This window comes from Prosthecobacter sp., assembly GCF_044226605.1.
Taxonomy (GTDB): domain Bacteria; phylum Verrucomicrobiota; class Verrucomicrobiia; order Verrucomicrobiales; family Verrucomicrobiaceae; genus Prosthecobacter.
Genome location: NZ_JBGAGS010000001.1, coordinates 461,374 through 517,868, shown reverse-complemented (window position 1 = coordinate 517,868; position 56,495 = coordinate 461,374). Strand labels below are relative to the sequence as shown.

Below are 56,495 nucleotides of genomic sequence, written 5' to 3'. Positions count from 1 at the left end.
CTGTCGCGGGCGTTTTGATAATGCCAGCCCTGACGGTCATTCACAAAGCTCCACGTGGGAGCTGCCTGACTACGATGCACAGCCGCTCGGGCGCGGATTTCTTGGACGTTTCCCAGCACTAGCTCGTAGCCAAAATCATAGACGATGTTGTGGTCCAGAATCTCCTGGCCTTGACCGGCAAGGTAGCCGGTGCTGTTCCCATGCGTGTCATTAGGTCCCGGCTTTCCTGCAAAGCCGCCAGTGAAGTGTACGCGCCCCGGAGTGACCAGCCCAAGGCCATAATCTTTCTCATCCAGCAGCGCCGCCCAGCCCTCGGTGCCGGTCCAGAAAGACCACGGATGTTTGCCATGAGGCGCCGGTGCCGTGGACACCGCATCTTGGGTGAAAGGCTTCTCATTCATGTAGCTCACCACGCGATGAAACGCAGCATTGGCATAGACGGCGGGAAGCTCCTGCAAACGTGCGGGATACTGCACGGTGTCGCTGCGCTTGTTGGTGAGCCGCGCCCGCGCCTTCACTACGGCGCCGTCGAGTTCCAGCCATGAGTCGAAGGTACATTCTCCTGGCACATTGTTGAGGGGCCACTGCAGCGGCACGCAGGTGAGGTGGATCTGCCTCCTGTCGTTTTCGTGGGTCAAAATGCGGCTGGCGTTTTTGAAATCGTCGCCCGTTTGAATCGGGTTCCAGCCGATGTGCCGCCAGTGCTCCGCAGGCTTCTGCCCGTTCGCTTCAAAGGGAACCGGGCCGGAGTAGAACGAAAGCTGTACCTGCCGCCCCAGGTCGAAGTTGTTGATCACATTCGCGCCGTCCTTCACGCTGGCCAGAAAGGTAATGGCACCGCCGTGGTCAAGATCCACCCCCAGCTTGATGCGGTCATTCTCCAGCCAGCTCATGCGTTCAGCATGGACTGAGGTGGAGAGGAACAGAATGGAGAGCAGCAGGTGGGACAGATGCATGAAAGGTGAAGATGAGGCAGCCGTCAGATTCGGCAAGGGGTGAAGTATGGAGTGAGGATGGCTTTGGGCGGAGGAAAATGGCGAGGTGCCTGCGGTGACTGAATGGCCTGCAGGAAAAATTCCTTGGCTGTGATGTGTCACAGCAGAAAGGCCACGGGCTAAGTCCAGACTGCATTCACGTCACTTATCCACCATGACCCGAAACAAAAAAGGCAATCCGCGACAGTTCGCTCTCATCTTCAGCATCGTCGGTCTGGTGATGTTTTGTGTGGGAGTGAAGGAGGTCTGGGAATCCAACGCGAGCAAAACCTGGCCTGCCACTCAAGGAAAGGTTCTGGCTTCGTTTGTACGCACACCCAGAGCAGGAGCCAAAAGACTCTACTCTCCTGAGGTGCAGTATGAGTTTGCTGTCGATGGAAAAACATACGCGTCGCAGCGGGTGTCGTTTGGCAGTTATCAGTCGAGTCGTTCATCGGATGCAGAGGCTGTGGCGGCACGCTATCCGGTGGGAGCTGAGGTGAGGGTGCACTACAAAGCGAATGATCCTGCTGCCAGCGTACTGGAACCAGGAAGCGAGATGGCAAATATCATCCTGCCACTACTGGGCCTGGTCTTTGCTTCAGCCGGGCTCTGGCTCCTCAAGACTTCACGGAAAGAGGGTGGGGCTGGCGCTTCGGGAAGTGAGAGTGCATGAGGACTGCGACAGGTTTCAACAGCTTCTGCCTTGCCGTGCCGGATAGTCCGCCCTAGTTGCGGCATGATTTCATTGAACGTCATCGCCACCCTGCGCACGTGCTACACCGACAAGTTCGGTGTGCCGCGCCAGCCGGGGCTGGTGCCCAGCGCCTGGGGAGTGGTGGAGTTTGAGCCGGCCTATCGGCGAAAGGAGGCTGTGCGCGGCATCGAGCAGTTCAGCCACCTGTGGCTTATCACGCAGTTTCACCTCGTCACCGAAGAGCCGACATCGCTCACGGTGCGGCCGCCACGGCTCGGCGGCAATGAACGGCGCGGCGTGTTTGCCACGCGCTCGCCCTTTCGGCCAAACCGGCTCACGCTCAGCGTGGTAAAGCTGGACCGCGTGGATCTCGAAGGCGATGCCGCGCCGCGCCTGTTTGTCTCGGGCGTTGACCTCGTGGATGGCACGCCGATTCTCGACATCAAACCCTACGTCCGCTATGCCGACTCGATCCCGGAGGCGAGCAGCGGTTTTGCGCATGAGGCGCCGCAGCGGTTGCCTGTGTGCTGGGACTGCGACAGCCGCGTGCCGGATGATGTGCGCGTGATCATTGATCAGTCACTCGCTCTGCAGCCACAGCCTGCCTACCACGACGATTCAGCGCGGGAGTATGCCACGGAGATTGCCGGCTGGCGCGTGCGCTGGGCTGCGACGCTCTCGGGAGCGTGTGTGAAATCGTGCGAATGGGTAGGCTGAATCTTGACGCTTTCAATTTCATGCCTGACACCGATCTTCCCATTCGCGCCGCCACCGAAACAGCCATCGCCCATGGCATCATTCCGGACCGCTGTGACATCCTTCAAAACGGCAGCACGCTGGTGCTGCGCCTCACGGAAACACTGGTGGCGAGAGTGGTGCAGGACACCAGCGGTCCCAGGCAGGGCACGGAGTGGTTTGCGCGGGAAAACGCCATCGCCCAGCATCTGACGGCGAATGGCGCGCCGGTCATCCCGCTGCATCCTGATCTGCCACCGGGCCCTCATGAGCATCTGGGATATCCAATCAATTTCTGGCAGTTTGTCACACGCATTGAGGCCGAGCCTGAGCCACGAGAGATCGGCCGCACCTTGCGCCAGTGCCATGAAATCATGAGCCGCTTTGCGGAGCCGCTGCCGCATCTGGCCATCATCACAGAGAGCCTCCAGATTCTGCGGGATCGTGAATTGTTTCCGCACACCACTCAGCAGATGCTGAGGCATCGTCTCGAGCATTCGATGGAGGTGCTCAATCAATATCCTCATCAGCCTGTGCACGGAGATGCACATCTGGGAAATCTCATGAACACCACTCTCGGTCTGCTGTGGACCGACTGGGAGGATACCTTTTCCGGCCCGGTGGAGTGGGATGTGGCCTCCGCCATCTGGAATGCGCAGATTTTAGATGAAGATCACGCCACGGTTCAGGCGGTCTGTGATGCCTACTGCGCAGCGGGTGGGCGCCTGGATGCCGAGGCGCTGAAGCACAGCCTCATTGCCCGTGCGGCGGTGATGACGGCTTGGTATCCGATCTTGTATCCCCAGCCAAATGCAGAGCGTCAAATGAGGCTGCAGCGCCGGATCGAATGGCTGCGGGACCAGGCCGGCGATTGACGCGGCGGGGACAAAACGCATATTTTTTGTCACCGCAGGCCCTCCGCCGACCACTGATGGATGACATGAATACTGCAACTCTCATCCCCGGAACTTCAGACGATGCCCAGCTCGTGGAACTCAGCCTGCGCGGCGATACGCAGGCCTTTGGCAATATTGTGGAGCGGCATCAGTCGCTCGTCTGCGGGCTAGCCTACAGCGCCTGCGGCAATGTGCATGTGAGCGAAGACCTGGCTCAGGAGACCTTCATCACCGCCTGGCAGCAGCTGCGCAACCTGCGCGAAAAGACCAATCTCCGCGGCTGGCTCTGCGGCATCGCACGGCACGTGATCAACAACTTCCTGCGCAAGCAGCGGCGCACCCCCACCGCGATGGCGTCAGAGCTGGATGAACTCGCCCATCCCGCTTCGGAGGAACTCTCTCCAGACGAAAGCGCGATCAGCGAGCAGGAGAACGCCATGCTCTGGCGCACACTGCAGACCCTTCCTGCAAACTACCGTGAACCCATGGTGCTGTATTATCGCCAGCATGAATCTGTCGCTGAGGTGGCGGCCTCTCTGGATCTGTCAGAGGATGTGGTGAAGCAGAGGCTGGCACGTGGCCGCGCCATGCTGGCGGAGCAGGTGGAGCGCATGCTGGGAAACACGCTGCGCCAGACCATGCCCACCGCAGCCTTTACCTGCTGCGTGCTTGCGGCTCTGCCCCTGGCCACGAGCTCTGCCACAGCTGCGACCGTGGGCGTCACGACCATCGCCAAAGGGGGCGCGGGCGGCAAGACCGTGCTCGCTTCGACGCTCAACGGCCTGCTGAGCCCGCTTATGGCGCTGCTGTTTGCAGGGGTGGGGTACAAAGTGAGCATGGACAGCGCACGCTCGGAAGAGGAGCGGCGGCTGATCAAAAAATTCTACTGCGTTTTGGCGGTCGTGACTCTGGTGTTCGGGGCGATGCTTCTGGCGCTGACATTCTCGGGCAAGTGGCTCGCACAAACGCATCCGGCTTGGTTCGTTGCGCTGCAGCTCGGGCTGGTGGGAGCCTGTCTCCTCTTTGCACTCGGAGGAGTGGTTTGGGGCTGGAGAAAAAACAAGCAGATGCCGATGCGGGAGGCCGCGTTGGAGGCCACTCTCCCCGTTGGGAAATGGGGGGTGCCGCTGCTGGAATACCGCAGCAGACTCACGCTGCTCGGCCTGCCCATCCTCCACCTGCGCTTTGGCAGAAAGCGTGGCGAATCCGTGCGTCCGGTGACGGCGTGGTTTGCCATCGGTGACTTTGCCATCGGGGTGATCGGTGCCTTCGGTGCCATGGCGGTGGCGCCTTTCAGCCTGGGGGCTTTTTCGGTGGGTCTTTTGTCCGTCGGAGGCATGGCCGTCGGAGTTGCCTGCTGGGGTGGCATCGGCCTTGGCATGTGGGCCATCGGTGGCTGCGCGCTTGGCTGGACTGCCTACGGTGGTTGCGTGGTGGGGTGGGAGGCGGCTCAGGGAGTGCTGGTCACCGCCCGTCATTTTGCACTCGGCACGGTCGCCGTGGCAGAGCATGCGAATGACGCGGCTGCCAGGGCTGCGATGAACCAGAATCCATTTTTTCAGTTCACGCGTCAGGTCATGAAATATGCCTCTCTTCTGAATCTGACGTGGTTTGTCCCCATGCTGCTGCTGTGGTGGAAAGCCCGGCAGATGAAACGCAAGGAGAGCCTTGGCTGAAGACCGGTTTTTCGTCTCCGAAGGGGAGGACGGCGCGGCCGCCCTCCTTTTCGTTTGATTGCTTTCTCTACCGGATGAGGCACCTTCTCAGGCAGGTGAGCCATGAAAAAGAAACAGCCAGGCCCTCGGGTGATGCTGCGCTTTCAGCAGATGCTCGGTGTGTTTGTCATCATGGCGGTGCTCGCATTTATCTCCTGGGAGGTGCAGGATTTTGCCGCCTCCTTCGCAGCGACGGAGATGACGACCGAGACCCGGTTGAGAACCACGCAGGAGCGTGACGATGCTCGGGTGCTTCGGGCATTTGAGGCAGCCAGGCAATCCGTTTGCAGCCAGGCGAAGCTGGAGACAGAGAAGAACCCGCAGCAGCAGACCCGGGATGCCCGACTGACGCTGACGGCAAAAACTGAGAAGGAGGTGCTCGCGGAGCGGGAGCTTATGGTGCAGGCCATGCAAAATGCCTTTGCACGTGAAGGCCCGGGTGAACTCTTTGACATCGGCAGTGCACCCTATGCACAACCTGTGCCGAACGACACCATGGCCCTGATCAAGCGGATATGCCGCGGCCTGTCGCTCACATTACTCTTGGTTGGACTGGTGATGCTTGTCACTCAGTGGAAGCGTTCGCGGCTGCCGGTGGCGGCTTTGCTCGGCATTCTCGCCACCACCTCCACGATTTTCCTGCAAGGGCGGCAGGATTCCGCGATCGTTCTGCTGCTGGTGATCGCCATCGTCCCTGGTCTAATCCTTGCACTCATGATTTACATGACGCGCCGGGTCAAAAAAGCGGAAGCGTGGCTCGAGGGCCGCGCACGGATCACGAAGTCTAAAGTGGATGTGGAACATCATCGCTTTGTCGGCGACACGACCAAAGTCCGTAACCTGCCGTGTGTCGCCTACGACTTCAGTGTCGGCGGAAAAGTGGTTCATGGTGATCGCATCAGCGTCGGCATCGCACCGGCGGACAATGTGGATCAGGTGCTGAAGCGTTATGCGGTCGGTGCGGAGGTGCCGGTGTTTTATGATCCTGAAAATCCGGCGGACTGCGTGCTGGAGCGCAAGCCGCCGGTGAGCCTCGGCTGTCTCTGGACTGGCACCGCCATCGTGCTGCTCGTATATGCGGTGGTGGTCGCCAGCTTTTGGAATGTCACATCCATTAGCGAGTCCTTTGACTCCGCTCTTCCACAGGTGCACCATCCGCTCATCGTGGCAGTGGCGGGATTCCTGGGCTTGTTTTGCCTGGCGGCAGGCATTTGGAACCGCCTGCATCCACGCAAGGCCTTCCCATGGTTGCGCACGCCAGGTGTCATTGTGTCCAGCACCGTCGAGGCCTACAAGGAGTCCGTCTCTTCATCAAACAGTTCGATGAGGACGTTTTACAAGCCGGTGATCGAGTTCAGCTACAAGGTCGAAGGGCAGGAGTATCACAACATCGTGGGAGCCGGCAGTCCGGTGACGGTCTCGATCTCGGGCGGCCAGTCCTTCGCGGAGTCTGAGGCAGCCAAGTATCCCACAGGCATGGCATTGGAGGTGTTCTATGATCCGCAAAATCCCACCCGATCCGCTTTGAACATCGACACTGAGATGATGATTGATGGATCTCGGTCCCTGATCGTTGCTGCCATTCTTCTCGCCGTGGCGGTCTATGCAGCGCTCAATTGAGGAACATCAGTTCTGCAAAAACGGGTTCTCTTCGTGTCCATCCCTTGGTAAAGAGCATAAAGTCGTCCCCTATCCTCCACCATGCTCAGAGACCTTCCTCCCATCCCACGCCGCATTTTTCTCTCTTATGGTCTGGCCATGGGGTGTGCCGCCTCAAAAGTCTTCGCGGAGCCGGCTGCATCGGGCTTGCCGCCAGTGAATGCATTGTCTCTACTCAAAAAGAAGCTCGTGGATGGAGAATCTGCCACCTTGCTCATCATTTCCGACAGCACAGGCTACAAAGAAAGCTCCGGCACGCGGCGGTTCATCCGCTGGCTGGCGGCTCAGTTTCCATCACACCACGTGACGGAACTCTACTGGGCGGAATGGGTGACGAATGCACCTACTGGTCCGAAAAACTATGGGCCTCCCATCGAGATCTCGAAAGGAACGACCAAGGCCACGCTGACCGTCCTCAATGCGGTTCTCCCCGGCGCCTTTGCCCAAGCGATGATGGATGGCTCGCGGTGGACGCCCATGCTCGCGCCGCTCAGCGGGAACGCGCCTGATCTCATCCTGTGGAATCACGGCCACAACCATCAGGCAGCCATCGGGCCGAAAGACTACCCGTATGGACGCGGCACCTTTTTGGCACCGATGGGCCGGATAGGACTCGAATTTCCCCACACGCCCCAGGCGGCGATCCTGCAAAATCCCTGGCGCGACAACGATGGCTACGAGCGAGTCCGCGACTGGTGGCTCTGGGCGGCGAAGGCCATGCCAAATCTGACGCTCATCGACGGCTATACGCCGTTCATGGTTCAAAAGAGAAGTGCCGACCTTTTCAAAGACAATGTCCATCCGAGCGACAACGGCTACGAGCTGATCTTCCGGCAACTCACAGCTGCCTGGGAAACGACCACTCCGCAGGCTGAAGTTCCTGCAGTGAACTGGGTGAATCTTCCCGCCCAACCCCTGGTGGCAAATGGCGATCTTGCTGATTGGACCGGTGACCTGCCGAAGAACTGGCGTCTTATTCATGGTGCCGCCGCACGGAAGGATCACGAGCACACTTTTCGTGGAGCTCCCTGGTCTCTGGCCCTCACAGGCAAGACGCAAAACGACGGCCTTCAGATCAGCATCACGGGCGATGCCCTGGCCCGCGTGCGCGGCAAGACCGTGAGCTTTGCCGTGCTGTGTTACGTCCCGCACGAAGCCGAGCAGGACATCCAGGTGAGATTCACAACGAACTCCAGCGATCAGGTCACTGGCTCCATCCAGTTCGCCCGGGACAATTGGAAATGGATCGTCATGGCGGGCTGTGTGGTGCCTGCCGAAGCCAGCCTCGCTTTCGTGAGCATTTTTCGCTCCTTCGCCAAGCCGCCCGGTGAGACGCCCTTCTACATTCAGAAGTTGGTCATCGTTGAAGGAGACAGCCCTCGGGGCGGAATGTGAAGCGCTATTTGGTTGCTGCCGCCAGACCCGGCACGAGCTTCGGATCATACTTCGCTCCCTTGGACACTTGGATCAGCGTCATGCGCACCTTGGTGGGAAAAAACTTTTCCGGATCGGGACGCTTATGCGCGTGGAGGTTGTGATCGTCTTTGAGGACGAGGTGCATTTCCTTGATGCCTTCGTTCCAGACGATGTCGTTGTTCTGCCAGAAAGTGGTCATGGAAAGATCCTTCTCATGCACGCCAGCAGTGGTGTAGGGGCCGGTGCCGATGCAGCCATAGCCGTGGTTTTGGCCCTTGTAGGGGATGTAGCAGACGCTCCAGGAGGTGGGTTGATCCCCCGCAGGTTTTTCGAGAACTTCCAGCCGCAGATGCACCGTGCCATTGCGGTAATCCACAGGCGAGGTCCAGTCTTTGGGGCGCTCTGGATTCAGCCTGTCGCTTTTCACGTAGTAGTGCGATTGGCTCGGCTTGGAATTGAGCGCGTCTTCCTGCGTGAAAGTGAAGGTCACGTCAAACAGCACAAACTGATCAGCGCGGCTGGACGCGGTGAGGATGAAAATAAAAAGGAGGGAGGCGAGCAGGGTGCGCTGGTTCATGTCGGGAATCATTGATGGAAGACGAAGCCGGGTCAATGGAAGACGCTGCGTGAGAATATTCCGACGCCAATCGCAACAGGGGCTGTCATGGCTTCGTTTCGAAGTCATGCGCCTGCCCTTGCTCCTGTTGTCTATTTCACTCCCGGCTTTTGCTGGTGAACTGATCCACGAAGATTTCTCCGCTTCCAACCTGCCCAAAGGCTGGACGACTGGAGGACGTGCCAATTCGTGGACTGTGCAGGATGGAATGCTGCAAGGCACCTGCGCCAAGGAGGACGACCACGGTCCGGCGGTGTTTGCGCCTCTCGCGGGCCGCGACCTGGATGTGAGCTGCAAAGTGAAGCTGGATGAGAAGGGGAACTGCCTCATGCTTGTGGATGGTGAATCCGCCTTTGGAGGCCAGGCTCATCTGCTGCGAGTGTCCATCTACGGCAATACGCTGGTCATCGCACAGGATCGCGGCTCGCCTCAATCACACATCGAGCACGGAAAGCTGCGCGCCACGCTGGCGAAGGAGGGGAAGAAACTGCCTCCACCAACTGCGGAGGAACTGGCAGATCCGAAATACTATCGCACCGAGCGGCTGGCCTCTGCGCCGCTGCAGGCCAAGCCCGGGGAATGGGTGAAGCTGGACGTGGCGCTGCGGGGCAACCAGGTGACGGTGACAGTCAATGGCGCACAAAAACTTGAAGCAAAAGGAACGGTGTTTGAGGTGGCGAAGTCACGGCTGGTGTTTCTCGTGGGGCAGGGGAAGAAACTGTGGATCGATGATGTGAAGGCCGCGAATCCGTGACCTTCCGGCAAAAAACAAAGCGGCGAAGGATGCATGATCCTTCGCCGCTGCGGAAAAAAGCTGAGCTGTAAAATTACTTCGTGGTTGTGGGCTTGAAGTTCTTCACGAATTCAAGGCACTTGGTCACGTCGGGCTGGCTGGTTTCCCAGTCTTTTTCCCACTCGGCATCCAGAGGACCCATGAAGCCCTGCTCGGCGTAGAGGTTCAGCACGGCGGGAATGTCTGACTGGCCGGTACCCCAGACCATGTCCTTGGCCTCTTTCACGCCGAAGGCGTCGAGGTCCTTGATGTGGCTGTCGAAGATGCGGCCTTTGAGGATCTTGATGGCATCCGTGGGCTTCACGCCAGAGCGCACCCAGTGGCCGATGTCGGCGCATGAGCCCATGCGGGGATCGCGGTCCTTCACCAGGCTGAGCACATATTCGGGGTCCCAGTAGCGGTAACTGCGATCGAGCGGCTTCTTCGGATGATTGTGGATCGCCATCTTGATGTCGTATTCCTTCACCAGTTTTTCGATGAGATCGAAGGCGTCTTCGGCGGGTTCGCTGACCACGATGCCCACGCCCATATCCTTGCAGAAGTCGAAAATCTTGCGGCACTCTTCCTCATTGTTCTGCAGCCGCACGACGCCGTAGCCCACCGGGGTGAGGCCCAGCTCCTTGAGCTTGGCCTTCACCGGAGCGCGCTGCTCGGCGGTGGTGTTGTGGTCAAACTTGGATTTCGGATCGGTCTTGGACATCAGGTGGCCGGGGAAAAACTCCACCGTCTTGCCACCGCAGGCCGCGATCTTTTCGAGCGCTGTCATGAGGTCAAAAGCCTTGAACGTGTAGGCCTGACAGCCTGCATAGAACTGGCCGACTTTGGCGCTTTCAGGAAGGGGCTCAGCTGCAAAGGCGACTGAGGCCGTGCCGAGAAGGAGTGAGAGGAATGTCGTACGAATCATGGGAGCGAATCAACGCTCCAGGGCGTTCCTTCTTGCAACTCCACGTGCTCTCAGTGTCCTCAGGAAATCGGCAACGAGTGGCGAGACAAATGGGGGAATTCGGCTATTTGGTCGAAGGTGCTGGCTTGCTGGCCTCGTCACGTTCGGTGACGACGCGGTAGCTTTTGCCATCGCTGACAACCTGCACGCGCCCATTGAGTCCGGTGATGTAGGTCTTGGCGCCCACAGCTTTAAGCATTGGCGTGCTTTTCAGGCCACGTGCATAGCGCGGAAAAACACTGGCGATTGAAACCTCAGGCCGTGTGGCCTCTGCGAATTCTTTGGTGCAGTGAATGCCATGGCCGGGCGCGATGAGGACGTGGCATTTCAATTTGGCGGGATCGACCGACTTGAGCAGGCTTTGATTGATGTCCTCGCTCTGGATGTCTCCCGGTAGGTAGAAAATGATGTCGCCATGCTGAATCCGAATCCCCAGGGAGTTTGAATTCACGAGGTAGTGCGCGGGAGGATCATTCTTGGGACGCGATTCAGGATTGGGCTCGGTGAAGTAACTTTTGGGCGGAGCGAGGACCTCCACTTTAAAGGCGGGGTCGAGTTCGAGCGAATCTCCGGTGTTGGCTTGAAGATAAGCACCGCGCTTTTTAAAGCCATCGCGGAGCTTGTTGTACTGGCCGAGTTCTCCTGTGTAGTTGTCATCCGCCGTGCCGGGAAAGACGTAGCCTGAGTCGATGAGCCTGGTGATCGGGAAATGGTCCGTCAGCCAGAGAAGACCGCCAAAATGATCAAAGTGAGCATGGCTGATCAAAACGGCATCCACCTGCTTGACGCCTTGCTCTTTCAGGAAGGGCTCAATCAAGTCCCTGCCCGCATTGAAGTTCGCCTCCCAGCCGTCGGACGCGGCCCGGGCGGGATAACCGGAGCCCGTGTCATACAGGTAGGTTTTGCCTGCGGGTGTCTGCATGACAATCGCGAGCCCTGCGCCCCGCTGAATGTCTGGGATGTCGAGCACGGTGAGGGTAAACGGCTCCGCGGCATGGAGAAGTGCGGGGAGATGGAGGAGCAGCAGTGCAGTCAGAAATCGCATGCTGTTTCTACGGGGCAGATCCCGCTCTTCATCATCGATATTTGGGACTACCGCAGCGCCACGAAGTCGCCCTCAAACAGCATGCAGACCTGCTCCGCGTGAATCACCTGGACCTGGAGCTTGAGGTGGGCTTTGCCCGTGGCCTCGAATGCGGCTCTGAAAGCTGTCATCGAAGCCACGTCTGGGCGCGGGCACACGGCGCGGAGGGTGCCTTGCACGGGGCGTTTGTAGCGCAGAGTGCTTTCGCGAATGACGATGTGCGCGTTTCGGTCGCCCAGCTGCAGCCAGAGCATGGCGTACCCGGCGAGGGTGGTCAGGGCGCTGAGACTGCCGCCAAAGGCCGTGCCGAGGTGATTGTGGTTGGGCTCCAGCGGAGCGGTGAGGACGAGCTGGGAGTCATCATAGCTTTCCACGCACACGCCCATGGCGCGCGTGAGGGGGATCTGCTCATGCAGAAAGCGCTCGGTGTCACGCAGAAGGTCTTCGTTCATGGGAGGAGGGAAATGTCGGGATGCTGGGCAAATTCGCAACGATCTTCGCGATAGGCCGGGATTTTCAGACCGTTCTCACCCGCCCAGTCACTATGAAATCTCTTCCGCTCTTTTTTGCCGCCCTCTGCCTGGGCCTGCCCGCAAGTCTGCAGGCCGAACTGTCACTGCCCCATTTTTTCAGCGACCACATGGTGCTGCAGCGCGAGCGGGCGGCGGCGATCTGGGGCAAAGCAGATCCGAAGGCCGAGGTAAAGGTCGAGTTCAAAGGCAAATCGAGCACGGCCACTGCGGACGAGAAAGGCAAATGGCATGCCACCATTGAAACGGGAAAAGCGGATGCCAAAGGCGCGGCGCTCACGGTGAAGGCCGGCAGCGACAGCGTGACGATCAACGACGTGGTGGTGGGAGAGGTGTGGCTGGCCTCCGGACAGTCAAACATGTACTACACCATGAACCGCACCCCTGCGTACGCTGAGGTGATTGCAAAGGCGGATCACCCAGGCCTGCGGATGTTCAACGCACCGCTGGTCACGGCGGTGGAACCACAGGACGACATCGCCGGCGAGTGGACATCCAGCAACCCACAGACCGTGCCAGGCTATTCCGCCGTGGCGTTCTTTTTTGCCCTGAAACTCCATCAGGAATTGGGCGTGCCTGTGGGCGTGATCAAGGCCGCCTGGGGTGGCAAACCCGTGGAAACTTTCACCAGCCGCGAGGCGCTGAACACACTGCCTGGCACCAAGGCGTTGGTGGACAAAGTGATGGCGGAAGCCGCTTCCTATGATCCCACCAAGGCAAAGGCCGCCTACGAAACCAATCTGGAAAAGTGGAAAGCCACGATGGCCGCCGCGAAAGGGAAGTCCGCCGAGGAGCGCAAGCGCCTGCCGAAGAAGCCCGAGGCACCCAAGCCTCCGCTGGAGACCGAAGGCAAACCCGGCGTGCTGTTCAATGCAATGATCAACCCCTTCGCCGGCTACACCATGCGCGGAGCCATCTGGTATCAGGGCGAAGGCAATGCCAGACAGGGCGCCGTGCCGTATGACGAGACTCTCCCATTGATGATCCGGGACTGGCGCAAGCGCTGGGCGGATGAGTTCTCCTTCTATTTTGTGCAGCTTGCAAACTTCCACGCGCCTTCCACGGCACCGGGTACGCCAGACCCTTGGGCGCTGCTGCAGGATCGCATGCGTCACATCCTCACCTCCACGCCGAAGACCGGCATGGCCATCATCAATGAGGTGGGAGAGGCAAACGACATCCACCCCAAAGACAAACAGACTCCTGGAGAACGTCTCGCTCGCTGGGCGTTGGCAAAGGACTATGGCCGCGATCTCATTTACAGCGGCCCTTTGTTCAAAACGAGCAAGGTGCAGGATGGAGCCGTGCGTGTCACCTTTGATCAGGCCGGAGCCGGATTGAAGACGCGCGATGGCGGCGCTTTGAAGCGCTTCGAGATCGCCGGTGCGGACCATGTCTGGCATTGGGCAGACGCCAAGATCGACGGCACCGACAGCGTCATCGTCAGCAGCGCCGAAGTGAAGCAGCCCGTGGCCGTGCGCTACGCTTGGGCGGCAAATCCCGAAGGTGCCAATCTCATCAATAGCGACGGGCTCCCTGCCTCAATCTTCCGCACGGATGACTGGAACGATGTGGACGCTGCGCCTCAGCCCACGGCAGCCGACAAGGCCCTGGAAGAACGCCGCGCCCTCGCCACCGAAATCAAGACACTCAATGCCAAGCTCCAAGGGATGGACCGCAAAAGCGCCGAAGCAATCGAACTGCGCAAAAAAGTGCAGGAATTGCTGACGAAGTTCAAAGCTGGTGCGGCCAAGAAATAAAGCGGCGGATCATTTGGCCCACCAGCTCGAGAGGCAGGCCTTCGGCGTGTCTGGCTTGATCAAAGTGTCCTCGGAGTAGTGCGAGGTGTCGTTGAACAGCATTAGTCGGGCGCGCACCGGGTCTTTGAAATCCACGACATTCAGTGCAGCTGGGTTTTGATCCAGGTTGTCCCTGTATCGTCGCGGATCGAAACCGAGCAGTGAACTGAGCAGGAGCCGGATCGTCGCTTTGTGAGACACCACAATCACCGACTCGCCTTCGTGCTGCCTCACAATGTCGAGCAGGGCCGGCAGCGCGCGCGCGGTCACCGCGAGTCCGCTTTCGCCGCCAGTCGGTGCAAAGGTGAAAGGATCTTCGTCCCACGCAGCGGCTTCAGTGGGAAATTTCTGCTCCACCTCAGCACGCGTCATCTGCTCCCAATGTCCGTGCGAGATCTCACGCAGGCCGTCTCTGGGATGAACCTCCAGTTCATGCGCTGCAGCCAGAATGCGGGCCGTTTCCATGGTGCGGTCGAGTGGTGAGGCATACACCGCCGCCATCGGCAGGCCTTTGAGACGCTGAGCCAGATGTGCGGCCTGGGAGCGTCCTTCCTCTGACAGAGGCACATTGGTTGCTCCGGCAAATCGGTCTTCGGCTGTCAGTACGGTGGCACCATGACGAATCAGGTAAATGCGGGTGAGGGCCATGAGACAGCCTATAGCACAGGCCCCCCGTGTTTTTCGAGCAGTTTTACAGACTCAGCGCTGTTCACCGCCTGCCGTGATTGAAGTCCACCGGCCTGCTGATGGTTGTGGCTCCCTGGTTGTTTTCAATCAATGCATTCTTGCAGGTGGGGTCCACGACAATGGTGGTCGCCTTGTTTTGAAACGTGTTGCCACTGAACTGCAAATCGTGGCCGTTGGGAGCAAAGGTCACCGCTTCGGCGGGAGCGGAGTCGCCCAGGACAAAGATATTGTCCCTCACAATGACCGGCCCGTAGGTCGCGCCGGGTTCATAGATGGTGAAGTAAAGTTCGGGAAACTCGCCCGGCTTTGCCGTCCGATAGGCGATCCGGCCGCGCCGCATGTCCGTCTCGTTCTTCGTCGTGTTGTTGACGAAAATATTGCCCGTCATGATGAAGTTCACCGGTTGGTTGATCCATGCGCCACGCCCGCCGTTGCGAAAGGTGTTTCCCGTCATCGTCACGTCCGTGCAGCTCTTCTCCACGCTGATCACTCGGGAGCCATTGGTGCCGTCCACGAGGTTGCCGGTGATCGTGGCATTCTGGCAGTATTCCGCCAGAAAGAACGCGCCCATGCGGCTGCCGATGATGTGGTTGTTCGCGAAGATCACGTTCTGGCAGCGCTGGATGTGCATCGTGTCGCCGATGGCGCTGAGCTGGCAGCCGGTGACTCGCACCTCTTTCGCTCCCACAATGTCAAACGCTCCCTTGCCCGGCCCGCCGCCTGTTGGTGCATAGGCGCCCAAGTAGGTGCCGCTGAGGTTGAATGCAAGGCTGCCGCTGCCTTCACCTTCGAATCGCAGCGCAGCGCCTTTGGGCTGTTCGGCGATCTTGGCGTGGTCCGGCGTGGACTCGATCACAAAATACTGCCTGCCCCGCACGATGCTTTTCGGCAACTTTGAACCCATAAACGTGATCGCCTCTTTGGGTTCATCCGTTTCGCTGACGACCAGCGGGCGGTTCGTGTTGTCAAACTTCACCAGATCTCCGCTGAAAGTTACCTCCCGCATCAAATCAGTGCGGAAATACTTTTGGGCCCGCTCGACTTCCCAGGGTTCATACGACTCCGGAAAGGTCATGATCTGCCAGAGATAGCCGTAGTCCCACATGAACTTGCCACTGCGCATCAGGGTGCAGCTTTCCACCGCCACGCGTTCCGTGTACGCCATGACTTCACTCTCCTTTTTTCCGATCAGGCCGTGCACACCGATCACCGCCCCGGCCATGCCATTGGATTTCACCTCGCGAAAGAGAATGTCATGCGTGCCACCCACCTTTGTGGTGGTGATCTCGATGCCCTTGGTGTTGGCATTCGGCTCCCAGAGGTTCTCCTTCTGAGCCGGATCAAACACGTGGCCGACAAACTCACCTCCATGCCATGTCAAGTGCGAGATGTCCGCTCCGCTAAACAGCACCACGCGCGCCTTGTCCGGCAGCGTGTCAGGCAGAATGAACCTCGCTCCGTGAGCGAAAACTGTCATGTTTGAGGCAAGAGGCAGAGGCTTGCTGCCATCGAGATGGTAATCACCCGCAGGAATCGTCACCACGCCGCCTTTGGCCAGCAGGGCTTCGAGCGTTGCTGAATCATCCGCCCATGAAGCGGTGGCGAGCAATAGGAGGCAGAGCAGGGGCTTCATAGGAAGAAAAGTTGATCAGATGGGGTGGCTCATGGCTTCTTTGCCTTCTGCACCGGAGTGCTGGGCAGCGAGGAAACATCCAGCGTGAAGGGCTTGGCGGGCTGCTTGCCCAGCAGCTGGAGATCAAACCACTCCACCATCCGCTCCGTATCCTGCGCCATCTCCTGCCAGCCTCCGTGTCCCGCACCTTCGCGGATCACCAGTTCGCACACAGCACCCTCTTCATGGCAGCGTTTGAGAAAACGCTGCGACTGCGTGATGGACACCTGCGGGTCTGCATCGCCATGCACGATGAAAATGGGCGGCTGCCCTTTGTGAACCCAGTAGATGGAAGACAACTCCTTCCCCAGGGCCATGCGTCCCTCTTCAGTTGCGGCCTTCGGACCAAACGCCCCTGCGTACGCTGCCAGCTTGCCGATGCCCACCGCATTGTCTCCGGGTTCAAACCAGTTGAGGTAATCTGTTGGCGGATAAAAGCAGGCTACCGCATTCACGGCGCTGCTTTCGCGGTCGATGGGATCAGCCGCTTTCGCATCGCCAGCGCCGCCACGCGTGGCCAGCATTAGGCTGAGATGCCCGCCCGCGCTGCTGCCGGTGACGCCGAGCTTCTGCGGGCCCACGCCATAATCTGCCGCGTGGGCGCGCACGAAACGCACCGCACGGTTTAGGTCCGCCACGATCTCCTCCACTTGGAAGCGCGGCTGCGTGCCGTGCACGACGACAAACGTTGTGTAGCCAGCCTTCGGCCAGCCGCCGTCGCTGATGCCATTGTGGTTCGATTTCCAGCCGCCGCTGATGATCTTGATGATGCCCGCTCCGTTGGGCTTCGCCGGCTTGAATACATCCATGGTTAGCGCCACGCCGTCATGCTTCGTGTAGATGATGTCGCGGATGCGCTCCGGCTCCTGGGCATGAAGTGTTACGGCAAGCAGGGCGAGGCAGGAGAAAAGGAGAGTCGGCAGGAGTGGTTTCATGGTCGGGTGCAGAGATGTGTCCTACTTTTCAAAGCTCGCAATCGCCTTCACCACCTCGTTCCGAAACACCGGCTTCATCACGCAGGTCAGGTGGCCGGCTCCCTCGATCTTGGTCACCGGCCATTCAGGACGGATCTGGCTGAGTGGCTGCACATAAAGCCTGTCCACTGGATCGTGGTCGCCTACGATGACGGCTGCTGGCACTTTGAGCGCCTTCACCTGAGCCTCGGTCACCGCCAGACGTGCCATGCCTTTCATGCAGGCGCTGCCGCTGCTGCCGCCGATCAGCCGTTCTCGCACGGGAATACGTTCCCAGAAGGCCTGCAGCGTGCTGCCATCCTGCAGCCAGCCCATGCCGCACAGCAGCAGGCCCTGCACCCGCTCGGGGTGCAGCACCGCCGTCTTCAGGGCGATCATCCCACCCATCGAATATCCCGCGATGTGCGCTTTCCGGATGTCGAGGTGATCGAGCAGCGAGACCACATCCTCCGCCATCGCTTCACCGTACTCGGCGTCAGTTTGCGGCTTGTCAGACTTCCCATGGCCGCGGCAGTCCATGACGATGACACGGTGACTTTGTGCCAGCGCTGCCGTGGTGCCCGGAAGCGTCCAGTTCATTGCTCCGCTGGAGTGCAGGCCATGAATCAAAACCACCGGAGAACCGCTGCCCTGCACAGTGTAAAAAATTTTTACCCCATGGGAGGTGAACTCATCGGCTCCGGCATGGACGGCGGCGATAAGGAGGCAGATCAATCCGAGGCAGACCTTCATGGCTGGAGAGCGTGAGATGGTGTTGTTCCTACAAGCTGCGCCTTCCCGCGTTCTCGAAAGATGAAGCGACGACCGCGAGCAAAGTGAGAAATGGCATGAAGTGGCGAATGGTTTCATTTTTTCTCCGGAAGCATCCAGCGGTTTTGAATCTGGTCCGTCTCCTGGCTGTTGATGAGCCAGTTCAGCAGTCGTGTGCGCAGATCGTATTCGATCTCACGCATGTCCGCCTGCCCGGCCAGATTCTTCGTTTCCAGCGGGTCTGCCTTCAAATCATAGAGCTCCGCATAGCCGGCGGGATAGTAGCAGTACTTCCAGCGCTCGGTGCGGACCATCTTAGCATCGGGGTGGCGGATGCCGCCCACGCCCTGGCCTTTTTCAAACGGCATGTCCATCTTCCCGCCGGTGATGACTTCAGGGATGATGTTCTCGCTGAAAACTTCCGCATGCGGCTCGTAGCTCCGGCCCATGTCCGCGATCAGCGGTGCAAAGCTGCGACCCTCGACTTCGCGTGGTTCCGGAATGCCGGTGAACTCCAGCAATGTCGGCAGCAGATCGACGGTTTCGATGAGCTGGTCATACTTGGCGCTCTTGATCCGTCCCGGCAGACTGACCATGAACGGCACGCGCACCGACGGATCGAAGAAACAATTCTTGTCCGTGATGGCGTGCTCGAACAGCTGGTCGCCATGGTCTGAGCTAAACACGATAAGCGTATTGGCCGCCTTACCCGAGGCTTCGAGTGCATCCAGCAGCTGGCCGATTTCATGGTCCACATGGGAGATGGTGCCGTAATAACTGCGGTAGGCCCACTCGAGGCGTTCGCGGTCCAGCTTCGGACCGCCATGGCGCATGGCGAGCTTTTGCACGGGCAGCGGCAAATCCTTCACAGTCTCAAGACTGACGGTGGCAGGAATGGGAATCTCCACACTGTCATACATGCTGTCGTAAGGAGCAGCGACTTCATAGGGCGAGTGCGGCTTCCAAAATGAAACGTAAAAGAAGAACGGCTTCTCCTGCTTCGCCAAATCGGTGAGCACGGCACGGGAGCGTTCGCCGGTCCAGGCGGTGTCGGTGAATTTGAGGTCCAGCACTGAACGAAAAGGATTCTTACCCGGGGCAACGTCCTTAACCATGGCGCGGTAGTAGGGCTTAAAGTCCGGATTGTTCTCCCGCATCCATTTCACGTAATCCGACCACAGATCGGTGATGGACGAGCCGTCATGCAATTCGGCAGTTTCAAAGCCGGTGCGAAACGCCTCCTCACGGTTCGGCGGGTAGTAGTGCAGCTTCCCCACTGCGGCCGTGCGATAGCCGGCCTCTTTAAAACGGGCCTGCATCAACACCTCGTTTCGGTCCAGGGGCGTGTAGTTCACTCGATTCTTATGCGAGTGCGCGTAGCGGCCGGTGAAAAAGCTGATGCGCGAAGGTACGCAAACAGGCGAGGAGACAAAAGCGTTGGTGAAATTGGCGCCACGTGCCGCCAGGCGATCCAGATTGGGAGTTTTGATGATCTTGTTGCCATTCGCCGCGATGCAGTCCCAGCGATGCTGGTCGGTCATGATAAACAGAACGTTGGGTCGGGCCTTGCTGTCGGGGACAGGCTCTGCATGCAGCATGGAAGCCGTGCAAATAACAATGGCCAGATTGAGGCGGTATAAAAACGAGTTCATGAAGTTAAGATGGGGTTTGAACCATGTTTCCTTGGAGCATTGAAAGACCGTCTAGGGCGCAAGGCAGAGGGCCTCCTCCACTTCAGCCAACGTGGGTGCTGACGATCTGCCGCCAGGTTTGCGGACAGACAAAGATCCAGCCATGGAGGCAAGGCGCAGCACCTCCCTCAGCGGCATGCCACGTGCCACGCCAAACGCAAAGGCACCGTGGAAAATGTCTCCCGCTGCCGTGGTGTCCACGATGGCGGTTGAAAATGCAGGCAGTTCATCAAATCCGTCTCCCACATCATAAATCAGGCCTCGCTCTCCCAGGGTAACAATGGTGCGGGTGCCGAACTGGCTGCGCAACCGGCGCAGGCATTCCTGCTGTTCCTGTGCCCCCTTTAAATTCGCCATACCGGTGGCTTGCAACGCGAAGCGCTCAGAGGCCGCGAGGTATTGCACCTTGCTGGCAAGCGTGGCCGTGCCTTCGCGCCATGAGCCCGCATCGAGAATGGAAACAGCGTCTGGAAATTCCCGCATGGCGGTCAAAGAGGCCCCCAGTTCATGTCCGTCGAACAACAACACTCGCGGCGAAAGCGCGCGCACAGCGCCAGCATCCAGAGACAGCGCCGTGGCCCCGGCCTTCCGATTGATGATGGTTCGGCTGCCGTTCTCCCGGTTGACCAGAATCATGGACAAAGGTGTGACATGCCCACTCCGCAGCTCCATCAGGGACACGTTTGTGCCCACGGCTTCCAGTTCATCCCGCGCACGTCTGCCGTAAACATCATCGCCCACGAGTCCCGCAAAGCCCGCGCGAAGGCCCCAGCTCGAAAGCAGCCACGCGGCGTTCGCCGCCGGTCCGCCACAGCCTTCGAGGGACTCATGCGTTTCGCATTTGGAATTCTCCGGCGGATAAGAATCCACAAAGAGACTCACATCACAGGCTGCATGACCAATGCATAAGACATCGAGGTTCATGGTGGAGGGATGGGATGAATGGAAGGCGACATGGACGCCCACGCCTGAGCGTGCGGCTTCAAGGTTTTTTGGTGGGATGCTCTAATGTTTTCAACAAGACCTCATTCGGACCGAGTCCAAATTCGGCGCGCAATTTGCGATCGGTGTTCTCATTGCGCTTCAAATCTTCCGCCACTGTTTTGGGATCCTCCGGCACGGTGCCTTGATCATGAGTTCCGGAGATCCAGGCATCAAGCTGACGCCGCAGGCGGTTTAGGATTTCCTGATGGGCAGGATCTTCGGCAATATTATGAAACTCAAAAGGGTCGTTCTGCAGATCGTAGAGTTCCTCCGTGGGGCGCTGCGAGGCCATGAACTTGGCCTGGTCCGTATTGAGCTTTCCTTCAGCAGAAAGCTGGCGCATGCGGTTGTAGGTGGGGTTTGTCAGCTCAGCATAGGCCATGCGTTGCAAGTAGGGGCGCTGAGGTTCGAAGTTGTGAACGAGCTTGAAGCGGGCGTCTCTCACGGTGCGCACTCGGTCCGGCGTATCGTCAATGCGGTCGCGGGCTCCAAAGATGAATTCGCGTTTCTTCGCGGAGGGACCGAAGAATGGTTCGCCATCGAGGCCCGCAAAATCCACGCCGGCCAGCGAGAGCGATGTCGCATGTACATCCAACAGGGAAACGAGGTAATCGCTGGTGCTGCCGGGTTTCAACAGTGTCGGCCAGCGTACCATGAGCGGGACTTCGAAACCCTGCTCCGAAGGGAAGTATTTTCCGCGGAAGTCCTCGCGGCCATGATCTGAGAAAAAGAATACGACGGTGTTTTCCCGCAGGCCTTCGCTATCTAGGAGAGAAAGCAGTGCGCCGACTTTTTCGTCCAGCACGGCGACCTCATCAAGATACGCAGCCCAGTCCGCGCGAATGATCGGGTCATCTGCAAGATAGGGAGGCAGTTTCACAGTCGCGGGATCGGTCGGATGCTTCGCGGCACGGTAGTAGGGGCGGTGCGTTTCGTGGAGATTGACCTGCGCATAAAAAGGCTGATGTACTTTCAAGTCGCTCCATTTCGCGCTGTCGAATGCCTTGCCGTTATCAAAAAAATTCCAGTCCGTCTTCCCTGCGCCATTAAAGCCCAATGCCGGTGGCAGCGTGCGCACATTGGCGGTGAAGTAGCCCGCCTCACTCAGCCGTTCAGTGATCAGTCTCACCCCTGCGGGTCGTGTAAACTCCTTCGTTCGGTGGCTGCGATGATTGTGAGCGCCGATGCGCGTCTGATAGAGGCCCGTCATGAAAGCCGAGCGCGAAGCAGAGCACACCGGACCGGTGGCGAACGCATGGTGATAAAGACAGGACTCTGAAGCCAGACGGTCAATGTGAGGCGTGCGCGCAGCCTGCATCCCGTAACACCCGAAGTCTTTGCAAGCGTCCTCTGCGATGATCCACAGAATGTTTGGCTTCGAAACGCTTTCAGCGGCGATGAGCGGTGCCACTTGCGCGACAAGAGCACCGAAGAGAATAAGGAGGTGTTTCATGGCTTCACCTTTGCTTTTCCGGGTTTGAAATCAGGGTTCGGAGTGGGCAGCGCGGCATCCACGGCTGTGCGCCAGGCGTGGAGTTGATCGCGCAGGGCCTGTGCCTTCTCGGGCATCGCCTTGGCAAGATCCTTTTTTTCCTCCGCATCATCATGGAGGTTGTAGAGTTCGAGGTGGTCGTCCTCGAAGAACTCCAGCAGCTTCCAGTCACGCGAGCGCACAGCACTGACGGGCGTGGTGGTGTGGTAGTAATGCGGGTAATGAAAAAAGAGTGCGTCGCGCTTCAGCTTTGATTCCGGCTGTTTCAGCAAGGGAGTGAGATCCAGGCCGTCGTTTGCTTGAGTGGGAAGTCCGGCGGCGCCGAGAAGGGTGTTAAAGAGATCCATCGTGACTACGGGTTCATCGCAGACGCCTGCCTTGGTCACCGCAGGCCAGCGAATGATCAGGGGAATGCGAATGCCACCCTCATAGAGCGAGCCTTTCCCAGAGCGCAGGGGGGCATTGCTAGTCACCGGCATGTCGCGACCACTGGCTTTGTCAGAGCCAATGTAACCGCCGTTGTCGCTGGCGAAGATAACGAGCGTGTTCTTGTCGAGACCGCTCTTCTCGAGATGATCCAGCACACGGCCTACGTTGTCGTCGAGGTTCTTGGTCATCGCGGCATAGACGCCGTGCTTGTGATTCATGCCTTCGCGCAGCTTGGCATCAAAGTGCTTCACATCGGCTTCCTTCGCCTCGATGGGCGTGTGTACTGAATGATGGGCGAGGTAGATGAAAAAAGGCTGCTCACTTGCGCGGTCCATCACCTTGATGGCTTCATCAGTGAGTCGGTCAGTCAGATATTCACCGGGCTTGCCGAACTCTAGGTGTGGTACATAGCGGAACTCATCTCCAAAGCGCCCGCTGCCGCTGTAAGGCCACCAAAAGGTCTGCGGTGCGCCCCAGTTCGTGCCGCCGATGTTGATATCGAAGCCATGAGATTCCGGATAGTGCATCCAGTCTCCCAGGTGCCATTTGCCCACGAGTGCGGTGAGATAACTCGTCTCATGCAGATGTTTGGCAATGGTCGTTTCGGTGTGCGGCAGATTCCAAATGGAAGGGGCTTCGCGCAGTTTGCGGTTCTTCGCCCCTCCTCCCTCAGCGCCTTCGGCCCAGATCGTGAAACGCAGCCGCGCAGCATGCTTGCCGGTCATCAAGGTTGAGCGTGTCGGCGAGCAAACGGACATCGCATAGGCGTTGGTAAAGCGCACCGATTCGGCGGCGAACTGATCGATGCGCGGCGTCTCGTGCAGGTCCGCTCCATAGCAGCCGAGATCGCTCCAGCCCATGTCATCCACCAGGATTAAAAGGATGTTCGGCCGCCTGCTCTCCGCCGGTGAGAATTGCGGAAGAAGCAAAACACAGAGGGCTAAGACAAGCAGACGTTTCATGGTGGATTGAAGGACGATCTTGTCAGCGAGATTGCTTCCCAGCTTTCCCGAAGGCCTTCACCGCTGCCTTCATGAAACCGCCGTACATGACCTTCTGCTCCTCGCCCGTCATGTCAAAGCGCTCCACGAGGATGACCATGACCAGTTCGTTTTTCGGATCGATCCACATGGCCGTTCGGCGTGCGCCGCGGTGGCCAAAACTGCCGGCACTAGGGCCTTCCTCGTCCGTGAGTTTGACGGAAAATCCCACGCCGTAAGCCGAATCAGGGCTCACCGGAGTGTCGCCCGTCTGGATGGATGACAATTGTTTGACCGCCTTTTCAGAAAGGTAGCGCTTTCCATCCAGCATGCCGCCATTGAGCAGCATGCGGCAGAAGGTGCCCACATCAGCCGCGGTGGAATAGAAGCCGCCTGCGGGCTCACCAAAATGCTTGGCGTAGTTGAAGGCGACTCCGGCACCCATGTCCGCGGTCACGGCCCGCGGCACGTGCACGCCTTCGCTCCATTTGTCGATGATGCGCTGCTCCACATCCTTGTCCTGCTTGATCTCTTCAAGATCCTTCTTGTCTGCGGTGAAGCGTGCCGTGTGTGCGAGGCGGGATGCCTGCTCTTCATTCGGCCAGAAGGTGGTGTCCTTCATGACCAGCGGATCAAACAGCCGCTTCTGCATGAAGTCCGAATAGCTCATCCCGCTCAGCACTTCGATGATGCGGCCGCCGGTATCGACGCCGCAATTGTTGTATTCGTATTTGGTGCCCGGCTCCTGCCGCAGAGAGTAGGACGCAAACAAAGCCACATTCTCCTTCAGAGACTGCGTTTTCTTCAGCCCCTTTTCATTCGCCAGCACGAGACCGCTGGTGTGGCACATGACCTCACGCACAGTGATGGGATGTTTCGGCGGATGCAGCGAGCCATCCGCGGCCTTCACCTGCTGCCCTTTGAATTCGGGAAGAAACTTCTCCACAGGATCATCCAGGCTCACCTTGCCCTCGTCCACCAGCATCATGAGTGCGGCACCCGTGAGCGACTTGCTCATGGAGGCGATCCAAAACACCGCATTCTTCCGCATGGGCGTTTTGCTGGCGAGGCTTGCATAGCCAGCGGAGTCGAGGTCGAGCACCTTGTCTTTGCTGGCGACCAGCGCGACCACACCGGGAACAAGGTGCTTGTCCACAAACGATTGCAGCACAGGCTGGAGAGGGCCTTCAGCATGGGAAATCGAGGCAAGGGCGAGGGCGCTGAGAAGAGCGAGGGTTTTCATGGTAGATTATTAAGGAGCGGTGACGGCGCTGTCTGCCATGCCGCTTTTGTAGGCTACAGCTTGCACCTGGATGCCGGGCTGAACGCTGATGGCACCGCAGTACACATAGCCGCGTGTGCGCGTCGGCGTGGTGCCGTCGAGTGTGTAGCGAAACCACGCTCCCGGAGTCGAAGATTTAAGCGTGATGATCTTCCCATCGCTGCTAAACTGCGGTTTGCCGCAGGCCTCCTTGCCTTCTTCATACAGGCCGCAGTCCGGATAATTCTTCACCACATCCCAGGCGAGGCGCTCGATAAGTCGCGCCTGCTCGGGCGTGAAGGTGGTTTCTATGGGAAGCGTTTTGCCCTCTGGAGCTTCGCGATAGAAGGCGGAATACCAGGTGAGATCCACAAGATACGCACCATTCGCCGAGTTGTGGATCGGCCCGCTCGCAGGATGCACTTGGTCGTTAAACAGCAGCGGATAGAAAGATCCTGGCTTCACGCCGGGCACCTGATTGTGATCAATCATGTTTTTGATCCAGCCCATGGCCAGCGCGCTGGGAATGATGTGCGCTGGTTTGCCATCCGCGATCTGTGGATTCAGGCGATGCTGCAATTCCTCCACATAGAGCAGCATGGCGCTCATGGATTCCTCCCACGTCAGCGCGGGAAAAGTCTTCTTCATCTGGTAGCTCGGCACGGTGCCCTGGTCGCTGGGGCGGGCTCGCTTCATCTCCACCCACTCACAATAGAGCCACGGCTGAAGCTCTGGTGATTTCTCGCGGAACTTGCGGATGAAACTGATCTCGGCGGCGATCTCTTTGTCGAGGTCATAGTCACGCGGCTGCAGCGTGATGAGATCCACCTTGCCGACCTTCGCCCAGTAATCGTCCCAGCTCGGGGTGCCGCGTTTCAGCGCCTGGGTTTCTTTGGCATTGGCAAGCTTGTCATTTTTGTAGTCACCGGTGGCGACCGCCCAGTTCTCACGCGTGAGCGCACCGGGCCGCAGAAACGACTCCTGACGGTGGGCATAGCCAGCCGTGCGCGCATAGCGCCAGAAGCCACCACAGGTACCGGTGAGGCTGTTGCCCACATGGGCGGTGAAAAGGCCCGGCTTGCTCTGGCCCTTCACCAGATACGTCACGGTCACCGCGAGGCTCGGCGCTACGCGGTCAGGATCGATCGTAACGGCCGTGATCGTGGTATTCTTGTCCACATGGATCGGCTTCGTGTAGGTCTCTCCATGCTCGGCCGTGGGTGTGCTGCCATCGAGTGTGTAGCGGATGACGGCCTCACGCGGTCCGCTCAGCTTTACATCCGTGGGCTGGTCCAGATCGCCTCCTGCCGGGGTAAACGCAGGGCGGCCTGGGGTGGCGGTGGCAAACAGGTCAAATCCGATCGCGCTCTCGTTCACGCCGTCCTTGCCTTCGACAAAAGGGGTGAATAGGGCACCCTTGTTCTCATTTCCTGCAAGCAGCCGCTCACCGGCATAAACCTCCACCTTGCCCATTTTCGACGTTACACCCGCGGGCATGGAGAAGCGCACCCAGCGGTAGAGCTTCGCGTTGTCAAACTTCACATCTGTCCAGGTTTTGGGCGCCGGCGTTTCTTGAAGGGTCGCCAAAGTGACATAACCCTCCGTTCGGGAGGTATTGGACCCTTCCAATTTGGCCCCCACCATCGCCCGCTCGGTTCCGGGCAGCGGTTCAAATCGCAGGCGGTTGCACGCAGGCAGGACCTTGTCCGCTCCGAGTCCGAAGGTGCATAGCCAGAGTGAGACGAGCAGGGAGAGGCCTCCCAGAGAATGGGTTGAGTTTGTTTTCATAAACGAAAGGGGGAATTGACGGGCGGGCTACTGCGGCCAGTAGATCGCGATCTTCTTTTTCAAAAACTCCACGCTGCGCGCGAGCTGTTCCATGCCATCGACACCATCCTCAATGCTAATCCAGCCGTTAAAGTCCTTGCTCTTCAGTTCCGTGAAAATGGCGTCGTAGTCATTGAGACCTTTGCCAATCTCGCCATGGCGCAAACGCTTCGCATATCCTTGTGCGCCACCTTCTTCCTTGCGCAGATCTTCGATGGTGCCTTCGGCAAGGTAACGGTCACTGGCGTGCATGGTCACCACGCGATGCGACACGCGTTTCAGCAGCTCGATCGGGTCCTCACCCGCGAGGTAAGTGTTCGAAGGATCATAGTTCACGCCAAAGTTTGGGTGATTCACCGCATCCACCAGCTTGCAGAAGACATCCATCTTCTGTGCGAACTCGGGATACTCCCAGAAGTCATCCTTGTAGTGGTTCTCAATGATCAGCGTGATGCCACGCTCCTGTGCATAGGGCAGGCAGGCGTAGATGGATTCCGCCGCGAGTTTCACCCCTTCATCCAGCGTCAGCTCTGGGCGACGTTGCCCGCTAAGCACACGGCAGTATGATCCGCCCAGCGTGTGCGTCATGTCGATCCAGCGTTTCTGTTTGGCGATCTCCTTGTCGCGGAAAGCCGCGTCCGGATGCGTGAAGTCCGGCGAGCAGCACATCATCGGGATCACCCGGCCCGTGTCTTCCACTTCCTTGCGAAAGCGCGGCCAGTTTTTCTCATCGGCCATCTCAAGGAAACCGGCATACCATTCCAGCCCCTGAACATCGAGCTTGGAGGCGAGTTGAATCCATTCGGAAACGGTCATGGTTCCTTCTTTGCAGAGGGCCTGCATGAAGGCTTTGGGGAAAGCGGCGAGTTTGGGCATGGGAGAGCATAACGAGGGCTGTCCGCTTTTTTCCACGACAAAGACTGTGTGAAATGCGGCATCGCGCTGACCTCCTCCCGCTCTTTACGCCGCACTTCGGCTATATTTTGGCTTCGGCGGACAAGGCCAGCACACTTGCCTTCCTGCCACCCCTTCTCACTTCGGACGTCTCGAGCTGTCCTTGCCCTGATGGAGGTTGGCGATGGCCGCATTGATCTTCTGCTCCATCTTGCTCTTGTTGCCGGCCTTCAGTTGCTCGATGGCCTCGTTGATCTTCGCGATCACGTCTTTCTTGTCTCCCTCCCTGTTTCCCTTGTTGGCCTTGGTGATGCGGGTTTTGGCGGACTCCAGCAGGGGCATCGGATCTTCGGCTTTCTTCGCAGCCTGGAGTTCGTCGAGAGCTTTGCGTTGCTGCGGAAGATCAGCCAAGGCGGGCGTGGTGGCGGTGCAGAGAAGGAGCATCGTGCAGGCGATGCGGCGGAAGCTTTGTGAGAAGTGTTTCATGGCGGTGGGTGGATGGGTGGTGGGGCGTGATGCCTCATCCTCTTGCTCATGCCCCGCCTGTGCGCGATTCCGGCAAAAAAACCGTTTTTTTGTGTCCTGCTTGAGACTGATGGGCGCGCTGGTGACGTGTGCGTCAGGGTTTCGTGACCTTCACGCGATAGAATTTCCTCGTCCCGGTTGCGCTTGTGTCGGTGATGGTACGCGTGTTGCCGTTGTCGTCGATCGTGAAAGTGGTGAGCGGTGTCCACGCCGCACCTGCTCCGAGCGCTGGGCTGGTGATGACGGTGTAAGTGCGGTCAGCGAAGCGTGGGTTGATGACAAGGCGCATCTGGCCTGGCACCCCAGGTGACGGCTGCGGATTGAAGAAAAACCTGGAGCCACTGTTGTTTGGAATCAGACCGGCGGTGAACTTGAAGAGGTTGGTCAGGCCGGTGCCGTCGGTGATCACTTCGGGCGCGGCGAGCGGGTTGTTCAATCCGAAGTATTGAGCCTGCCACGCATCATCCAGGCCATCTCCGGAGTAGCCGGGGAGGTCGTCCGTGTTCACGTTGAGCACGGTGAGGGCACCAGTGGCGGTGAAAGAGAAATAATTCCCAAGGACGGAGGCGGCGGTGTTTTGGTAGACGACGGCTGCTGTGGCCAGGCCATTGGCATCCACTCCGGTCAGTGGGCCGCTCTGCACGCCCCAGCCCACAGCAGTGGCGGGCAATGCGGTGGTGGTGAGATCGTCGTTGAGCAGGCTGGCGCTGAGCTGGCGCGTCGTGCCTTCGTTCACAGTGGCGGGCGTGGCGGCGAGCTGGAGCGCGGTGACCTCTGTGAACTGGCCGATGTAGCCGTGCTTCATGGTTTCGCCGGGCGTGGCTACGGTGGAGATGCCGGCAATGCCTCCGGAGCTGCCGTCATTGGTGTAGGCTGTACTGGTGGCGCGGCTGCCACCGGTGTAGGTGCCGTCGGTGAGCACTCTGTAACTCGCGCTCGTGCGCGGGCCGCCATGGGCCGTTATTGCCAGCAGCGAGAGGAGAAGCAGGAAAAGAGACTTCATGATGGGTTTCCCTGTGGGGGCTGGATCGCGGTTGCTCTCACTTCCCGGTCTTCACCGGAGTGGCGGCCTTGGCAGGAGCAGGCATCCGGGGAGCTTTCAGCACCTCGTCCGGGTTGTTCACCCAGTCGTTGTAATACTTCACATCGAGTGCCTGGGCCAGGCGGGGGTTCTTGGACAGATCGGTTCCCTTCGCGGCCAGTTGCTTCTTCGCTGCATCCAGCATTTTGGCGAACAGCTCCGGGTGGTCCTTGATGGATTGCTTCAACTTCACCCAATCAGGCTGAGCAGCGGCAGCGGGGCGCGGCGGGACCGCGGGTGCGGTCGTGTCTTGCGATGGCTTCGCCGAGTTGGCGGCCACATTTTCTATTCCAGGGAAAGCGGGATCTTTGGCCTTGAGATAACTGACGATGCCGTCGATCTGCTTCTGCTGTTGAATGAGTTTGGCAGTCAGGTCATTCGTGTTGATGCCGACGGCCACATTGACCAGGCCTTCCCCACTCCCTTCGGTAGTCGCAGACCAGGCCACGCCGGCGATCTTTGGATAATCTTGGAGGGCCATGCGCTCCGGACGAATGCCAATGCCATAGCCATCATTCAAACCGGACGCGACCACATAGTCTCCCACTTTTACGGTGCCCCGGACTTTCACAGGAACCTGTCCTATGAACGCGACCTTCCTGAAACGCGGCTCGCTTTCCTTGGGCTGCTTGTTGCCGACGACGATTGGAGCGGTGGAGGCGATCATGCATCGTTCCGCACCTGTCGTATCCTTGGAAATTTTGCCGCCCGAGACGCCAATGATTTCGGCGGCTTTGATGTCTTCCGCGGGATTTCTCATTTCCAGCCACTCCGCGTAGTCAGCGGAACCCGATTGGAAGACCACACCGATGCTGCTATCCATCGCGATGGTTTGCTGCGCCCACTGCGCCAGGATTTGCGCGAACTCAACTCCGTGAACCGCCGCCTCTCCTAAGTCCACCTGGACTATCTCAGCCGCGATGATCGCCGCACTAAATCCGATCTGCAAAGAACTCATGCTCTGATACCAGATATAGTCGAACGAGTTATGCAGGTCGCCCAAGTCTTGTCCCTGGATGCTCCCCCAAAAGTAGTCCCCCGACTTGAAAGCGAGGTAGTTGTTGGAATGATTTGGCTGCCCATCCTTACCACCTCCGACCACATCAATCACGATGCCATGAGAACTGCCCCAGATGCCAACGGGATAAGCATTCCAATTGTACTGATCGAATCCAGTCGCCTCACCTTTCACCTCCAGCTTGATTGCCGGCGATGCGGTCCCGATGCCGACCTTGCCGTCACCTTTCACGACGAACGGAGTGCTTCCCGAGCCAATATCCTGCGCCCGGAGGAAATAACTCGACTGTGCATTCTCAGTGGTGCCGAACGAGGCAACGTCAATGCTTAGCGCCCTGATGTGCGAATTCGATGCGGGGACTTGGAGATAGGCATTTCCCGTCACATGAAGTTTCTCGGAGGGCGACATGGTGCCAATGCCGATGTCCCCCTCCGTGGTAATCGTTATTCTAGGAGTTCCGCCAAACGCGGATGTTGAAGCAATCTTGAATTTGTTCGCGTCGGCATTGTCCAGGCCGATTACCCATCCGCTCTCGCCAACAACATTGAAGGAAACGACGGGATTGCCGGCAGCGCCGCCCGCAACCCGGGCTGAGATGATGGCGGTGCTGCCAGCGGTGTTGCTGGGATTGAAGACGTCAAGGCCGTTGGTGTCGGGTGCGCTCCCGGCACCCGCAATGATTTGCAGCGGCGCAGAGGGGCTCGTTGTGCCGATACCAACTTTGCCGCTGTTCCTGCTAAGGAACATGACCGAGCTGCCGACAGGGTCTGAAAAGTGCCTTCGGATGTCCAGGCCGGCGTTGTTCACTCCGTCGAGGGATGAGATCGTGAATCCGTAATCATTCGAGAAATGCCTCAGTTTGATGCCCGCCAGGCGGTCAGCAGCCGGGCTCGTCGCATTTGGGCTGCTGCCGGAGACCGTGATGAAATTATCAACGCCAGCGGCAGAGTAATTGCCCACATGCAGCTGAGACCCCGGGGTTGAGGTGCCGATGCCGACGTTGCCGCTGTTCCTGCTAAGGAACATGACCGAGCTGCCGACAGGGTCTGAAAGATGCCTCCGGATGTCCAGGCCGGCGTTGTTCACCCCGTCGAGGGATGAGATCGTGAATCCGAAATCATTCGAGAAATTCCTCAATTTGATGCCCGCCAGGCGGTCAGCGGCCGGGTTCGTCGCATTTGGGCCGCTGCTGGAAATCGTTACGAAATTATCAAGGCCGGCAGCGGCGTAGCTGCCCACATGCAGCAGGGACTCCGGGGTCGAGGTGCTGATGCCAACGTTCCCTCCGTTGCGGAAGACGTTCACGCCACTGGTCCCCCAAAGCCCCACATCCGGGCCTAGCTTTGCCAAGGTCACCGCACCGTCGGCGAGTTTTAGAGTTCCAACTGCGCCATTGCTGAGCTTGATGGTTGTCACGGCACCATCGCTGAGCTTGACGGTGTTGACCGCGCCGTCAGCGATTTTAGGGCCGGTCACAGCACTGGCGGCAATCTGTGCGCTCGTCACGGCATCAGCGGCGATCTGCGCGGTGGTGACGGCGTTGTTGGCGAGCTTCACGGTCGTCACGGAACCGTCATTGAGTTTGATAGTGCTGATCGCACCGTCGGCGATTTTAGGACCGGTCACGGCACCAGACTCAATCTGTCCGCTCGTAATCGCATCGGCCGCAATCTGCGCGGCGGTGACGGCGTTGTTGGCCAGCTTCGTGGTGGTGACCGCGCCGGTGGCGAGAGCGGGGCTGTCCACACTCCCGTCGGCGAAGTAGCCGGCAGGCGCGATGCGCTGGTCAGGGGTGAGCAGCTGGTTGCCGTTGACGCCGTCGTTGAACCAAACACGAAGACGGACTTCTGCATGGTTCCACGCGTTCGTTGGGATGGCGGCCATGTTGTTGATGGAAGTGTCGCCCAGCAGCACCGAGTAAAGCCCCTTCGTAACCGTGAGATTGACGGCGGCGTCTGGGATGCCATTGGCAGGCGACACATCGGGTGAGTTGCTCCAGTAGACGTTGCTACCGTTGGCGCTCACGAGGGCGAAACGGAAATTGCCCGTGCCCTCGAAGTTGACAGTGCCCACGGCAACTCGGCCCTGGTAGCTGACAAGACTCGGCGTCTGGGCGGAGGCCGGTATGACAGCCGGGCAAAGCAAGACAGCTAGCACCGCGAAGACTGTGCTGCTCCGCAGGAGTGAGCGCAGCGAAGCAAAGACCGAAATCAGTATGACGAATGGAAGAGGAAAGCGTTTCATTGGGTTCGCTTTTCACATGCCCCGTTCGGATTTCGTTCCGGCAAAAAACCGAAAAGTTCTTTCAGCGCCTCATTTCACGCTGGAGCCGAGACCTGCGGGCGCGTCTTTAGGATCGCCCCCGATGAAGTTGGGGCCGACCTGGGTGAAATCGCCGTAGATGTCCTTCTCTCCCGGGCTTTTGGCTGCATTTCCAGCCACGATGCAGCGGTCCAGCGTGACCTTGTTTCCACGGATGCGGAGTGCTCCGCCCACAAGCACGTTTGGGGCGACCAAGCGCTCATGCTCCGCGGCGGCGTCTCGCTTGGATGCGGGATCCCAGATGTTGCCGGTCACGGTGCACCGTGTCAGGTGCGCCTGAGCCTTCGATGACTGCAAGCCGATGTTGATGGCGCTGCCGCCGTTGCCATAACAGACATTGTCCGCGAAGAGGCAGTCCTCGATTTCCACCTGCTGGGCACCGGTACATTTGATATTGAGCGCGCCGCCCATCATGTTGCTGAAATTGCCCTGGAACACGCAGCGTCGCAGCGTGAGCCCTCCTTCGCTGACGATGGCCCCGCCAAGGCCCCCGCCGCCGTGTTTCAAGAAGCGGCAGTCCGTGGCGGTCAGTTCGCCGTTGTTCTCGATCGCTCCCACGCTGCCGCGTAGGTGGGCGTCCGCAGCCTCACCACTGAGCGTCAGGCCTTGCAGCGTGACGTGGCTCCCAAATTCGATGAACAGAGCACGGTCGATATCCGGACCATTGTGAATCTCCACATTCGCGCCCTTGATCTCGATGCTGCGCGCGATGCGGATGCCGCCGAGCGCTGGAGACAGCGTGAGCTTGCCCGCCTGGGAGAACACGATGTGTCCACCATCGGGCACATCGCGCACTGCTTCGCGCAGGGAAAGGCCGCTTCCGGTGGTGCCGGGCGGATCCAGCTCATCCTCCATCGTGGTGACCACCAGGCGCTCTGTTCCCGGCCAAAATGTCTTGGTGCCGAACACGAGCGCTACGAATGCGGTGACTGCCGCTGTGGTCATTACCGCTTGCATCAGCGTTCGTTTCGCCACGCTGCTGCGTCGGGCGGAAACGGGCCGCGCCTGTAGCCAGCGCTCCAGGTCATCGGCCAGATCCCCTGCAGTGGCGTAGCGGGCTGCGGGCGACTTTTCCAGGCACTTCATCACGATCGCTGCCAGATCGCGATGCGGCGTGCGCATTGCAGGTGGCGATTTTTCGGCCACCTGTTGCAGCAGCTCGATCAGGTCTTCCGACTGAAAAATCCGCCGGCCTTCCACCAGCTCATAGAGGATCGCGCCGAGGCTGTAGATGTCCGTGGCGGGCGTGAGCTCGCGGCCACCACCACGCGCCTGTTCCGGACTCATGTAATGTGGCGTTCCCATCACCACTCCGGTCATCGTCAAACCCGACTCCAGGCCGATTTTTCGCGCCAGCCCGAAGTCGGTGATGTGAGGCTCGCCGGCGGCATCGATCAAGATGTTGCCCGGCTTCAAGTCGCGGTGCAGGATGCTCTTGGTGTGCGCGTGATGCACGGCGCGCGCGACCTTGACCATGAAAGCCGCAGCTTTTCGTGGATCCGCCTGGAACTCCGCCGTGCGAAATTGCAGCGTGCCGCCCTCGATGAGCTTCATGCTGAAATACGGCTGCCCCTCATAGGCGCCGACCTCGTAAATCGGCACGATGTTCCGATGGTCCAGCGAGGCTGCGGCCGTGGCCTCCGCACGCAGACGCCGGGTGTCCGCCTCTGTGCTTAGCAGCGGACGGTCCCTCAGCATCTTCAGCGCCACCACACGGTCTAGGGATACCTGCCTGGCCCGGAACACCACGCCCGAAGAGCCATGAGCGATCTCATCCAGCAGCACATAGTCGCCGAAGTAACCAATCTTCTCCCCCACACCCGGTATGGCGACGGAATTCACCAAGGTTTCGTCCGGTTCCAGGAAGCCGTCCGCCTTCACCCCCAGCATCACCTCGATGCGCGTCCGCAGTTCGGCGTCGTCACCGCACGCATCTGCAACAAATCGGGAACGTTCACCGGCGTCCACGATCTCACGAGCCGCCAGAAAGATCTCCTTTTGGCGTGAGATGGATGAACTGGTGGAGGACATGAGTCGCAGGATGGGAGCAGATGAAACACATGCCGGCGCGGAAACACAGCTCTAAAAATAGCATGATCAGAGATACATGCCCCGTCGCTCATCCAATCCGGCAAAAAAATTCAGGTCAGTTCGGTCCGCAGCCATGCACGCGCAAAGGTCCACTGCCGGTTCAGCTCCCGCTCAGAGACCCCGGTCATCTCTGCGATCTCCGGCCACTTCAGCCCGGTGAAGTAATACAGTCCCACAATCTCGGCCAGGAACGGATCCTCCTTCGCGAGCCGGTCCAGCGCCTCGTCGAGCGCCAGCAGATCTGCTTCGGGTGCTGGCGCGGCGATTTCCACGTCATCCAGGGCCACATGCTCATGATTGCCGCCGCGCTTAAGCCGGTGCTTGTCACGCGCTCGGTTCAGCAGGATACGCCGCATGGCCTGTGCCGCTGCACCGAAGAAATGCCGCCGGTTTTCCCAACGCGGTTCCTTATCCTTGGACACGCGCATCCAGGCTTCATGCACCAGAGCGGTCGCTGTGAGCGTTTGATGGGCATTCGTCGCCACCATCCTGCGTGCCAGTTGCCGCAAATCCTCGTAGACCTGCGGTAGCAGTTCCGAGGCACTGGCATCAAACTGGGCAGGCGGGAGGTTTTCTTCCACAACGCACGTTGTTCGCGTCGCACCCGCCTGTCAATTCACGGAACACTCCTCTCAGGGCTTCGCCGGAATGGTGGAGGAGTCTTTGGGCGGATTGCGACCGATGAAGGGGTGCTGCTCCAGGTCAAAGACCTGGCCGCTGACCGGGCCGCATTCGTCGGCCAGCAGCCACGCGGCACACGCGGCAATCTCATCCGGCCAAAGGATGCGACCCGCAGGCGCATAGACCTTGGGAAGATCCGCATACCAGTCTTCACGCAGACCGTGCTCGCGCTTGCGCTTGGCCTCGTTTTCCGTGAGCACCCAGCCGGGATTGATCTGGTTCACTCGCACACCGTTTTCACGCATCAGCGTGTCACCCAGATTGCGCGTCAGCGTCATGAGTGCTCCCTTGCTCACGCTGTAGGGCATCAGGTTCGGCTCGCCGCTATACGCATTCACGCTGCCAATGTTGATCACACTCCCGTGCGTCTCGCTCAGATGAGGCAATGCCGCGCGAATGATCAGATACGGCACCACACAGTTGATCTCCAGCATGCGTCGAAACCACGCGCCATCCGTGGTCTGCAGATTTCCCGTGCCCACCTGCGCCGCGTTGTTCACGACCGCATCGATTTTCCCGAAAGCTTTCAAAGCGGCGTCCACCAGGAGCTGCGGTGCGGCTTCATCCGCGAGATCTTTAATGACAAGTGCGGCATTCTCCGCGCCGAGTTCCTCCACAGTCTGCTCTCCCAGATCCTGCTCCAGACCATGGATGAGCACGCGAGCTCCTTCTGCGACGCAGCGTTTGGCGATGGCCTTGCCGATGCCGGTGACACTGCCGGTGACGATGATGACTTTGTTTTGAAGACGCATGACACATCATAACGGGGGCAGTCGTCATTTTGCACGACAAAGTCTGTGTGAAATGCGCCCCTCGCCAATTCAGGTGAGTGGTGTTATTTCGACCCTCCGCCTACGTTTGCACTAGCGATGAAACATCTGCTTCTCTGCCTCCTCCTTTCTGTGGCCTCCGCCCGTGGCGAATCCGTGCTCGTTCCCGTCCTCACCGGTGGCTGGACGCCCGTGGAGCAAAACGCCGCCGTGCAGGAGCTGCTGAAGAAGCAGGACCGCTCATGGCATTTCACTGCTGACAAGGAGCTTGCAGCCGCCGATCCGCTGACCGTCGAGATCGGCCCGCTCTCTCACAGCTACTACAGCGCCAGCAAACCGGTCACCACCACCGTCAAAGGGAAGTCGTCTACCAAACAGGTGGGCGCGGTCTATGCGCGGACCTCGCCGGATGGCAAGACGTGGGGCAAGCCGCAGGTCGTCGCCTGGGGTGGCCAGGCGGGCGAGGATCTGACCAGCGCGGGCCATCCCAGCATCGTGGAACTGCAGCCCGGGCTGTTTTACCTCTTCCGCACCCAGACCGGCAAGGACAAGGCCATAACGAACATCTACCGCAGCAGCAATCCGCTGGATTTCGGCCTCTATGGGAACAATGCCGACGCGTTGCACTACGTCACCTCGCTCCCATTCGTCATTGAGTCGGTGGTGCAGCATGATGGCCAGTGGTTTGCCATCCAGGACGGCAAGATGGCAAAGCTGGCTTGGCGCGATCTGCCAGCGCCTTCCCTTCCCATCACGCGCGCGCCCGGCATCACCATCCGCGTGGCCCTCTACGATGACAGCGGCAGCGCGGGCAAGGGCATTCCCAAGGTCACGGAGCAGCTCGCGAAGTGCAAAGACATTGAGGTGACGAAGCTCAATCGGGACGGCATTCGTGCCGGCTTGAGCGGCTATGATGTGGTGATCTTCACCGGCGGCAGCAGCGCCCGGCAGGCCAATACCATTGGCTTGGTGGGCCGCGAGCAGGTGCGGCGTTTCGTGGAAGCGGGTGGCGGTTACGTGGGCATCTGCGCCGGAGCCTACCTCGCCTGCGATGGTTTTTCCTGGGGCATCAAAGTGCTGGATGCCAAAACCCCTTCACCGAAGTGGGAACGCGGCATCGCCGATCTCAAAATCGAAACCGTGGATGAAGGCCAGAAGCTGTTGGGGCTTCCTCGGGAAACACTGGTGAAATATCACAACGGCCCGCTGCTGGTGCCCAACGGCAACTCTGCCATCCCGGACTTCGAACCGCTCACCTTCTTCCGCACCGAGGTGGCCAATAACGGATCCGACGCCGGCCTGATGGTGAACACGCCTGCCATCGCCCGCGGCCAGTTCGGCGCCGGCCGCGTCATCGCATGCAGTCCACATCCGGAGCAGAGCGACGGCCTGGAAGGCTGGATTGTGCAGACCGTCCGCACAGTGGCTGCGCAGTGATTTGGCGATTTGAGCAAACCGATACCCCGCTCACCTTTTTAGCCTGATGGAGCGTGTTAGGAAACCGCCATGCCAGCTCATGCGGCGTCCGTAAACGGCCCCGCGTTCTGCGTGACCAGCGCCTCACGCACCCGCTGACCATTCAGCGAGGCCACGGCAGTTTTTTCCTTCAAACTCAAGGCTGCCGCACAGCCCGCTGCTTCGCCAAGAGCCATCGCGGTGACGGTCACGCGCGTGGAGGCATGCGCGCCACGCGTGGCGCTGTGGCAGCGTCCGGCCACCAGCAGGTTCTCAATCTGCTGCGGCACCAACGAGCGGTAGGGAATGTCATATGGCCCAGGCTGCACCTTCTCAGGATTAAAGTCATTCGCACTGCCCACCACGGTCTTGTTCGGATGCAGATCCAGATACCAGCATCCCGTGGCGATGGCATCATCAAACCGCCGCCCTCCCATGACTTCCTTCTCATTCAGCACATGCTGGCCGATGAGCCGCCGCGACTCGCGCACACCGATCCATGGATAAGCCTCCAGGAAATAAGAATCCGCAAAGGCAGGAATGTCACGCTTCCATGCCCGGTGCATCGCCAGCGCATCGGCCCGGCCCTGCATCTCCGCACGGCTCAGGTCCGCTGCATCAGTGGGGTTCGCGGGCACCCGCACACCATGCACATAAACCTCGTCTTTGGCATACATAAACATCACCCCGGGGCCATAGAAATGCGGCAGCTCGCCCATCTCCTGTGCTTTCACCAGCGAGGCACGGCATAGCTTGCTGATCCCCGGCACACCCTGCACGCGGCCGATGCGGAAGTGAAGCGTCAGCGGCTGCACCTCGGCGCTCTGCTCCGTGGGCGCACCCGCGCGAGCCGCCACATCGGCATCACCCGTGCAGTCGATCACCACCTTGGGCTTGATCCGAACTAGCCCATCTTTGTTCGCGATCACCACGGATGTAACTCTCCCGTTCGCGGACTCCGCATCACACACAAACGAATTGAACAGCACCGTCAGCTTGTCGCCGCAGGCCTGAAGCTCACGATCCAGCAGCACCTTGAACTCAAACGTGTTCGGGATCGTCGGGTTGTGCGGTTTGATCTCCCGCGCATCCGCCTTGCACACGCCCGTCTTGGCCAGCAGTTCCAGCGCGATGCCCCGCACCACCACACGATGCGTCTTGATGTCCGCAATGCCATCGAAATACGGCAGCCCCACACTCGTGATGATCCCTCCGGCAAACGGTGCCTTTTCCACCAGCAGCGTCTTCGCCCCGTTCCGTGCTGCGCTCAGCGCCGCGGCCGTGCCTGCACAGCCACCACCGCATACCAGCACGTCCGTCTCGATCTCGCGCATCGGCGCTTTCGTGATCGCCTGATCCGCCGCCATCGTGGATGCCACAGGTGTGATTGCCGCGACGGCAGACGCTTTCACAAACGAACGCCGCGTGCGCTGATCACTGCTGGTTGAGCTGGGATTCATGAGTGTGAGCATAACGGAGGCACGCCCCGCACTTCCACGACAAAGTCTGTGTGAAATGCGTCAGCCATTTTGTGCTTGGGGAAACGCCAGCCTTCAGCATATAATCACACCATGAAAATCAACCGTCTCAGCCGTGGGTTTACGTTGATCGAGTTGCTTGTCGTCATCAGCATCATTGCTCTCCTGGCGGCTCTGGTGATCGGCAGCGGAAATCCCGGAACTTCCAAACGACAGGTCACGCAAAGCACCAAGAAAGCGATCGAGGTTTCCTTGGAGCGCTATCAGGCACAATTTGCCGAATACCCCGAACCCGTAGATGCCGAGGAAACGGCCGAGATCATGCCCGGGAAAGTTTATCGCATCGGTGCCGCCCGGTGCCTCTATCAGGCGCTGACAGGAGACGGCAGTGATGCCATCAAGGGAATTGGAAACAATTCATCTGACGGAAAAGTCAGCTCGGAGGAAATCAGAAATGTCATTATGCAGGATTGGCCGGAGGGCATGCGGCGCAAGGTGGGCAGCAGCTACTTTCTCGTAGATGCCTTTGGCCACCCGTTTCAATACATCAAAGCCGACAGCGAAAAGAAAAACACCATCAATTCCAGCTTCGATCTCTGGTCCTATGCGGAGGACGAGAAAAACATCATGGCCAAATCCAAAGACACCGAGGCCAATGCCAGCCTCGGTGCCAGATGGGTCAAAAACTGGTGAGTCCGCTTACTTCGCGACACCCTTGATGCTGAAGTCGTCGTAAATCACGTCAACGCGGTTGGTGGTGAGGCTCACGACCGTCTTGTGATCATGCGCGACACCAGGGGACTGGAAGGTGCTGACGACCTTGCCGTCGATGCTGGTTTCGACCACGTCGCCTTGGGTGCGCACAGTCAGCGTGTGCCATTCTTTGAGCGATACCGTGGTGGGCACGGACTTTGTCCACTTGAGCATGTTGGCCTTGTCCTCGGCGGTCAGCGTGGGTGGCACGGCCTTCTTGCGTGTGTAAATGTCGTTGCTGAAGGTGCCGGTCTTGGCATCAGCTACCACGACCGACTTCGGATTCACCGAGATGCTGCAAATGTGACCTGCGTGCGAGCCTTTGTAGTCCTTGTCATCCAGCCAGATGTTGAAGCCCTTGGCCTGATCGCTGACCAGTTGAAACTTCACAGACACTTCCAGATCTGTCTCCGGGGCGATTTTGATCACGTCCACCGCTGCATGATCCGACTCCGGCGCGGTGATGCCCACCAGCACGCCACCCTTCACGACGCTGGAGCTCTTGTAGTGGCCCCAGGCCTTGCCGAAGCCCTCGGCGGAAAAGTCATCGGAAAAGATCACTCGCGGATAATCGAGCGCAAAAGCGGAGCTGGTAAGCAGGGCAGCGGAAAGAAGAAGTGGGAATCTCATGGGAAAGAGGAAACGCCGCTGAGATGCCATGTTTTCGCCAAAGATCAGCCCGCCTGCTCCAGTCCGGTCAGTGTGCCAGTGCTCGTGCCAAATTGATCCGTCTCAATTCCCAGGCGCTGCAGCATGGAGACATACAGGTTGGACAGCGGTGGCGCTTCGTCTCCGCTGAAGGCCAGGTGCTGCCCGTGCTTGAAACCTCCGCCACTCAGCAGCACCGGCATGTTCTTGGTCGAATGGTTGGAGGCATTGCCGAGATTGCTGCTGAAAAAGACCTGCGTGCCGTCGAGCACGCTTCCGCTCTGTTCCTGCGTGGATTTCAGCCGCGTCAAAAACTCCGCCACCACCTTCATGAGCTCGGTTTCCACCGTGCGCAGCTGTGCGATCTTCGTCGGATCCTGGCCGTGATGCGAAAGATCATGGTGCCCCATCGAGACACCTTGAATCGGCGGCACCGAGCTCGTGCCCAGCAGCATCATGGTGATCAGGCGCGTCGAGTCCGTTTGCAGCGCCAGATGGCTGAGCTCAAACATCAGCCGCGTTTTCCCGATCAGATCCGAGCTGTTCATGTTGTTCTGCAGCGGCTTCGCCTCCACTTTTGGCTTGGGCTTTTTCGACCACTCCTCCGCCGTGGTCATGCGCTGCTCCAGTTCGCGCACGCTGGTGAAGTACTCGTCCATCTTTTCGCGGTCACGCGCCCCTAGTTTGGGCTGCAGCCGCTTCGCCTGTTCGCGCACAGTGTCCAGGATGCTCAGTCCATCGCTCAGTCGGCGCGCCTGTGCCTGCACCTCATCGGGCCGTCCTTCCAGAAACATGCGCGCAAAGACTGAGGCCGGACCACTCTCCGCCGGCACCATCGCCCCGCTGCGTGTCCACGAAAGGCTGAAGCCCTCGCTCGTCAGAGATAGGCTCGGAAACCGAGTCAGACCGCCGATCTTTTCCGCTGCGAACTGGTCCAGCGAAATGCTGTTGCGGAAACCCGCGCGGTTCTCCGGATGCCGCGCCGCCGTGAGAAAGCTGAAGATCGAGTCGTGCGTCGATCCCACACCCGGATGCGAAAGTCCGGAGATCACCGTGAAGTCATCGCGCAGATCCTTCACCGTCTCCAGGTAAGGCGAGAGCGCATAGCCGCGTCCGCTTTGTTCTGGAAAGAAAAACTCCGCGTGCATGCCCAGCGGTGCGCAGATGCTCACCATGCGGCGGATCGGCTTCACCTCACCTGCGAGAGATTCGAGCACAGGCAGCGAAAGCGTGACGCCTGCGGAGCGGAGAAAGTGTCGGCGGTTCATGAGGTTACTTGGTTTGGAAGAGATCGCTTTGCACCAGTTCGTGGATCAGCCTGCGGAAGCCCAAGCCCTTGGCCTGCGTGCGCTCCACGATGCCGTTGATCTCACGCAAGTCGGTGGCTTCAAGCAGTCCGCCCGTTGCATAAATCGCCAGCTTGGTGGCCAGACCGCGGGCAAACTTGTCCTTCTCTTCGAGCAGCAGCGCCTTGTACTCGTCGATGTTTTTGAAACGTTTCCCATCCGGCGTCACATCACCTGCGTCCACGGGTTTGCCTTCCAGGTAGGGCTGGCGCCTTCCGTCCGTCATCACCGGTTTGCCGTTCCCCGTGGTGCGGTAGTACTCTCTCCAGCCGCCGATCACATCAAAATTCTCCAGCGCAAATCCGGGCGGATCAATGCTCACATGACAGCTCGCGCAAGACTCCACACTGCGGTGCTTGGCGAGCTGCTCACGAATCGTCGTCGCTCCGCGAATGTCCGGCTCGATCGTTCCTGCGGAGGGCGGAGGTGGTTTCGGCGGCGTCCCGAGAATGCGATCCAGCACCCACGCACCACGTGTCACAGGCGAGGTGTTGGTGCCGTTTGCCGTCACCTTCAGCACTCCAGCCATGGTCAGCAGTCCTCCGCGGTGGCTGTCAGCCGGGAGCTTCACCCGCTGAAATTCCCAGCCGTCCACATCCGGAACGCCGTAGTGCTTCGCCAGTCGGCCGTTGAGCATCGTAAAGTCCGAAGCAAGAAAATTCACGATGCTGAGATCATTTTTCAACAGCTCATCAAAAAACAGCTGCACTTCCCGCAGCATCGAGGCGCGCAGCATGTCATCAAACTCAGGATACAGCCGCGCACTGGGTTCGGTGAAATCGAGGTCCCGCATGGCGAGCCACTGTCCGGTGAAGTTCTCGGTGAAAGCCACCGCCTTCTTGTCCTTCAGCATGCGTTCCACCTGCGCATGCAGCGTCATTGCATCGCCGAGCTTCTTTTTCTCCGCGAGATCCAGCAGCTCATCATCGGGCATCGAACTCCACAGGAAATACGAAAGCCGGCTGGCCAGCGCAAATGCATCAAGCCTGCCCGGCTCCTCGCGCAGAAACAAAAACTCCGGCGAAGTCATGATGCCCGCGAATCCCGCACGCATCGCCTGCTCAAAGGTTGTGCCTCCGCCGAGTCGCTTCAGCACCAGCGCCACAAACGGCTCCAGTTCCTCCGCATCCACCTTGCGGCGAAACGCCCGCCGCGCGAAGGCCCCGAGCAGTCGACGTGCGTCCGCCTCCGGCTTGTCAGAGATGACCTCCACACGGTCCCTCATGTTGTAGCCAGGAAAGGGGCCTTGCTTCAGATCTCCAAAGAGACGCACATGGCTGGGCGGCGGCCACGACTCATGCAGCGGCCCTTCCATCTCCACCCAGTCCACCTGCAGCCCAGGCCCTGTCCACGCTTCCTGGCCGGTCTTGCTCACAGTCTGCGCGTTCGGCAGCGCATACGGCAGGATAAAGATGGAGGTTCGGGGTTCCAGTCGGTCCTCAAATTCGATGACGCGTGCTTTGTCTGCCGGTGCGTCAAAATAGCCCGCCAGCCGCGACTTCGGGCCGCCCATGCCACCACCGCCGCTCTGCACCTCAAAGGTCACCGGCTTTCCCGCGCTCTGCACGCCACGCACCTGCATGCGGAAACGGTAGCGCCCCCGCTGGTCCATGTAGAACAGCGTCGCGCCCACCCACTTGGACGAAGAAAACATCACCACGCTCCCGTCATCCTGCTTGCGGAAGACACTCTCTTTGGAAGATCGCACCTGGTACGCATCATTCAGCGTCACGCGCTTCGTGGCAGACTTCTGCTCTGGTCGGTTCACGATCGCTTGGTTCAGCGCCTCTTCCGCCGCTTCCAGATACTTGGCCAGCAGGAAAGAGGAGGTGTGCAGGGCATCGCCCACATTGTCAAAACCCGCTGCTGCCGCATCCTGCGGCAGCAGCTCACGCAGCTTCACCTCCACGCCCAGCAGATCGCGCACGGTGTTTTCATACTCATTGCGGTTCAGCCGCCGCAGCACCACCCGGCCCTCGGTTTCCCGCAGCTTCGCACTCACCACCTTCACTTGCTCCGCGATCCAGTCCGCCGCCTTGCGCACTTCCTGGGCAGGAGGGCGCGGCTTTGACTTCGGAGGCATCTCTCCCGTCTCCATTTTCTCCAGCACGTGCTGCCAGACCGTCAGCATTTCACGCTCGTCGAACTGCGGCTTCAGATTGTCGAGCCGCAGGTCACCCTTCGCCTTCTCCTCGTTGTGACACTGGATGCAGTGGTCCTTCAAAAAGCCCTCCACGGGAGCCGCACCTTCTGATGAAGTCGGCGCCAGCAGCCCTCCGATGAAGAGACTGCCGAAAAGCCCAAAGATGGCGCGAGAATGCATGGTGGTGCCATAATACGCTCGCTCCCGCCCCCACTTTGCCAGCGGCCCCAAGGCTGCGCTATTTGGCAAACTTCTTCACAAAATCCAACACCGAGCGCGTGAAGGTCCATTCGCCCGTTTCCGGCAGACACTGCGACGGAGCGCTCACCCAGCTCTCGATTACCATCTGATCCGGCCTGCCATCCACCGCAGCATAGTCATAGCCCTGCTGCATGATGGAGGTGTACCACGTGCTGTCATCGGCCAGCCCGCGCTTTTGCATGCCAGGATAACCCGACGCCCAATAGATCAGCGAAAAAGGCAGCTTCTTCTGACGGCAGAAAAGCTCAAGCTGCCGCACCTCCTTCCAGGAGCCCTTCTGCTGCACGTTAAAGCGCAGCCAGTCCACATCCAGCCGGTAGAAGTCCAGTCCGCGCACCTTCTTCTCGGCAAGCTGCTGCTGCAAACCTTCGATCCACTTCTTGTGTTCCTCAACGGTGGCCGATGGATACGCCTCGATGTCGCCAATCAGCACCTCCGGAAAATGCTGCCGCACCAGCGCGATGTAGTTCGCCGTTTCCTTCATCGCATACTCATCGCTTTCATGAATCTGCTCCCGCGCGCAAACCAGTGGCTCATCCATGGCGATGGCGTACAGATTCGCCCCCAGGCTCTGCAGCCTCTCCCAGTTTTTACGCTCGGCATTGAAGCACGCTGCACCAGTCTTTCCCCACGGCTTCACGGCCCCGACCTCCATCGCCAGCCTCAGCTTCCACTCCTTCATCATCCCGAACCACTTGCGCAGCTCATCATCGCTGAAGTGTCTCTGCAGGTTCAGGTCCGTGATGAAAAGCACATCCGTATGCGCCCTCGTTTCTTTCCACGCCTCCGGCTGCTCAAACAGCTGCCGAAAGGCCAGACACTTGTCCTGCCCCGGCGGGCTGATCCAGACCGAGGGCTTCGTCTGAGCTGCGGCCATGGAGCCACAAACAGACAGCACCAAAGCCGTCAGGAGTCGAATGCTCATGCGATTGAAGGTTGGAGATGATCAGACCGGACGCAGCACGCTCTTCACCACTTCACCCTTGTGCATCTTCTCAAAGGCTTCGTGCCATTCCGTCACGGGCCACACGCCGCCGATGATCGGCTTCACGTCAAACTGGCCGCTGCTGAGCAGGGCGATGACGCGTTCCCAGATCGGCCAGTTGTGGCTGAAGCTGCCTTGCAGTGTGATGTTCTTCTGCACCAGCGGATCGAGATTGAAGCCGAGAGGCTGCGGACCCCAGCCCACCTTGCTGATCCATCCGGCAGGACGCACGATGTCGAGTGCAATCTTGAGTGTGATGCTCGCTCCTGCAGCGTCGATGACGCCATCGCAGCCGAGGCCGTCACGAGCGGTAGCCCAAGGCTTGGCATCGCCGATGATGACTTCGCAGCCATACTGCTTCGCGATTTCAAGGCGGTGCGCATCCTGCGGCAGGCCCACGATGGCAACCTGGGCACCGCAGAGGCGAGCCATCGCAGCGCAGAGAATGCCGATGGTGCCTGGTCCCAGCACTACCACACGGTCACCAGGCTCGATCCGCGCATTTTTCACCACGGCGCTGTAGGCCACGCAGCAGGGTTCGGTAAGGCAGGCCTGCTCAAAGGGAAGCTGATCCGGCACATGGTGCAGGATCCTGCTAGGCACGCGCACGTATTTCGTCATCGCTCCATTCACACCGTAGCCAAAGCCTTTACGGGTCGGGTCCAGGTTGTAGAGCCCGCGCTTCGTCATCGGGTTGTTCGGGCTGATGATGGCGGCGGTCTCGGAGACGACGCGGTCGCCTTCCTTCCAGCCTTCCACTTCCTTGCCCACTTCCACGATGCGTCCGCCAAATTCATGGCCGAGCACGACGGGATAGTTCACCGGCCAGGAGTGGTCGGCGGTCCACTGGTGGAGGTCGGATCCACAAACGCCCACATTGGCCACTTCGAGGAGCACATCCTCGCTGCCAATGGTAGGCGTTTCGATTTCACGGACTTCGACGGAGCCTTTTTCAGGCGCGTAATTGACGACGGCGGCGGATTTCATGGTTTGGAAAGAGGTGGAATTAGAAAGCAGGAACGTCCTGAGCATGCACGGCCTCGCAAATCATGCGCAGCGAAGCTTCAAGATTGCCGTCCGCGGTTTTGAACGCATCCGCATCAATCGTCAGCGGAGCACCCAGCACCACCAGCGGCGCACCATATTTCGGGCACTGAATGGCCTGCTCCAGGCTGAGGCCACCGACGGCCTGCACCGGAATTTTCACGGCATTCACCACTTCGCGGAGCTGATCCAGCGGGCTGGGCATGCGCTTGCCAGCAGCGGCGATACCGCGGCGTTCGTCGTAGCCGATGTGGTGAATCACATAATCACAGCCGAGGTCTTCCAGCCACTTGGCACCATCGACCATGTTCTCGGAAATCATGTTGTCTCCCATGACCTTGCAGCCGAAGTCTTTACCTGCGTTTACGACGCATTTGACGGTTTCGGCATGCGCGCGGGCCATGACGACGACGTGGGTGGCTCCGGCCTTGGCCATCATCTCGGCCTCCAGGTAGCCGCCGTCCATGGTCTTCAGGTCCGCCACGATCGGCGTGTTCGGGAAAGCCTTGCGCAGGGCGCGCACGCCATGCAAACCTTCCGCTAGGATCAGCGGTGTGCCGGCTTCCAGCCAGTCCACTCCGGCGCGCATGGCCAGGGCGGCGGTTTCGAGCGCTTCGTCGATGTTCGTCAGGTCGAGGGAGATTTGAACGATGGGTTTCATGGGCGGTTGTGAGTGCAGAATAATGCAGAACCGTGCACCTGCGTCACGACAAAGATTATTTGAAATGCGACAAGCGGTCTCGGCCTGGGGATCTGCCGAATTTCCGCCGGTAACAGCGGATGAAATAGTTGGCATCACAGAAGCCGCAGGCGTGCGCAATTTCAGAGATGTTCAGGTGCGGATCTTTCAGCAAGGGCTGGGCGCGATCCAGCCGCGCCTGCAGCAGATAATCGAGAAAAGACTGACCGCAGAACTCCCGGAACAACCTGGAAATGTGATTGGGGTGCAGATTGAGGAATCTTGCGACATCCTGCCTCCCAACAGGGTGGTGGAGGTTCTCTTGAAGAAACCTGCAGGCCGCCAGCCAGGTAAAACGCGCCTTGCCAGCTGCGGAGGCAGGCGGCTCGGGTAGCGCGGCCATCTCGGCTGCCATGATGAGCAGGAGCTCCACGAGGCGGCGTGCGGCCAGGTCGTCGGGTGGTTCATTGCGGCGGTTTTGCAGGGCCTGGAGAAAGTGCCGCCCGTCCTCATCCAGCGCGCGTGAAGCATGATGAGCGTGTAGAAACCGGTGGCCGACGGGGCCTTTTTTGGCCAGCAGAAAACGTGTCATTTCCGGCGTGAAGACGAAACCGATGGCAAGATAGCGCGCGGATGCGTGAGGCTCCATCAGCGCCTGCGGCGCAGCCATGATGGCGTCCCCGCGCTGAAGCGTGATGATTTCCTGTTTCTGCTGCCGCAGGACGATGTAGCGCCCCGTGCCGGCGAGGCAGATGGAGAAGCGCGGACTGTCATGCACAGGCAGCCCGCCACGCAGGGCTGGAGTGCCGGACTCCAGGGCCAGATGCACACGCCGGGGCCAGCCGCGCCGGAGCAGGCGGCGGATCCATGTGGGCCATTGGCCGGCGGGGGCATGGGGGGTGGGCATGTTTCGTTTGTGCTATCTTTGTTAACAACCTGGGCTGGGAAGCTGGTGGCGAAAGACTCAGACTGCAACGCGTACTCACTGTCCTGGAACCAACCATCGTCTCTCTTTCATGAAGCCTGCTCCTGCTGATTTTTCCCGCCGTCATTTTCTACGCGCTGCACTCGCAGGTCCGGCCGTGCTGCCTGCTGCCACGTGGGTGTCTGCTGCTGATGGGCCGAGTGATGCCGGGGTATTTGACGAGCCGAATCGCACTGTGCCGCTGGTCAACGACGCTGATGTCATCGTCTGCGGCGCAGGGCCTGCGGGTGTGGCGGCGGCGGTGGCTGCGGCTCGGTCGGGCGCACGGGTGCGTTTGTTTGAGACCAACGGCTGTCTGGGCGGTGTGTGGACGGCGGGGTTGCTAACCTGGATCTTTGATTTCGACAAGCCGGGCTTCACCCGGGAGATCAGGCGGCTGCTCGATGAGCGCGGGGCGCGTCGTGGCACGGATGAGGGGCGCTTTGTCTATGAGCCGGATGAAATGAAGCTGCTGCTGGAGGATCTGTGCAGCGAGGCCGGGGTGAAATTCCGCCTGCACACGCGACTGGTGGCAGCCTATCGCGAGGGGCGGCAGCTCACGACGGTCATCACCGAATCACGCTCAGGCCGGGAGGCCTGGAGGGCTCCAGTCTTCATCGACACCACGGGCGACGGTGTGCTGGGGGCGCTGGCAGGCTGCAGCTGGGATCTGGGCAAAATGGCGCAGGACGACAAATCGGTGGAGTGCGCCTGCCAGCCGCTGACCATGAACGCGCTGGCGGTGGTGAGGGATGTGACGCAGATGGGGAAATACATCTCGTTTTATCAGGGCGACCTCAAATGGCATGTGGAGGCCACAGCCAACTTTAAAGCAGAAATCCAGCGCGCCGGAGTGGATCCCTCCTACGGCATGCCGACCATTTTTCATGTGCGCGACAACATCGTGCTGCTGATGCTGAACCACGAATACGGCGTGAGGCCGGATGATGCGGACGCCATGACCACCGCCACGGTGCGTGCACGCAAGGAGGTCTTCACCATCACCCGGGCGCTGCGGAAGCTGGGCGGAGTGTGGGACGGGCTGCAGGTGGTGGCCACGGCGGAGCAGATCGGCGTGCGGGACGGCAGGCGCATTCATGGCCGCTATGTGGTGACGAAGGAGGACCTCACTCAGGCCGCGCGACACCCTGATGCCGTGGCACGTGTGACCTTTGGCGTGGACATTCATGCGAAGAGCAAGGCGGACAATGACAAGCTGACCATTGAGCGCGGCGGTGTGCAAAAATTCACCCCGTATGACATTCCGCTGCGTGCACTGATCGCCAAGGATGTGGACGGCCTGATGATGGCAGGACGATGCATCAGCGGTGATTTCGTGGCCCATGCGAGCTACCGCGTGACGGGCAATGCCGTGGCGATGGGGGAGGCCGCTGGTGTGACGGCGGCACTGGCCGCGCTGAACAAGCGCCAGCCTCATGAAGTGGCTTGGGAGGACTGCCGGACGATGCTGGAAAAGATCGTACGCTGAGGCCGCAGGCCAGTTGCATGCGGGCTGCGTCACGCCATTCTGTTTTTCGTGACGACCCCCAGGCGATCTGACGCACCCTTGAGACCCCGCGAGCGCGCCAGGCGCTCGGCGGCGGAAATAGCGCGCTGGCGAAAGCAGCGGACGGCATGGATGGCCGCGCTGGAGCCGACGCTGCTGTTTCAACGTCTTTTTGACCACATCCCGGGCGTGTACTTCTTTGCCAAGAACAAGGCCGGGCACCTGATGTTTGCCAGCGAGGGGCTGATGCAGCGCTACCAGATGCCGGATGATTCCGAGATCATCGGGCGCACGGACTTTGACCTGAACCCGGACACCATGGCGCAGGCCTATGTGGATGACGACAAACGCCTCCTGGCCGGCAAGGCGGACGTGATCGAGCGGGTGGAGTTGTGGTGGGACTCCCAGGGCATCCCGGACTGGTTTCTGGTGACGAAGCTGCCGCTTTTTGACCGCAGGCGGAAAATTCAGGGCGTGATGGGAACGCTGAGGCGCCCGGATGAAGCGGAGCGCAGGCTGCCGGTGTTTCAAACCGTGGCGCAGGCGGTGGAAATCATCCGCCATGACTACGCAAAGCCGCTGCTGATTGAAGATGTGGCTAAATCCTGCGGGCAGTCGCTGCGGCAGCTGCAGCGGCGGTTTCAGAGTGCGTTTGGGATCACGCCGCAGGAGTTTCTGATCAAGACGCGGGTGCTGGCGGCGGTGCAACTGCTGGAGCGGACGACCATGACCGCCAGTGAGATCGCGCAGCAGTGCGGGTTTGTGGATGCGAGCAGCTTCACCCAGCACTTTCGCAAGCGCATGGGTGAGTCCCCGGCGGCGTACCGGCGCGCACGAAGATGAAACTCAGTGCAGCTCGTCGCACAAAGCCAGCGCCTTGAGTGCCTGGGCTGTGGCTATGTAGGTGATGTAGTGGTAGTTGCCCCGATACAAAGAATGCATCCACCAGCGGCCGGAGACGCGCTGCTCGCGCTTGAGCCAGGTGATGGCGCGCTGGATGCGCTCATCGCTGGCGGGAATGTTGTTTTGACGCATCAGGACGACGGCAAAGGCGGTCATGTAGGCGTCGCTCTCCGGTTTGGCAGCGTCTGGGAGGCCGCTGACGAGCTTAACGACCGTGTCGCTCATCTTGAAATGCCAGTCGCTGAGGGCGGACATGTCGCGCAGTGACCAGCCGCCATCGGCGTGCTGTTTGGACGAAAGCAGGGCCAGGGCTGCATCTCGCTGCGTCTGCGGGACGAGATCGGGCATGTAATGTGCCAGCTGAAGGCGCAGGATGCGGTCGTAGTCGTTTTTAGGCTCGGCAGTGCGCAGCCAGGACTTCATTTTCTCAACGCGGGCGAGGAGTTCTGCATCCTTCAGGTCGGAGAGCCAGCCGGGTGCTGCGGTCACAGCGCGGGCTGCCTGCAGGGTGAGCTCGAAGTCGGTGGTGATGTGCGGGATTTCGACCTCGCCATAGCTGACGAAGGAGCCGTTGGCGGACTGGCGCATGAGCATCTCGTGAAGGGAGCGCTCAGTGTGCGCGGAGAGTTTGCCGGTCACGTGCTTGTCCCATTCGGCGAGGCCGAGGGAGCGCCAGATGCTGGTCCAGGAGCCACCGTAGTATTTGATGCCATCCTTTTCCGTCTCCTTCTGCGGTTTGACCTCTGCTGGCACGGTTTTGACAAAGTCTGCCAGCACTTCCTCCAGAGGCTGGCCGAGCTGCCGGGAGAGGGCGGGGCGCTCGCTGAGGTAGGGGCCCGTGGTGTGGCAGTTCACACAGGTCTTTTCACGCACCCAGCAGATGGCGCCGTCATCGAGATACTTGGCGGCGGCCTTGATGGTGTCGGGGCCGAAGGCCTTCACACGGGGCTCGTCTACAGTGGGAATGCTGACCTGGATGCCCTCGGTCTTGTATTGGAACTCGGGTTTGGGTTTCGGGTCAGCGGCGAACACCACCGTTGTGGTCAGCAGGAGGAAATAGGCGGACTTCATGCGCCTGACTGTACGCTGCGACTTTCTGCAATTAATCGACCGAGGGGAATTGAGTCGTCTTCATAGAGCCAGCGGCGGAACGCGGTGGCAATCTGCGGCCATTCGTGGTCGAGCATGGCAAACCAGGCGGTGTCGCGGTTTTCGCCCTTGATGATCATGTGCTGGCGGAAGATGCCTTCAAAGGTGAAGCCGAGGCGCAGGGCGGCGGCGCGGCTGGGTTCATTGCGTGAATCGCATTTCCATTCCATACGGCGATAGCCGAGTTTTTCGAAGCAATACTGCAGAAGCAGGTAGCAGGATTCGGTGTTCGTCTTGGTGCGCTGTGCTGCCGGAGAATACCAGATGTTTCCAAGCTCTGCCACGCCGTGCTCGGCGCGGATGCTCATGAGCGAGATGCTGCCCAGGGGCTGGCTGGTGCCGGTGGCGCGCACGGTATAGGCGATGACGTTGGGCGTGGCCTGCCATTCGCGGAGAAAGGCGGCCTGCTCTGCGACATCGGCAAAAGGGCCGCGGGGCATGAAGCGCCACAGTTTGCGGGTTGATTCATCGACATGCGAGATGGCGTGGAGTTCTGCCACATCCGCAGCCACATCGAGCGGTGTGAGGGTGACAAAGCGGCCTTCGAAAATCTGGGGAGAGGGCTGGGGTTTCATCTCAGGTGCGGGGGTGAACAATGACGTCTGTCTTGATAGAATTGGCAATGAAGCACTGCTCATGGGCAAGATGATGCAGATGCTCGACTTCGGCGGCAGAAGGCTGCTTTTCGCCGCTCCAGATGATCCTGGGCTGCAGGGTGATGCGGCTGAGCCAGAGCACGCCGTTCTCATTTTGCGTCATGATGCCTTCTGCTACGTCTTCGTAGCTTTCAGGGAGGAAGCCGGCGTCGCAGGCCACGTGGAGGAACCAGAGCATGTGGCAGCTGGAGACGGAGGCGACGAACAACTCCTCGGGGTCGATGCCTGCGGGGTTGGACCACGGGGCGGGCACAATCTGCGGGGAGGGAGAGCCCGGCATGACAGCGCCGCCGTCGAAATGGAGCGCATGTTCGCGCGAATAACGGCGGCTGAGGAAATCAGGGCCTTGGTTCTTCCAGCGGACAGTGGCGGTGTGGGTGGACATTAGAGTCTCTCCTTCATCATTTTGGCCGTGTCGCGATCGGTCTGATCCATGCTGTCTTCGAGCATGGCGATGACAGATGGTGCATCTTGTGGACGATTTTGGCTGAGCTTGAACTTGCCTTCGAGGCGGGTGATCTCGATTTCGATGCCGACGATGCCTTTTATGAGACCGTCACGGAATTCGGGGGGAAGTTGGCCGTGCCAGCGGTTGGGGCGGCCGGATTCGTGGAACTCGACGAGGTCGTGGAGCATCTGGGCGAAGCGGTCATGCTGCGTTATGATGCGTGGAGTGCCGTAGGCGTGCACGGCGGTGTAGTTCCAGGTGGGGACGGCGGGCTGGGTGGTGTACCAGGCGGGGGAGATGTAGGCGTGGGGGCCGGTGAAGATGACGAGGACTTCTGACTTGGTGAAATGCGACCACTGGGGGTTGGCGCGGGCCATATGGGTGAGCAGACTTCCGTGCGAGTTGTGTGTCGGATTCAGCAAAAAAGGCAGGTGAGTGGCATGCGGAATCTGGCCGTCGTGGGTGACGAGGGTGGCGAAGTTGTGGCGCTGCATGAATGCCTGCAGGGTGCCAAGGTCATCGATTTTGAAATGGGAGGGGGTGTACATTCCGAGCGACTATTTTTTCTTTTCGGGAAGCGCGGGAATTGGGGTGACGTCAATCGGGGTGGTTTCGCCGCGGAGGGTGTTGCCAATGAAGATTTTGGCGCGGGCGATGACTTCGGGGTGGCCGACGGAACTGTGGCCGCCATCGGTGATGGGGACGAGGAGGGAGGGGACGCCGGCTTCTTTCAGGGCGGCGTGGATGGCTTCGGCGTGCAGGTAGGAGACGCGTTTGTCGGCGGTGCCGTGGAAAGTGATGAAGGGAGGATCGTCGCTGGTGACGTAGGTGACGGGGGAGGCGGCAAGAGCTTCCATGTGTTTCTCTTCGTAGGTGCCGCCCAGGAGGCCGATCACGGCATCGTCTTTGGAGATGGGCTTGTCGTCCTTGTCGAACATGAGGGCCTGGGTGAAGTCTTCGGGGCCGCAGAGATTGACGACGCATTGGACGCGGCTGCTGAAAGTGGTGCTGGGGCCGAGGTCGCCTTCGAGTTCTTTGACATCGCCACTGGTGCCAATGAGGGAGGAGAGATGGCCGCCGGCTGAGCTACCCATGACGGCGATTTTGTCGGGGTCGAGGTTGTATTCTTTAGCATGGGCGCGGATCCAGCGGATGGCGGCTTTGCAGTCGTAGATCTGGGAGGGCCAGTGCGCCTCCTTGGTGAGGCGGTAGCCGACAGCGACGGAGGCGTAGTCGCCAGTGCGAGCGAACTGGATGGCGGCGGCGGCGTAGCCGAGGCGATCGCCATTGACCCAGCCGCCGCCGTGGATGAGGGCGACGACGGGGAGGGGCTTGTCGTTGTTGCGTTTTTTGGGGAGGTAGAGATCGACCTTTTGCTTGGGGTTGTCGGTGCCCGCGTAGGGCTGGTCGAGGTGGAGTTCGAGATTGTCTTTTTCAGCTTTGCTGATGACGTTTTGTTTTTGTGAGGCGAGGTCCTGGGCCCATGCGGATGATGTGACGAGAAGGAGGAGTGGGAGGAGGTGTTTCATGATGGGAGGAGAACGGGGTGGGTGGTGGAAACTAGCGGCGGCGGTAAATCAGCATGGGCATGCCGAGAATGGTTTCCGAATGGGACAGGTCAAAGCCAAGTTTTTCCAGCACGCGGCGGGAGCGCAGGTGGTCGGCGTGCACGTCTGCGAACAATGGGGTTCCGGGGTGGTGGGTGTCGAACCATGCGAGCCAGGCGCTGCCCACCTCGCTGGCGTAACCCTGTCCCCAGTAGGGTTTGGCGAGGCGAAATCCGAGTTCGATGCGTTTGCCGTCGGGAAGGTGATAGAGACCGCTGTCGCCGATGGGCTCGCCGGTTTCTCGATGAAGGATGAGCCGTTTGCTGAAGCCGAAGAGGTGCTGATGTTCGCGGTATTCGTGGATGCGCTGGCGTGAGGCCTCCAGCGTGGTATCTGTACCGCTGGGAATGAACCGCATGACCTCGGGATCAGATAACCAGGCGAAGGCGTGCTCGGCATCCTCTTCCTCGAAAGGGCGCATCCGGGTGCGCTCGGTTTCGATCCAGTCATGGTTCTCCGAGTTTTGCGTGGAAGCGGTCATGAGGACTGGCTGCGATGGAGGTGCAGCAGGTCGGTGACGAGGATGCCATCAATGCGCATGCCTTCGTAGCAGGCGTCTTCGATGGTGAGATGGGAGCAGTTGGCGTTGCGGATGGTGGTGCCGGTGAGGTTGATGTCTTCGAGGCGTGCGGAGGAGAGGTTGACGTCGATGAATTGGGCGGCGGAGAGGTTGACGTCTTGGAAGGTGGCTGAGCTGAGGCGGGTGTTGATGAAGGATGCGCCGCTGAGGTCGGCGTTTTCGGTTTTGGGCGGCATGAGGAGGTGTGGATGCAAGGGATGAGCTGAGGACTGCAGTGTGGCGTTGCGGAGGGGGCGGTGCAGACGCTGCTGGTGGGCGCGGCGTGTTTAGGAAACGATGGGTTTGCTTCCCGATTTGTTTGCGAATCACCCAGGGCGACGCTTGCTTAGGCTCGCTTGGCCCTGGGCTACGATAGGCCGCACCTTTGGTGCTGAGAGTGGTGATGGAGGGCGTGGAGTGAGGTGGTTGCGTTTGGGAGGGCGATGGGGAAGATGCAGGGATGCTGGAGTGGGAAGTTGTTGGGGCGTTGATCTCAGGATGGTGAGTCGAGTGTTTTGGGGCCGGAGAGGAACCAGGCGTTGAGGATCTTTTGGTTGTCGGTGGAGACTTCGTAGGTGGCGATGAGTTCGAGGGTGCCGGGGCCTTCGGGGAAGGTGCGGGTGACGCGTTCGTGGTCGATGATGAAGCGGCCCATGATGATGCGGCTGAGGAGATGGGCGTGGAGATTGGGTTCCTCAAAGCGGAGTGCGAAGCGTTCGCGGAGTTCGGCGGTGCCGGTGGCGAGGAGGGTGGAGGGGTGCTCGAAGAGGCGGGCGTTTTCAGCGTAGGTGGCGAGGAGGGCGTCGAGGTCGTGGGCGTTGTAGGCGTCGAGTTGCTGCTGGATGAGGGAGGCGGGGGAGGTGTGGTTCATGACTTGATCCAGCGGTAGTCCATTTGTTTGGCGGTGGCGAGAGCGAGGGATTCGGATTGGAGGCGGGAGACGAGGTGGAGGGCCATGTCGATGCCGGCGGAGATGCCTGCGGAGGTGATGAGGTGGCCTTGTTCGACGAAGCGGATGTTTTCCTGGACGGTGACCTGAGGGAAGAGGGTGCGCATCTCTTCGATGTCGGACCAGTGGGTGGTGGCATGCTTGCCAGTGAGGAGGCCGGCTTGGGCGAGGAGGAAGGAGCCGGTGCAGACGCTGGCGGTGAGCTTGGCTTTGGCGGAGGTGGTGGTGATCCAGTCGATCACGTTTTGTTTTTTGAGTTCGGTGACGATGCCGCCGGGGACGAGGAGGAGATCGATGGGTGGATGCGTGGCGAAGGAATGGGCGGGAGTGACGATGAAGTTGTTGCGGGCGCGGACGGGGGCGGTGGTTTCGCCGATGGTGAAGACGTTGAAGGGTGGTTGTGATCCGGGTTCAAGACGGGCTTTGACGCGGGTGGCGACGGAGAAGACTTCGAAGGGGCCGCCGAGGTCGAGGACTTCGATGTCGTTGAAGATGAAGATGCCGACGTTCATGGGATGCGGGGACGGTCAAATGACGAATGACGAATGACGAATGATTGGCCGAAAGAGGGAAAAGAAGGAAAAAATGGGGGAGGGGATTGGCCGCAAAAAGGCGCAAAGAGACGCAAAAAAATTGAAGAGGGAATGGAATGAATGTGGAGGGGATGAGGGGGAAGTTTTGCGGCTGAGAGGAGTTCGGGGTGTGAGTGATTGACGATTGATGAGCAATCGATTTTTGATTTTTGAAGTGGGGGGGACCGATGGGGTGTTGAGTGGTGTTATGCGGTTGGGGGATTTACGGTGGTGATGAACCACTCGACGGTGGCGGAGAGGGTGTGGGTGCCGGAGGCGTCGTGGAGTTCGACGGTGATGGTGATGGTGGCGCGGTTTTTGGCGGTGAGGTCGGCGCGGAGCTGAGCGAGAGCTTCGGGTGGGGTGGTGACGGTGGAGGTGAGGGAGCCGTGGGCGGGTTTGC

At 59.8% G+C, this 56,495-nt stretch carries 52 protein-coding genes (2 of these 52 only partly in view); 12 read left to right on the top strand and 40 right to left on the bottom strand.

The window, feature by feature from the left end:
• A protein-coding gene (locus tag ACILSO_RS01855; protein WP_395735651.1) for a hypothetical protein crosses the window boundary here: on the bottom strand, positions 1-956 show its 5' portion. Its footprint begins 367 nt before the window's first position; the window shows 956 of its 1,323 coding nt (coding positions 1-956); the start codon lies at positions 954-956; the stop codon falls past the left edge of the window.
• A gap of 193 nt (positions 957-1,149) precedes the next feature.
• On the opposite strand from ACILSO_RS01855, the gene ACILSO_RS01850 reads away from it, so the two are divergent.
• The 6 genes from ACILSO_RS01850 (at position 1,150) to ACILSO_RS01825 (ending at position 8,071) form a co-directional block, all read left to right on the top strand.
• Positions 1,150-1,650: a DUF3592 domain-containing protein gene (locus tag ACILSO_RS01850; RefSeq protein WP_395735650.1), complete on the top strand. Its 501-nt coding sequence runs from the start codon at positions 1,150-1,152 to the stop codon at positions 1,648-1,650.
• A gap of 63 nt (positions 1,651-1,713) precedes the next feature.
• Positions 1,714-2,388, top strand: coding sequence for a tRNA (N6-threonylcarbamoyladenosine(37)-N6)-methyltransferase TrmO (gene tsaA / locus ACILSO_RS01845; RefSeq protein ID WP_395735649.1), 675 nt, complete (start codon positions 1,714-1,716; stop codon positions 2,386-2,388).
• 20 nt (positions 2,389-2,408) lie between these two features.
• Positions 2,409-3,281: a phosphotransferase enzyme family protein gene (locus tag ACILSO_RS01840; RefSeq protein ID WP_395735648.1), complete on the top strand. Its 873-nt coding sequence runs from the start codon at positions 2,409-2,411 to the stop codon at positions 3,279-3,281.
• A 65-nt stretch (positions 3,282-3,346) separates the two neighbouring features.
• Positions 3,347-4,978: an RNA polymerase sigma factor gene (locus tag ACILSO_RS01835; protein WP_395735647.1), complete on the top strand. Its 1,632-nt coding sequence runs from the start codon at positions 3,347-3,349 to the stop codon at positions 4,976-4,978.
• Positions 4,979-5,080: 102 nt separating this feature from the next.
• Positions 5,081-6,637: a DUF3592 domain-containing protein gene (locus tag ACILSO_RS01830; protein WP_395735646.1), complete on the top strand. Its 1,557-nt coding sequence runs from the start codon at positions 5,081-5,083 to the stop codon at positions 6,635-6,637.
• An 81-nt stretch (positions 6,638-6,718) separates the two neighbouring features.
• Positions 6,719-8,071, top strand: a complete 1,353-nt coding sequence (locus ACILSO_RS01825) for a hypothetical protein (protein ID WP_395735645.1) — start codon at positions 6,719-6,721, stop codon at positions 8,069-8,071.
• Positions 8,072-8,075: 4 nt separating this feature from the next.
• Here the strand turns inward: ACILSO_RS01825 and ACILSO_RS01820 are convergent, their stop codons facing one another.
• Positions 8,076-8,669, bottom strand: a complete 594-nt coding sequence (locus ACILSO_RS01820; protein ID WP_395735644.1) for a hypothetical protein — start codon at positions 8,667-8,669, stop codon at positions 8,076-8,078.
• 106 nt (positions 8,670-8,775) lie between these two features.
• Here ACILSO_RS01820 and ACILSO_RS01815 point away from each other — a divergent pair, with 106 nt between their 5' ends.
• Positions 8,776-9,462: a family 16 glycoside hydrolase gene (locus tag ACILSO_RS01815; protein WP_395735643.1), complete on the top strand. Its 687-nt coding sequence runs from the start codon at positions 8,776-8,778 to the stop codon at positions 9,460-9,462.
• A gap of 73 nt (positions 9,463-9,535) precedes the next feature.
• On the opposite strand, the gene ACILSO_RS01810 is transcribed toward ACILSO_RS01815, so the two are convergent.
• The 3 genes from ACILSO_RS01810 to ACILSO_RS01800 form a co-directional block, all read right to left on the bottom strand.
• On the bottom strand, positions 9,536-10,405 hold the full coding sequence (locus ACILSO_RS01810; protein ID WP_395735642.1) for a sugar phosphate isomerase/epimerase family protein: 870 nt from the start codon (positions 10,403-10,405) through the stop codon (positions 9,536-9,538).
• Between the two features lie 103 nt (positions 10,406-10,508).
• The gene (locus tag ACILSO_RS01805) at positions 10,509-11,489 is read right to left on the bottom strand and encodes a ComEC/Rec2 family competence protein (RefSeq protein ID WP_395735641.1); all 981 of its coding nucleotides are present in this window, start codon (positions 11,487-11,489) and stop codon (positions 10,509-10,511) included.
• A gap of 47 nt (positions 11,490-11,536) precedes the next feature.
• Complete coding sequence (locus ACILSO_RS01800) at positions 11,537-11,980, bottom strand: YiiD C-terminal domain-containing protein (protein ID WP_395735640.1); 444 nt, start codon at positions 11,978-11,980, stop codon at positions 11,537-11,539.
• Between the two features lie 92 nt (positions 11,981-12,072).
• Between ACILSO_RS01800 and ACILSO_RS01795 the strand changes: the two genes are divergently transcribed.
• A complete protein-coding gene (locus ACILSO_RS01795; protein ID WP_395735639.1) occupies positions 12,073-13,818 on the top strand; it encodes a sialate O-acetylesterase in 1,746 nt (581 codons plus the stop codon).
• 9 nt (positions 13,819-13,827) lie between these two features.
• Here ACILSO_RS01795 and ACILSO_RS01790 read toward each other — a convergent pair whose 3' ends face one another.
• From ACILSO_RS01790 to ACILSO_RS01710, 17 genes are all read right to left on the bottom strand, one after another.
• Positions 13,828-14,505, bottom strand: a complete 678-nt coding sequence (locus tag ACILSO_RS01790) for a histidine phosphatase family protein (protein WP_395735638.1) — start codon at positions 14,503-14,505, stop codon at positions 13,828-13,830.
• 61 nt (positions 14,506-14,566) lie between these two features.
• Positions 14,567-16,177 (bottom strand): right-handed parallel beta-helix repeat-containing protein, encoded by a 1,611-nt coding sequence (locus ACILSO_RS01785; RefSeq protein ID WP_395735637.1) that lies wholly within the window; start codon positions 16,175-16,177, stop codon positions 14,567-14,569.
• A 29-nt stretch (positions 16,178-16,206) separates the two neighbouring features.
• On the bottom strand, positions 16,207-17,151 hold the full coding sequence (locus tag ACILSO_RS01780; RefSeq protein WP_395735636.1) for a prolyl oligopeptidase family serine peptidase: 945 nt from the start codon (positions 17,149-17,151) through the stop codon (positions 16,207-16,209).
• Between the two features lie 21 nt (positions 17,152-17,172).
• Entirely contained in the window at positions 17,173-17,922 is a 750-nt protein-coding gene (locus tag ACILSO_RS01775; protein ID WP_395735635.1) for an alpha/beta fold hydrolase, read from the bottom strand.
• 113 nt (positions 17,923-18,035) lie between these two features.
• Complete coding sequence (locus ACILSO_RS01770) at positions 18,036-19,592, bottom strand: sulfatase (protein ID WP_395735634.1); 1,557 nt, start codon at positions 19,590-19,592, stop codon at positions 18,036-18,038.
• A 51-nt stretch (positions 19,593-19,643) separates the two neighbouring features.
• Positions 19,644-20,555, bottom strand: coding sequence for a carbohydrate kinase family protein (locus ACILSO_RS01765; protein WP_395735633.1), 912 nt, complete (start codon positions 20,553-20,555; stop codon positions 19,644-19,646).
• Positions 20,556-20,613: 58 nt separating this feature from the next.
• Complete coding sequence (locus tag ACILSO_RS01760) at positions 20,614-22,068, bottom strand: sulfatase (protein WP_395735632.1); 1,455 nt, start codon at positions 22,066-22,068, stop codon at positions 20,614-20,616.
• Entirely contained in the window at positions 22,065-23,498 is a 1,434-nt protein-coding gene (locus tag ACILSO_RS01755) for a sulfatase (RefSeq protein WP_395735631.1), read from the bottom strand. Before ACILSO_RS01755 ends, ACILSO_RS01760 begins: the two co-directional genes overlap by 4 nt.
• Positions 23,499-23,520: 22 nt before the next feature.
• Positions 23,521-24,759, bottom strand: coding sequence for a serine hydrolase domain-containing protein (locus ACILSO_RS01750; protein ID WP_395735630.1), 1,239 nt, complete (start codon positions 24,757-24,759; stop codon positions 23,521-23,523).
• Between the two features lie 9 nt (positions 24,760-24,768).
• Positions 24,769-26,565 (bottom strand): chitobiase/beta-hexosaminidase C-terminal domain-containing protein, encoded by a 1,797-nt coding sequence (locus ACILSO_RS01745; protein WP_395735629.1) that lies wholly within the window; start codon positions 26,563-26,565, stop codon positions 24,769-24,771.
• 27 nt (positions 26,566-26,592) lie between these two features.
• Positions 26,593-27,480: a sugar phosphate isomerase/epimerase family protein gene (locus ACILSO_RS01740; RefSeq protein ID WP_395735628.1), complete on the bottom strand. Its 888-nt coding sequence runs from the start codon at positions 27,478-27,480 to the stop codon at positions 26,593-26,595.
• 156 nt (positions 27,481-27,636) lie between these two features.
• Positions 27,637-27,984, bottom strand: a complete 348-nt coding sequence (locus ACILSO_RS01735) for a hypothetical protein (RefSeq protein WP_395735627.1) — start codon at positions 27,982-27,984, stop codon at positions 27,637-27,639.
• A gap of 133 nt (positions 27,985-28,117) precedes the next feature.
• Positions 28,118-29,026: a hypothetical protein gene (locus tag ACILSO_RS01730; RefSeq protein WP_395735626.1), complete on the bottom strand. Its 909-nt coding sequence runs from the start codon at positions 29,024-29,026 to the stop codon at positions 28,118-28,120.
• Between the two features lie 37 nt (positions 29,027-29,063).
• Positions 29,064-32,366 carry a hypothetical protein gene (locus tag ACILSO_RS01725; protein ID WP_395735625.1) on the bottom strand — a complete coding sequence of 1,101 codons (3,303 nt, stop codon included), beginning with the start codon at positions 32,364-32,366 and terminating at the stop codon, positions 29,064-29,066.
• 69 nt (positions 32,367-32,435) lie between these two features.
• A complete protein-coding gene (locus tag ACILSO_RS01720) occupies positions 32,436-34,475 on the bottom strand; it encodes a protein kinase domain-containing protein (RefSeq protein ID WP_395735624.1) in 2,040 nt (679 codons plus the stop codon).
• A gap of 110 nt (positions 34,476-34,585) precedes the next feature.
• On the bottom strand, positions 34,586-35,116 hold the full coding sequence (locus tag ACILSO_RS01715) for an ECF-type sigma factor (RefSeq protein WP_395735623.1): 531 nt from the start codon (positions 35,114-35,116) through the stop codon (positions 34,586-34,588).
• Positions 35,117-35,167: 51 nt separating this feature from the next.
• Positions 35,168-35,968, bottom strand: coding sequence for an SDR family NAD(P)-dependent oxidoreductase (locus ACILSO_RS01710; protein ID WP_395735622.1), 801 nt, complete (start codon positions 35,966-35,968; stop codon positions 35,168-35,170).
• A 117-nt stretch (positions 35,969-36,085) separates the two neighbouring features.
• On the opposite strand from ACILSO_RS01710, the gene ACILSO_RS01705 reads away from it, so the two are divergent.
• Positions 36,086-37,423: a BPL-N domain-containing protein gene (locus ACILSO_RS01705; RefSeq protein ID WP_395735621.1), complete on the top strand. Its 1,338-nt coding sequence runs from the start codon at positions 36,086-36,088 to the stop codon at positions 37,421-37,423.
• Between the two features lie 77 nt (positions 37,424-37,500).
• On the opposite strand, the gene ACILSO_RS01700 is transcribed toward ACILSO_RS01705, so the two are convergent.
• Entirely contained in the window at positions 37,501-38,901 is a 1,401-nt protein-coding gene (locus ACILSO_RS01700; RefSeq protein ID WP_395735620.1) for an FAD-dependent oxidoreductase, read from the bottom strand.
• Positions 38,902-39,012: 111 nt separating this feature from the next.
• Here ACILSO_RS01700 and ACILSO_RS01695 point away from each other — a divergent pair, with 111 nt between their 5' ends.
• Positions 39,013-39,612, top strand: coding sequence for a type II secretion system protein (locus ACILSO_RS01695; protein WP_395735619.1), 600 nt, complete (start codon positions 39,013-39,015; stop codon positions 39,610-39,612).
• 6 nt (positions 39,613-39,618) lie between these two features.
• Here the strand turns inward: ACILSO_RS01695 and ACILSO_RS01690 are convergent, their stop codons facing one another.
• Genes ACILSO_RS01690 through ACILSO_RS01660 form a run of 7 tightly spaced genes read right to left on the bottom strand, consistent with a single transcriptional unit; the run spans position 39,619 to position 47,685 of the window.
• Entirely contained in the window at positions 39,619-40,302 is a 684-nt protein-coding gene (locus ACILSO_RS01690; RefSeq protein ID WP_395735618.1) for a hypothetical protein, read from the bottom strand.
• 44 nt (positions 40,303-40,346) lie between these two features.
• On the bottom strand, positions 40,347-41,588 hold the full coding sequence (locus ACILSO_RS01685) for a DUF1552 domain-containing protein (protein WP_395735617.1): 1,242 nt from the start codon (positions 41,586-41,588) through the stop codon (positions 40,347-40,349).
• A gap of 4 nt (positions 41,589-41,592) precedes the next feature.
• On the bottom strand, positions 41,593-43,989 hold the full coding sequence (locus ACILSO_RS01680) for a DUF1592 domain-containing protein (RefSeq protein WP_395735616.1): 2,397 nt from the start codon (positions 43,987-43,989) through the stop codon (positions 41,593-41,595).
• Between the two features lie 58 nt (positions 43,990-44,047).
• Entirely contained in the window at positions 44,048-44,995 is a 948-nt protein-coding gene (locus ACILSO_RS01675) for a hypothetical protein (RefSeq protein WP_395735615.1), read from the bottom strand.
• A 21-nt stretch (positions 44,996-45,016) separates the two neighbouring features.
• The gene (locus ACILSO_RS01670; protein WP_395735614.1) at positions 45,017-46,042 is read right to left on the bottom strand and encodes a zinc-binding dehydrogenase; all 1,026 of its coding nucleotides are present in this window, start codon (positions 46,040-46,042) and stop codon (positions 45,017-45,019) included.
• Between the two features lie 19 nt (positions 46,043-46,061).
• Positions 46,062-46,760, bottom strand: coding sequence for an orotidine 5'-phosphate decarboxylase / HUMPS family protein (locus tag ACILSO_RS01665; RefSeq protein WP_395735613.1), 699 nt, complete (start codon positions 46,758-46,760; stop codon positions 46,062-46,064).
• 55 nt (positions 46,761-46,815) lie between these two features.
• A complete protein-coding gene (locus tag ACILSO_RS01660) occupies positions 46,816-47,685 on the bottom strand; it encodes a helix-turn-helix transcriptional regulator (protein ID WP_395735612.1) in 870 nt (289 codons plus the stop codon).
• 109 nt (positions 47,686-47,794) lie between these two features.
• Here ACILSO_RS01660 and ACILSO_RS01655 point away from each other — a divergent pair, with 109 nt between their 5' ends.
• Positions 47,795-49,231 (top strand): FAD-dependent oxidoreductase, encoded by a 1,437-nt coding sequence (locus tag ACILSO_RS01655; RefSeq protein WP_395735611.1) that lies wholly within the window; start codon positions 47,795-47,797, stop codon positions 49,229-49,231.
• A gap of 78 nt (positions 49,232-49,309) precedes the next feature.
• The gene (locus ACILSO_RS01650) at positions 49,310-50,092 is read left to right on the top strand and encodes a helix-turn-helix domain-containing protein (RefSeq protein ID WP_395735610.1); all 783 of its coding nucleotides are present in this window, start codon (positions 49,310-49,312) and stop codon (positions 50,090-50,092) included.
• Positions 50,093-50,095: 3 nt separating this feature from the next.
• On the opposite strand, the gene ACILSO_RS01645 is transcribed toward ACILSO_RS01650, so the two are convergent.
• From ACILSO_RS01645 to ACILSO_RS01600, 10 genes are all read right to left on the bottom strand, one after another.
• Positions 50,096-51,223, bottom strand: a complete 1,128-nt coding sequence (locus tag ACILSO_RS01645; protein WP_395735609.1) for a prenyltransferase/squalene oxidase repeat-containing protein — start codon at positions 51,221-51,223, stop codon at positions 50,096-50,098.
• Positions 51,220-51,876, bottom strand: a complete 657-nt coding sequence (locus tag ACILSO_RS01640) for a GNAT family N-acetyltransferase (protein ID WP_395735608.1) — start codon at positions 51,874-51,876, stop codon at positions 51,220-51,222. The genes ACILSO_RS01645 and ACILSO_RS01640 overlap by 4 nt, the downstream gene beginning before the upstream one ends.
• A 1-nt stretch (position 51,877) precedes the next feature.
• Positions 51,878-52,342, bottom strand: a complete 465-nt coding sequence (locus ACILSO_RS01635) for an OsmC family protein (protein WP_395735607.1) — start codon at positions 52,340-52,342, stop codon at positions 51,878-51,880.
• On the bottom strand, positions 52,342-52,953 hold the full coding sequence (locus ACILSO_RS01630) for an FMN-binding negative transcriptional regulator (RefSeq protein WP_395735606.1): 612 nt from the start codon (positions 52,951-52,953) through the stop codon (positions 52,342-52,344). The genes ACILSO_RS01635 and ACILSO_RS01630 overlap by 1 nt, the downstream gene beginning before the upstream one ends.
• 9 nt (positions 52,954-52,962) lie before the next feature.
• On the bottom strand, positions 52,963-53,934 hold the full coding sequence (locus ACILSO_RS01625; protein WP_395735605.1) for an alpha/beta hydrolase fold domain-containing protein: 972 nt from the start codon (positions 53,932-53,934) through the stop codon (positions 52,963-52,965).
• A gap of 31 nt (positions 53,935-53,965) precedes the next feature.
• Complete coding sequence (locus ACILSO_RS01620) at positions 53,966-54,493, bottom strand: GNAT family N-acetyltransferase (RefSeq protein ID WP_395735604.1); 528 nt, start codon at positions 54,491-54,493, stop codon at positions 53,966-53,968.
• Complete coding sequence (locus tag ACILSO_RS01615) at positions 54,490-54,768, bottom strand: pentapeptide repeat-containing protein (RefSeq protein WP_395735603.1); 279 nt, start codon at positions 54,766-54,768, stop codon at positions 54,490-54,492. The genes ACILSO_RS01620 and ACILSO_RS01615 overlap by 4 nt, the downstream gene beginning before the upstream one ends.
• 296 nt (positions 54,769-55,064) lie before the next feature.
• Positions 55,065-55,442: a nuclear transport factor 2 family protein gene (locus ACILSO_RS01610; RefSeq protein ID WP_395735602.1), complete on the bottom strand. Its 378-nt coding sequence runs from the start codon at positions 55,440-55,442 to the stop codon at positions 55,065-55,067.
• Positions 55,439-56,032 carry a DJ-1/PfpI family protein gene (locus ACILSO_RS01605; RefSeq protein WP_395735601.1) on the bottom strand — a complete coding sequence of 198 codons (594 nt, stop codon included), beginning with the start codon at positions 56,030-56,032 and terminating at the stop codon, positions 55,439-55,441. Before ACILSO_RS01605 ends, ACILSO_RS01610 begins: the two co-directional genes overlap by 4 nt.
• A 266-nt stretch (positions 56,033-56,298) precedes the next feature.
• A protein-coding gene (locus ACILSO_RS01600; RefSeq protein ID WP_395735600.1) for a DUF4442 domain-containing protein crosses the window boundary here: on the bottom strand, positions 56,299-56,495 show its 3' end. Its footprint extends 241 nt past the window's final position; 197 of the gene's 438 nt are visible here — the last part of the coding sequence; its start codon lies beyond the right edge, outside the window; it ends in the stop codon at positions 56,299-56,301.

What these genes read in the sequence shown, in the direction of transcription:
- ACILSO_RS01640 (WP_395735608.1), bottom strand. Translation starts at nt 51,876, where the DNA reads ATGAAACCCCAGCCCTCTCCCCAGATTTTCGAAGGCCGCTTTGTCACC.
- ACILSO_RS01655 (WP_395735611.1), top strand. Translation starts at nt 47,795, where the DNA reads ATGAAGCCTGCTCCTGCTGATTTTTCCCGCCGTCATTTTCTACGCGCT.
- ACILSO_RS01785 (WP_395735637.1), bottom strand. Translation starts at nt 16,177, where the DNA reads ATGAAGCCCCTGCTCTGCCTCCTATTGCTCGCCACCGCTTCATGGGCG.
- ACILSO_RS01790 (WP_395735638.1), bottom strand. Translation starts at nt 14,505, where the DNA reads ATGGCCCTCACCCGCATTTACCTGATTCGTCATGGTGCCACCGTACTG.
- ACILSO_RS01735 (WP_395735627.1), bottom strand. Translation starts at nt 27,984, where the DNA reads ATGAAACACTTCTCACAAAGCTTCCGCCGCATCGCCTGCACGATGCTC.
- ACILSO_RS01605 (WP_395735601.1), bottom strand. Translation starts at nt 56,032, where the DNA reads ATGAACGTCGGCATCTTCATCTTCAACGACATCGAAGTCCTCGACCTC.
- ACILSO_RS01720 (WP_395735624.1), bottom strand. Translation starts at nt 34,475, where the DNA reads ATGTCCTCCACCAGTTCATCCATCTCACGCCAAAAGGAGATCTTTCTG.
- ACILSO_RS01670 (WP_395735614.1), bottom strand. Translation starts at nt 46,042, where the DNA reads ATGAAATCCGCCGCCGTCGTCAATTACGCGCCTGAAAAAGGCTCCGTC.
- ACILSO_RS01780 (WP_395735636.1), bottom strand. Translation starts at nt 17,151, where the DNA reads ATGAAACCACTCCTGCCGACTCTCCTTTTCTCCTGCCTCGCCCTGCTT.
- ACILSO_RS01810 (WP_395735642.1), bottom strand. Translation starts at nt 10,405, where the DNA reads ATGATTCGTACGACATTCCTCTCACTCCTTCTCGGCACGGCCTCAGTC.
- ACILSO_RS01695 (WP_395735619.1), top strand. Translation starts at nt 39,013, where the DNA reads ATGAAAATCAACCGTCTCAGCCGTGGGTTTACGTTGATCGAGTTGCTT.
- ACILSO_RS01705 (WP_395735621.1), top strand. Translation starts at nt 36,086, where the DNA reads ATGAAACATCTGCTTCTCTGCCTCCTCCTTTCTGTGGCCTCCGCCCGT.
- ACILSO_RS01825 (WP_395735645.1), top strand. Translation starts at nt 6,719, where the DNA reads ATGCTCAGAGACCTTCCTCCCATCCCACGCCGCATTTTTCTCTCTTAT.
- ACILSO_RS01835 (WP_395735647.1), top strand. Translation starts at nt 3,347, where the DNA reads ATGAATACTGCAACTCTCATCCCCGGAACTTCAGACGATGCCCAGCTC.
- ACILSO_RS01730 (WP_395735626.1), bottom strand. Translation starts at nt 29,026, where the DNA reads ATGAAGTCTCTTTTCCTGCTTCTCCTCTCGCTGCTGGCAATAACGGCC.
- ACILSO_RS01805 (WP_395735641.1), bottom strand. Translation starts at nt 11,489, where the DNA reads ATGCGATTTCTGACTGCACTGCTGCTCCTCCATCTCCCCGCACTTCTC.
- ACILSO_RS01820 (WP_395735644.1), bottom strand. Translation starts at nt 8,669, where the DNA reads ATGAACCAGCGCACCCTGCTCGCCTCCCTCCTTTTTATTTTCATCCTC.
- ACILSO_RS01620 (WP_395735604.1), bottom strand. Translation starts at nt 54,493, where the DNA reads ATGACCGCTTCCACGCAAAACTCGGAGAACCATGACTGGATCGAAACC.
- ACILSO_RS01755 (WP_395735631.1), bottom strand. Translation starts at nt 23,498, where the DNA reads ATGAAACGTCTGCTTGTCTTAGCCCTCTGTGTTTTGCTTCTTCCGCAA.
- ACILSO_RS01775 (WP_395735635.1), bottom strand. Translation starts at nt 17,922, where the DNA reads ATGAAGGTCTGCCTCGGATTGATCTGCCTCCTTATCGCCGCCGTCCAT.
- ACILSO_RS01795 (WP_395735639.1), top strand. Translation starts at nt 12,073, where the DNA reads ATGAAATCTCTTCCGCTCTTTTTTGCCGCCCTCTGCCTGGGCCTGCCC.
- ACILSO_RS01660 (WP_395735612.1), bottom strand. Translation starts at nt 47,685, where the DNA reads ATGCCCACCCCCCATGCCCCCGCCGGCCAATGGCCCACATGGATCCGC.
- ACILSO_RS01625 (WP_395735605.1), bottom strand. Translation starts at nt 53,934, where the DNA reads ATGAAACACCTCCTCCCACTCCTCCTTCTCGTCACATCATCCGCATGG.
- ACILSO_RS01610 (WP_395735602.1), bottom strand. Translation starts at nt 55,442, where the DNA reads ATGAACCACACCTCCCCCGCCTCCCTCATCCAGCAGCAACTCGACGCC.
- ACILSO_RS01680 (WP_395735616.1), bottom strand. Translation starts at nt 43,989, where the DNA reads ATGCATTCTCGCGCCATCTTTGGGCTTTTCGGCAGTCTCTTCATCGGA.
- ACILSO_RS01630 (WP_395735606.1), bottom strand. Translation starts at nt 52,953, where the DNA reads ATGTACACCCCCTCCCATTTCAAAATCGATGACCTTGGCACCCTGCAG.
- ACILSO_RS01710 (WP_395735622.1), bottom strand. Translation starts at nt 35,968, where the DNA reads ATGCGTCTTCAAAACAAAGTCATCATCGTCACCGGCAGTGTCACCGGC.
- ACILSO_RS01850 (WP_395735650.1), top strand. Translation starts at nt 1,150, where the DNA reads ATGACCCGAAACAAAAAAGGCAATCCGCGACAGTTCGCTCTCATCTTC.
- ACILSO_RS01685 (WP_395735617.1), bottom strand. Translation starts at nt 41,588, where the DNA reads ATGAACCGCCGACACTTTCTCCGCTCCGCAGGCGTCACGCTTTCGCTG.
- ACILSO_RS01635 (WP_395735607.1), bottom strand. Translation starts at nt 52,342, where the DNA reads ATGTCCACCCACACCGCCACTGTCCGCTGGAAGAACCAAGGCCCTGAT.
- ACILSO_RS01770 (WP_395735634.1), bottom strand. Translation starts at nt 19,592, where the DNA reads ATGAACTCGTTTTTATACCGCCTCAATCTGGCCATTGTTATTTGCACG.
- ACILSO_RS01745 (WP_395735629.1), bottom strand. Translation starts at nt 26,565, where the DNA reads ATGAAAACAAACTCAACCCATTCTCTGGGAGGCCTCTCCCTGCTCGTC.
- ACILSO_RS01665 (WP_395735613.1), bottom strand. Translation starts at nt 46,760, where the DNA reads ATGAAACCCATCGTTCAAATCTCCCTCGACCTGACGAACATCGACGAA.
- ACILSO_RS01740 (WP_395735628.1), bottom strand. Translation starts at nt 27,480, where the DNA reads ATGCCCAAACTCGCCGCTTTCCCCAAAGCCTTCATGCAGGCCCTCTGC.
- ACILSO_RS01675 (WP_395735615.1), bottom strand. Translation starts at nt 44,995, where the DNA reads ATGAGCATTCGACTCCTGACGGCTTTGGTGCTGTCTGTTTGTGGCTCC.
- ACILSO_RS01645 (WP_395735609.1), bottom strand. Translation starts at nt 51,223, where the DNA reads ATGAAGTCCGCCTATTTCCTCCTGCTGACCACAACGGTGGTGTTCGCC.
- ACILSO_RS01830 (WP_395735646.1), top strand. Translation starts at nt 5,081, where the DNA reads ATGAAAAAGAAACAGCCAGGCCCTCGGGTGATGCTGCGCTTTCAGCAG.
- ACILSO_RS01615 (WP_395735603.1), bottom strand. Translation starts at nt 54,768, where the DNA reads ATGCCGCCCAAAACCGAAAACGCCGACCTCAGCGGCGCATCCTTCATC.
- ACILSO_RS01725 (WP_395735625.1), bottom strand. Translation starts at nt 32,366, where the DNA reads ATGAAACGCTTTCCTCTTCCATTCGTCATACTGATTTCGGTCTTTGCT.
- ACILSO_RS01765 (WP_395735633.1), bottom strand. Translation starts at nt 20,555, where the DNA reads ATGAACCTCGATGTCTTATGCATTGGTCATGCAGCCTGTGATGTGAGT.
- ACILSO_RS01815 (WP_395735643.1), top strand. Translation starts at nt 8,776, where the DNA reads ATGCGCCTGCCCTTGCTCCTGTTGTCTATTTCACTCCCGGCTTTTGCT.
- ACILSO_RS01700 (WP_395735620.1), bottom strand. Translation starts at nt 38,901, where the DNA reads ATGAATCCCAGCTCAACCAGCAGTGATCAGCGCACGCGGCGTTCGTTT.
- ACILSO_RS01690 (WP_395735618.1), bottom strand. Translation starts at nt 40,302, where the DNA reads ATGAGATTCCCACTTCTTCTTTCCGCTGCCCTGCTTACCAGCTCCGCT.
- ACILSO_RS01840 (WP_395735648.1), top strand. Translation starts at nt 2,409, where the DNA reads ATGCCTGACACCGATCTTCCCATTCGCGCCGCCACCGAAACAGCCATC.
- ACILSO_RS01800 (WP_395735640.1), bottom strand. Translation starts at nt 11,980, where the DNA reads ATGAACGAAGACCTTCTGCGTGACACCGAGCGCTTTCTGCATGAGCAG.
- tsaA (WP_395735649.1), top strand. Translation starts at nt 1,714, where the DNA reads ATGATTTCATTGAACGTCATCGCCACCCTGCGCACGTGCTACACCGAC.
- ACILSO_RS01750 (WP_395735630.1), bottom strand. Translation starts at nt 24,759, where the DNA reads ATGAAAACCCTCGCTCTTCTCAGCGCCCTCGCCCTTGCCTCGATTTCC.
- ACILSO_RS01760 (WP_395735632.1), bottom strand. Translation starts at nt 22,068, where the DNA reads ATGAAACACCTCCTTATTCTCTTCGGTGCTCTTGTCGCGCAAGTGGCA.